This window comes from Rhodoblastus sp. 17X3 (genome assembly GCF_030056575.1).
Taxonomy (GTDB): domain Bacteria; phylum Pseudomonadota; class Alphaproteobacteria; order Rhizobiales; family Beijerinckiaceae; genus Rhodoblastus.
The window spans coordinates 1-57,671 of the sequence record NZ_JASHHX010000015.1; the positions used below are offsets into that span (position 1 = coordinate 1).

The 57,671-nt window shown below is 64.3% G+C and carries 45 protein-coding genes, 2 tRNA genes and 2 pseudogenes (1 of these 49 running past the window's edge); 30 read left to right on the forward strand and 19 right to left on the reverse strand.

The annotated features are described in order from the left end of the window. Together QM467_RS13900 and QM467_RS13905 are read left to right on the forward strand one after the other, a co-directional pair. Positions 1 to 1,258: Ig-like domain-containing protein (locus QM467_RS13900; protein WP_283366936.1), on the forward strand; the 1,258-nt coding region annotated here is incomplete at its 5' end. A gap of 1,261 nt (positions 1,259 to 2,519) precedes the next feature. Further along, positions 2,520 to 5,477: an autotransporter outer membrane beta-barrel domain-containing protein gene (locus QM467_RS13905; RefSeq protein WP_283366937.1), complete on the forward strand. Its 2,958-nt coding sequence runs from the start codon at positions 2,520 to 2,522 to the stop codon at positions 5,475 to 5,477. A gap of 729 nt (positions 5,478 to 6,206) precedes the next feature. Here the strand turns inward: QM467_RS13905 and QM467_RS13910 are convergent. Beyond that, positions 6,207 to 7,214, reverse strand: a complete 1,008-nt coding sequence (locus tag QM467_RS13910) for a ribonuclease Z (protein WP_283366938.1) — start codon at positions 7,212 to 7,214, stop codon at positions 6,207 to 6,209. A 22-nt stretch (positions 7,215 to 7,236) separates the two neighbouring features. Between QM467_RS13910 and QM467_RS13915 the strand changes: the two genes are divergently transcribed. Together QM467_RS13915 and QM467_RS13920 are read left to right on the forward strand one after the other, a co-directional pair. Further along, positions 7,237 to 7,497, forward strand: coding sequence for a hypothetical protein (locus QM467_RS13915; RefSeq protein WP_283366939.1), 261 nt, complete (start codon positions 7,237 to 7,239; stop codon positions 7,495 to 7,497). A 259-nt stretch (positions 7,498 to 7,756) separates the two neighbouring features. Then, positions 7,757 to 8,623, forward strand: a complete 867-nt coding sequence (locus QM467_RS13920) for a universal stress protein (protein ID WP_283366940.1) — start codon at positions 7,757 to 7,759, stop codon at positions 8,621 to 8,623. A gap of 145 nt (positions 8,624 to 8,768) precedes the next feature. Here the strand turns inward: QM467_RS13920 and QM467_RS13925 are convergent, their stop codons facing one another. Next, positions 8,769 to 9,908 (reverse strand): nicotinate phosphoribosyltransferase, encoded by a 1,140-nt coding sequence (locus QM467_RS13925; protein WP_283366941.1) that lies wholly within the window; start codon positions 9,906 to 9,908, stop codon positions 8,769 to 8,771. Positions 9,909 to 10,199: 291 nt separating this feature from the next. Between QM467_RS13925 and amrB the strand changes: the two genes are divergently transcribed. The 5 genes from amrB (at position 10,200) to QM467_RS13950 (ending at position 14,971) form a co-directional block, all read left to right on the forward strand. Then, positions 10,200 to 10,994, forward strand: a complete 795-nt coding sequence (amrB, locus tag QM467_RS13930; protein WP_283366942.1) for an AmmeMemoRadiSam system protein B — start codon at positions 10,200 to 10,202, stop codon at positions 10,992 to 10,994. Further along, the gene (gene amrA, locus QM467_RS13935; RefSeq protein WP_283366943.1) at positions 10,987 to 11,571 is read left to right on the forward strand and encodes an AmmeMemoRadiSam system protein A; all 585 of its coding nucleotides are present in this window, start codon (positions 10,987 to 10,989) and stop codon (positions 11,569 to 11,571) included. Before amrB ends, amrA begins: the two co-directional genes overlap by 8 nt. Beyond that, positions 11,571 to 12,647: an AmmeMemoRadiSam system radical SAM enzyme gene (gene amrS, locus QM467_RS13940; protein WP_283366944.1), complete on the forward strand. Its 1,077-nt coding sequence runs from the start codon at positions 11,571 to 11,573 to the stop codon at positions 12,645 to 12,647. The genes amrA and amrS overlap by 1 nt, the downstream gene beginning before the upstream one ends. A 555-nt stretch (positions 12,648 to 13,202) precedes the next feature. Beyond that, on the forward strand, positions 13,203 to 13,520 hold the full coding sequence (locus tag QM467_RS13945; RefSeq protein WP_283366945.1) for an EthD family reductase: 318 nt from the start codon (positions 13,203 to 13,205) through the stop codon (positions 13,518 to 13,520). A gap of 764 nt (positions 13,521 to 14,284) precedes the next feature. Further along, a complete protein-coding gene (locus QM467_RS13950; protein ID WP_283366946.1) occupies positions 14,285 to 14,971 on the forward strand; it encodes an isocitrate lyase/PEP mutase family protein in 687 nt (228 codons plus the stop codon). 345 nt (positions 14,972 to 15,316) lie between these two features. On the opposite strand, the gene QM467_RS13955 is transcribed toward QM467_RS13950, so the two are convergent. Beyond that, complete coding sequence (locus QM467_RS13955) at positions 15,317 to 16,921, reverse strand: site-specific integrase (protein WP_283366947.1); 1,605 nt, start codon at positions 16,919 to 16,921, stop codon at positions 15,317 to 15,319. A 98-nt stretch (positions 16,922 to 17,019) separates the two neighbouring features. Then, positions 17,020 to 17,109, reverse strand: a tRNA-Ser gene (locus QM467_RS13960). Between the two features lie 365 nt (positions 17,110 to 17,474). On the opposite strand from QM467_RS13960, the gene rplU reads away from it, so the two are divergent. The 8 genes from rplU (at position 17,475) to QM467_RS14000 (ending at position 23,714) form a co-directional block, all read left to right on the forward strand. Continuing rightward, on the forward strand, positions 17,475 to 17,786 hold the full coding sequence (rplU, locus tag QM467_RS13965; RefSeq protein WP_283366948.1) for a 50S ribosomal protein L21: 312 nt from the start codon (positions 17,475 to 17,477) through the stop codon (positions 17,784 to 17,786). 71 nt (positions 17,787 to 17,857) lie between these two features. Then, positions 17,858 to 18,130 (forward strand): 50S ribosomal protein L27, encoded by a 273-nt coding sequence (gene rpmA, locus QM467_RS13970; protein ID WP_283366949.1) that lies wholly within the window; start codon positions 17,858 to 17,860, stop codon positions 18,128 to 18,130. Positions 18,131 to 18,343: 213 nt separating this feature from the next. Next, on the forward strand, positions 18,344 to 18,952 hold the full coding sequence (locus tag QM467_RS13975; RefSeq protein ID WP_283366950.1) for a GNAT family N-acetyltransferase: 609 nt from the start codon (positions 18,344 to 18,346) through the stop codon (positions 18,950 to 18,952). A gap of 66 nt (positions 18,953 to 19,018) precedes the next feature. Beyond that, on the forward strand, positions 19,019 to 20,089 hold the full coding sequence (gene obgE, locus QM467_RS13980; protein WP_283366951.1) for a GTPase ObgE: 1,071 nt from the start codon (positions 19,019 to 19,021) through the stop codon (positions 20,087 to 20,089). A gap of 8 nt (positions 20,090 to 20,097) precedes the next feature. Next, a complete protein-coding gene (gene proB, locus QM467_RS13985; protein WP_283366952.1) occupies positions 20,098 to 21,240 on the forward strand; it encodes a glutamate 5-kinase in 1,143 nt (380 codons plus the stop codon). Positions 21,241 to 21,309: 69 nt separating this feature from the next. After that, positions 21,310 to 22,602, forward strand: a complete 1,293-nt coding sequence (locus QM467_RS13990; RefSeq protein ID WP_283366953.1) for a glutamate-5-semialdehyde dehydrogenase — start codon at positions 21,310 to 21,312, stop codon at positions 22,600 to 22,602. Further along, positions 22,577 to 23,212, forward strand: a complete 636-nt coding sequence (locus QM467_RS13995; protein ID WP_446737780.1) for a nicotinate-nucleotide adenylyltransferase — start codon at positions 22,577 to 22,579, stop codon at positions 23,210 to 23,212. Before QM467_RS13990 ends, QM467_RS13995 begins: the two co-directional genes overlap by 26 nt. A gap of 97 nt (positions 23,213 to 23,309) precedes the next feature. Then, positions 23,310 to 23,714 (forward strand): hypothetical protein, encoded by a 405-nt coding sequence (locus QM467_RS14000; protein WP_283366955.1) that lies wholly within the window; start codon positions 23,310 to 23,312, stop codon positions 23,712 to 23,714. Between the two features lie 25 nt (positions 23,715 to 23,739). Here QM467_RS14000 and QM467_RS14005 read toward each other — a convergent pair whose 3' ends face one another. Beyond that, on the reverse strand, positions 23,740 to 24,519 hold the full coding sequence (locus QM467_RS14005; RefSeq protein WP_283366956.1) for a trypsin-like serine peptidase: 780 nt from the start codon (positions 24,517 to 24,519) through the stop codon (positions 23,740 to 23,742). 233 nt (positions 24,520 to 24,752) lie between these two features. Here QM467_RS14005 and rsfS point away from each other — a divergent pair, with 233 nt between their 5' ends. The 7 genes from rsfS (at position 24,753) to QM467_RS14040 (ending at position 31,877) form a co-directional block, all read left to right on the forward strand. Continuing rightward, the gene (gene rsfS, locus QM467_RS14010; RefSeq protein ID WP_283366957.1) at positions 24,753 to 25,085 is read left to right on the forward strand and encodes a ribosome silencing factor; all 333 of its coding nucleotides are present in this window, start codon (positions 24,753 to 24,755) and stop codon (positions 25,083 to 25,085) included. 13 nt (positions 25,086 to 25,098) lie between these two features. Continuing rightward, positions 25,099 to 25,581, forward strand: coding sequence for a 23S rRNA (pseudouridine(1915)-N(3))-methyltransferase RlmH (gene rlmH, locus QM467_RS14015; RefSeq protein ID WP_283366958.1), 483 nt, complete (start codon positions 25,099 to 25,101; stop codon positions 25,579 to 25,581). 85 nt (positions 25,582 to 25,666) lie between these two features. After that, on the forward strand, positions 25,667 to 27,013 hold the full coding sequence (locus QM467_RS14020) for a sensor histidine kinase (RefSeq protein WP_283366959.1): 1,347 nt from the start codon (positions 25,667 to 25,669) through the stop codon (positions 27,011 to 27,013). A gap of 92 nt (positions 27,014 to 27,105) precedes the next feature. Further along, entirely contained in the window at positions 27,106 to 28,476 is a 1,371-nt protein-coding gene (locus tag QM467_RS14025; protein WP_283366960.1) for a murein hydrolase activator EnvC family protein, read from the forward strand. Beyond that, complete coding sequence (locus QM467_RS14030) at positions 28,476 to 29,969, forward strand: S41 family peptidase (RefSeq protein WP_283366961.1); 1,494 nt, start codon at positions 28,476 to 28,478, stop codon at positions 29,967 to 29,969. Before QM467_RS14025 ends, QM467_RS14030 begins: the two co-directional genes overlap by 1 nt. Positions 29,970 to 30,178: 209 nt before the next feature. Beyond that, positions 30,179 to 31,372: a divergent polysaccharide deacetylase family protein gene (locus QM467_RS14035; protein WP_283366962.1), complete on the forward strand. Its 1,194-nt coding sequence runs from the start codon at positions 30,179 to 30,181 to the stop codon at positions 31,370 to 31,372. 7 nt (positions 31,373 to 31,379) lie between these two features. Then, positions 31,380 to 31,877, forward strand: coding sequence for an RNA pyrophosphohydrolase (locus tag QM467_RS14040; protein WP_283366963.1), 498 nt, complete (start codon positions 31,380 to 31,382; stop codon positions 31,875 to 31,877). Between the two features lie 30 nt (positions 31,878 to 31,907). On the opposite strand, the gene QM467_RS14045 is transcribed toward QM467_RS14040, so the two are convergent. Both QM467_RS14045 and rpsU read right to left on the reverse strand, forming a co-directional pair. Then, positions 31,908 to 32,747, reverse strand: a complete 840-nt coding sequence (locus tag QM467_RS14045; protein WP_283366964.1) for a tetratricopeptide repeat protein — start codon at positions 32,745 to 32,747, stop codon at positions 31,908 to 31,910. A 331-nt stretch (positions 32,748 to 33,078) separates the two neighbouring features. Then, positions 33,079 to 33,300 (reverse strand): annotated as a pseudogene (rpsU, locus tag QM467_RS14050) (30S ribosomal protein S21); the annotation flags it as partial. A gap of 348 nt (positions 33,301 to 33,648) precedes the next feature. Here rpsU and QM467_RS14055 point away from each other — a divergent pair. Genes QM467_RS14055 through QM467_RS14065 form a run of 3 tightly spaced genes read left to right on the forward strand, consistent with a single transcriptional unit; the run spans position 33,649 to position 39,114 of the window. Then, on the forward strand, positions 33,649 to 35,883 hold the full coding sequence (locus QM467_RS14055; RefSeq protein WP_283366965.1) for a peptidase domain-containing ABC transporter: 2,235 nt from the start codon (positions 33,649 to 33,651) through the stop codon (positions 35,881 to 35,883). Beyond that, the gene (locus tag QM467_RS14060; RefSeq protein ID WP_283366966.1) at positions 35,873 to 37,222 is read left to right on the forward strand and encodes an HlyD family type I secretion periplasmic adaptor subunit; all 1,350 of its coding nucleotides are present in this window, start codon (positions 35,873 to 35,875) and stop codon (positions 37,220 to 37,222) included. Before QM467_RS14055 ends, QM467_RS14060 begins: the two co-directional genes overlap by 11 nt. Further along, a complete protein-coding gene (locus QM467_RS14065) occupies positions 37,219 to 39,114 on the forward strand; it encodes a tetratricopeptide repeat protein (RefSeq protein WP_283366967.1) in 1,896 nt (631 codons plus the stop codon). Before QM467_RS14060 ends, QM467_RS14065 begins: the two co-directional genes overlap by 4 nt. Positions 39,115 to 39,162: 48 nt before the next feature. Here QM467_RS14065 and rfbA read toward each other — a convergent pair whose 3' ends face one another. The 9 genes from rfbA to QM467_RS14110 all read right to left on the reverse strand — a co-directional run bounded on the left by rfbA (position 39,163) and on the right by QM467_RS14110 (position 49,416). Beyond that, positions 39,163 to 40,032 (reverse strand): glucose-1-phosphate thymidylyltransferase RfbA, encoded by an 870-nt coding sequence (gene rfbA / locus QM467_RS14070; protein WP_283366968.1) that lies wholly within the window; start codon positions 40,030 to 40,032, stop codon positions 39,163 to 39,165. Between the two features lie 13 nt (positions 40,033 to 40,045). Beyond that, complete coding sequence (rfbD, locus tag QM467_RS14075; RefSeq protein ID WP_283367023.1) at positions 40,046 to 40,945, reverse strand: dTDP-4-dehydrorhamnose reductase; 900 nt, start codon at positions 40,943 to 40,945, stop codon at positions 40,046 to 40,048. A gap of 8 nt (positions 40,946 to 40,953) precedes the next feature. After that, positions 40,954 to 41,517, reverse strand: a complete 564-nt coding sequence (rfbC, locus tag QM467_RS14080; RefSeq protein ID WP_283366969.1) for a dTDP-4-dehydrorhamnose 3,5-epimerase — start codon at positions 41,515 to 41,517, stop codon at positions 40,954 to 40,956. A 14-nt stretch (positions 41,518 to 41,531) separates the two neighbouring features. Further along, a complete protein-coding gene (rfbB, locus tag QM467_RS14085; protein WP_283366970.1) occupies positions 41,532 to 42,599 on the reverse strand; it encodes a dTDP-glucose 4,6-dehydratase in 1,068 nt (355 codons plus the stop codon). A gap of 73 nt (positions 42,600 to 42,672) precedes the next feature. Further along, on the reverse strand, positions 42,673 to 43,293 hold the full coding sequence (locus QM467_RS14090; protein ID WP_283366971.1) for a 2-hydroxychromene-2-carboxylate isomerase: 621 nt from the start codon (positions 43,291 to 43,293) through the stop codon (positions 42,673 to 42,675). A 66-nt stretch (positions 43,294 to 43,359) separates the two neighbouring features. Further along, a complete protein-coding gene (locus tag QM467_RS14095) occupies positions 43,360 to 45,567 on the reverse strand; it encodes a 3-hydroxyacyl-CoA dehydrogenase NAD-binding domain-containing protein (RefSeq protein ID WP_283366972.1) in 2,208 nt (735 codons plus the stop codon). Positions 45,568 to 45,687: 120 nt separating this feature from the next. Continuing rightward, on the reverse strand, positions 45,688 to 46,896 hold the full coding sequence (locus QM467_RS14100; RefSeq protein WP_283366973.1) for an acetyl-CoA C-acetyltransferase: 1,209 nt from the start codon (positions 46,894 to 46,896) through the stop codon (positions 45,688 to 45,690). 54 nt (positions 46,897 to 46,950) lie between these two features. Beyond that, the gene (locus QM467_RS14105; RefSeq protein ID WP_283366974.1) at positions 46,951 to 48,738 is read right to left on the reverse strand and encodes an acyl-CoA dehydrogenase C-terminal domain-containing protein; all 1,788 of its coding nucleotides are present in this window, start codon (positions 48,736 to 48,738) and stop codon (positions 46,951 to 46,953) included. Between the two features lie 261 nt (positions 48,739 to 48,999). After that, positions 49,000 to 49,416 carry a MerR family transcriptional regulator gene (locus QM467_RS14110; RefSeq protein ID WP_283366975.1) on the reverse strand — a complete coding sequence of 139 codons (417 nt, stop codon included), beginning with the start codon at positions 49,414 to 49,416 and terminating at the stop codon, positions 49,000 to 49,002. Between the two features lie 255 nt (positions 49,417 to 49,671). On the opposite strand from QM467_RS14110, the gene QM467_RS14115 reads away from it, so the two are divergent. Continuing rightward, entirely contained in the window at positions 49,672 to 54,039 is a 4,368-nt protein-coding gene (locus QM467_RS14115; RefSeq protein WP_283366976.1) for a hypothetical protein, read from the forward strand. Positions 54,040 to 54,090: 51 nt separating this feature from the next. On the opposite strand, the gene murA is transcribed toward QM467_RS14115, so the two are convergent. Beyond that, the gene (gene murA / locus QM467_RS14120; protein WP_283366977.1) at positions 54,091 to 55,386 is read right to left on the reverse strand and encodes a UDP-N-acetylglucosamine 1-carboxyvinyltransferase; all 1,296 of its coding nucleotides are present in this window, start codon (positions 55,384 to 55,386) and stop codon (positions 54,091 to 54,093) included. A 118-nt stretch (positions 55,387 to 55,504) separates the two neighbouring features. Then, a complete protein-coding gene (locus tag QM467_RS14125) occupies positions 55,505 to 55,693 on the reverse strand; it encodes a hypothetical protein (RefSeq protein ID WP_283366978.1) in 189 nt (62 codons plus the stop codon). A 175-nt stretch (positions 55,694 to 55,868) separates the two neighbouring features. Here QM467_RS14125 and QM467_RS14130 point away from each other — a divergent pair. Continuing rightward, positions 55,869 to 55,943, forward strand: a tRNA-Thr gene (locus QM467_RS14130). Between the two features lie 324 nt (positions 55,944 to 56,267). On the opposite strand, the pseudogene QM467_RS14135 reads toward QM467_RS14130, so the two are convergent. Next, positions 56,268 to 56,462 (reverse strand): annotated as a pseudogene (locus tag QM467_RS14135) (transglutaminase family protein); the annotation flags it as partial. 337 nt (positions 56,463 to 56,799) lie between these two features. Here QM467_RS14135 and abc-f point away from each other — a divergent pair. Then, positions 56,800 to 57,671 carry the 5' portion of a ribosomal protection-like ABC-F family protein gene (abc-f, locus tag QM467_RS14140; RefSeq protein WP_283366979.1) on the forward strand. The gene runs 751 nt beyond the window's last position, so the window shows 872 of its 1,623 coding nt (coding positions 1-872); the start codon lies at positions 56,800 to 56,802; its stop codon lies beyond the right edge, outside the window.

The following is a 57,671-nucleotide window of genomic DNA, read 5'->3' on the forward strand; positions in this document are numbered from 1 at the left end:
GACGGACGGCGGCACGCCGACGCTGACCATTACGGCGAGCCAGCAACTTAACGATGTGGGAGCGCTGGGCGTTATTTCTTCTCCGTATCAACTCTTGGTCGTGCCATCGGCCACTGCCCAGGAATCAAACTCTGGCCTGACAAACAACACCACCGATACGATTACGGTGACCGCGAGCGCCGCTATAGGCAACAGCATCGCCACAGTGGCGATATACGACGGCTCGATCTTCCTCGCCAACGCCACCGCGAGCGGTCTCGGGACCTGGAGCTACACTGCAACCAAGCTCTCCAACGGCGACCACGCCTTCCATGCGGTCGTGACCGACAGCGCCGGCAATACCACGACGACGGCACCGCTGCCGACGCTGACGGTTGATGCCGCTCCGCCGAATACCACGATCTCCGAGACGGTGACTTTATCATCCGCGACAACCTCGCCCTCCGTCAAAGTGAGCGGGGTTGCGAGCGATAGCTCGGGCGTCGCGTCCGTTTACATGAACGGCGGCTCCACGAACCTGCTCGGGGCAGGCGGCATTTGGAGTTATATGCAAAACAACTTAGCGAACGGAGTTCATCAGTACGTTGCGACGATTGCCGATGCACTCGGCAATACGACAATCGCGACGGGAAGCACCATTCAGGTCAACAACAATAGCAACGTCGCACTCAAGGGAACGGTCGGCGGCGATCAGGTGAATGTTTCTGCCGGCGGTGTGATTGTCGCAATTACAGATACGACCGGAGGCAACAACAGGGTGGCGTGGATTGCTGGCAACGGCAGCGTTACGATCAACGATGTTACCGGACATAACAACATCAGCCTGACCGGCGGGACGTGCAGCATCACGATTACTGACTCGTCGGGCGGATCAAATACCGTCTCGCTGAACACGAGCAACGACAAAGTCACCCTCAGTGATAAAGGTTCTGATGTCGTCAATGTCCTCGGCAGCAATGGAAATGAAACCTTGGTGTTCTCGACGCTGCCAAGTCAGGCTGACACCATCGCGGGTTTCAAGACCAACGACATCATCGGCTTCCTAAATGCTTTAGGCCTAATCGGCGTTGACAACAATTTGAATAACGGGCTTGCCGCACATGACGTTGGCTGGCTCTACAACGCGACGTTGAATGAAACGTTCGTTTATGCCAATCCAAGCGGGTTTAACGAGACGATCATGTCGACAACAATGCCGACATTAGCTCTGGCGGGCAATGTGGCGCTGAGCACAGGCAACTTTAAGTTTCATGTATGAGTTGAAACGCTATCGAGATCGCTAGGGCTTTCTCTAATACGATGGCCTGGCCGGTAGAAGCTCTGCTCGAAACGTGCGATGTTGATTGACTCTGGCTGCGGTGTCAATTGTATCTAAAAACTACCGGCCGACAAATTTAACGTCACTTAAAGTCGTCGCGTCGGTCATGATCTTTTGACGAACAGAATTGGCCGAACATTGCTCATTGTCATATCGCGGTGCAAGAAGGCGCAAGGCGACAAGTGCCGCTCGTGCTTTTTACGTTTTGCATGTGTTCTGGTATTTTTTCAAGACATCACTGTACCCCTTTTTGTTCTGACCGGGGGTACAGTGTTCTCCGGAAAAATACCATTTTCAGGCCGGGTCGTGGTTGCGACTTTCGCGATCGGTTCGCAAATCAAACGTTGGTGATGTGTGGCCAGCTATTCTACTCGCCCGCCCCATCGGGCTGCGCCGGTCGGTCATGATCCACCTACCGCGGAAAAATGGATGTTGAGGGTTGGGGAATATAGGGAGAAGGATGCCGGTCGAATCGTGGCCGGTCTGCTATCGGCTCGTTGCGGTCCTACGTCATGAAGGCCCCTCCGGCGGCTAACGCACACTCAGCGGACGTTCCGAATTCGAAATGAACCAGCGCTCGTGACCCTGAGGCGCCGGCATTTCGCCTCCGAAGACAAAAACCGCGTCGTGCTGGAGGTGCTTCGCGGCGAGGAAAGCATCACCGACCTTTATCGACGAGTGCGTGGCGGCGTCCAAAAAATACGAGATCGAGCTTCCATGATCCATAGCCCTCTGATTTCAGGCTAAGTTATGGTTGCCTCGGACCGCCGGCTTGTCGAGTGGGGAAATAATGCTTCGAAGCAGCGCATATCGAATGATGGCAACGACAGCGCTGGCGCTCGTTCTACTGACGTGTTGGCTCGATTTGGAGAGCCGAGCTGATGGTGGCGCTGGCGGAGGCTTCCTCGGAAGCGGCGGAGCAGGCGGCAGCGGATTTACGGGTAATTCAGGCAACTCCGGCGTCACAGATCCTTTTAACAGGGGCACCGGCGGGGGTGGCGGAGGCGCAGGTGGCGGGAACGGCGGAAACGGAGGGGCCAGCCCCTTGGGGGGAGCTGGGGGAGCAGGCTCTAGTGGCGGCGCCGGCGGCGCTGGTGGCGCCGCGACAAGCCCCGATGGAAAAGGCGGAGGCGCAGCCGACCGCGACGGTTTCGGTGGCGGCGGTGGCGGTGGCGGCGGCTATAACGGCGCTAACGGCATCTTGACCGGCACCCCGCTTTTTGGCGGCGTCGGCGGCAATGGCGGCGACAGCGGTTTCGGTGGTGGAGGTGGGGGCGGAGCCGGCGGTTATGGGGCCGTTGTCACCGGAGCGGGCGCGATCGGCAATGCCAGCGCCTTAATCGGCGGTGATGGCGGCAACGGCGGCAACGCCGGCCTTCACGGTTCTGGCGGCAACGGCGGTGACGGCGGTATAGGCGTGCAGGTCACCATGAATGGGACGATATTAACCAACTCGGGCTCGTTCACCGGTGGGAATGGTGGCATCGGTGGTTTCGTCTTCTTCGGTGGTGGAGGCAATGGTGGCAACGGCGGAATTGGCGCGTTGATCGAGGGCAACGGGGCGACATTCGTAAATACTGGCATCGTAGGCGGTGGAAATGGCGGCAAACAGGGTGCCTCTCCCAAAGGGGGGAACGGGATTGGCGGTAGCGGCGGTGTGGGCGTGCAGTTCTCCGGAAGCCAAGCAACATTCATCAATTCCGGTACGGTGATCGGCGGCAGCGGCGGCGTAAACATCAGCGGAATGGGACTTTCATCGCCGGGCAGTGACGGCGGCGTTGGCGTGTCATTCGTCTCGAACGGGGCAACCCTCTCAAATTTCGGAACGATCGTCGGCGGGACTGGCGGAGGCGGAATGTTGCGCAATGGCGATGGCGTCGCTGGCGTACTGTTCAAGGCCAGCGGCGCGGCATTCGCCAACTTCGGAATGGTCACAGGGGGCAATGGCAGCGGCGGCAACAGCAGCAACACCAGTGGCAGGAACGGTGGCGCGGGCGGGATCGCTGCGCAATTCAACGCAAGCGAGGCGACCTTTGCCAATTCAGGTTCGATCGCTGGAGGTAACGGCGGCAGCGGCGGAGGTAATTTTTTCGCTGGCGTTGGCGATGGAGGCCCTGGTGGCATAGCCGTTCAGTTCGGAACGAGCGGGGCGACATTCACCAATTACGGCAAGGTCACCGGCGGCACCGGCGGTTCCGCGAGCATCGGCGCTTCGGGTCCGGGCCTGAGCGGCGCGGGCGGCGTCGGAATAGTCGGAAACGGCCTCGCAGTTGTTAACAGCGGCGCTATAAGTGGCGGACTCTCGGGCGACGGCCTAACGCGTGCGAACGCCATCACATTCACCGGTGGAACAAATGTCTTGGAGCTGTGGAGCAGGTCTACAATAGTCGGCAATGTTGCCGCGTTCGGTGCGGGTGATAGTTTGCGATTGGGAGGATCAGGGAACGCGAGCTTCGACGTGAACCAAATCGGCTCGCAATATACTGGCTTCGGTAATTATCAGAAGATCGGCAACGGTGCCTGGACCCTCATCGGCACAAACACTCTTGCCATGCCTTGGAAAGTGCAAGACGGCGTGTTGGCGATCAATGGATCAATAACGAACGCTGCATTCACTGTGGTGGGCGGGATACTCGGTGGCAATGGAACAGTCTTCGGCATCGTCGTCCAAAGGGGCGGAACTGTCGCTCCCGGCGTCCTCGCGCCTTATTCGACTCTCAGCATTGCAGGCGCGGCGAGCTTTGAGCCGGGCTCGATCTTCATCGTCAACGTGAATGCTGCCGGTCAGAATGACAAACTCGTTTCGGGCGGCGCAACGAATCTATCCGGCGCGAGCCTGCAAGTTGTCGCGGCCGGTGGCTCCTACACGCCTTCGACCCGGTACACGCTGATTACCGCCGCCGGCGGGCTGCACGGCGCGTTTGCATCGTTTTCGACCACTGCGAACCTCGCGTTTCTTTCGCCGACCGTTACCTACGACGCCAATGACGTCTATCTCGGTTTCGTCCCGCGCGTCGGCTTTTCTTCGGTGGCGCTTACGGTCAACCAGTTCAGCACCGCGACCGCGCTGCAGGCGCAGCCCGCTGGTTCGACCCTGTATGATGCGATGATCGGCCAGACGGCATCCGGCGCCCGTCAAGCCTTCAACGCCTTGTCTGGCGAAATACACGCCAGCGCGATGTCGGCGGCCGTCGAGGATATGCGCTTGCCGCGCGAGGCCGTCCTCGACCGTCTCACAAGGCCGTATGGCGCGTTTCAGGCCAACGGGTCCACTCCCTTCATGGCCAGCGCCGATTTCGGCGCCAAGGACCTCACGCACGTCTGGGCCACTTGGGGGCAGGCCTTCGGATCGAGCGGCCACATTTCCGGCGACGGCAACGCCGCCTATTTAAATGACAGCCTTGCGGGCTTCATCTTCGGCGCCGACGCCACGATCGACAGCCATTATCGCTTTGGCGTCGCGGCGAGCTACACCCATTCGGACTTGAGCGATCCGCAGCGGTACAGTAGCGGCCGCATCGACAGCACGTCGATTGGCTTTTATGGCGGCACGAGCCAGCAGGCGCTTCAATTACGCGGCGGCGCCTTCTATACGTTCAATCGTTTCAACACGATGAGCAACGTCGCCTTCCCCGGCTTCTATACAAGCGACAGCTCCGGCTACAACGGCAACATCCAGCAAGCTTTCGGCGAGGCGGGCTGGCGGGTCGCGCTGCCTGACAGTTATAGCCGCTCGAGCTGGGTCGAGCCCTTCGCCGGGATGCTGGGCATGCGGCTTAATACGGATTCCTTCTCGGAATCGGGTTTCGCGGCGGCGCTCAACGGCGCCTCCGGCGGCTATGGATTCGCCGCCTCGACGCTCGGCGTGCGCGCGGAGGGAAACTTCCTTGAAAGCGCACCCGTCACGTTCCACTCCATGTTGGGCTGGCGTTATGTCTTTGGCGCGCTAAATCCGGCGGCATCTTTGGCGTTCGCCAGTGCGCCGACGGTTCCTTTCACCGTCTATGGCGCGCCGATTGCGCGTAACGCCCTCGCGGCGGAAGTCGGCGCGGACTGGCGCGTCGGCCCCACCGCAGTGCTGGGAATCTATTATTCGGGCCTGATTGGGGGAGGAACCAGCGACAACGCGGTGAAGGGCAAGTTCGAAATGGCGTTCTAGCGCGGATCCGGGCAAGAAGTGCGACGAGCCGCATTGCCCCGCCAAAGGTGGACGGAACGCTTTTTGTCGGCCGGGAGCCGGTCTAGACCGGGCTATAATATGCGGGATCGTCGATCTGGGTCCGCCTTCGCCAGATTTTCCAAGGCCCGCGGATCACCGATTTCGGCCCGGATCCTTTCACCTTGTAGTAAAAAACGCGGAAGCCTCGCGAGAGATTTTCTGGGACCACGCCGCGTGAGGTGGCCAATGTCGTATACGATAGACCGATGCAGCCCGTTTTTGAGCAGCCAGCAAAATAGCCATTCTAATATCGGCTACTGATTTGATTCTGTTTTGCGACCATCCGCATAGCCGGCGTTCATACGCACGTAGAGGTCTGTCCAGGCTGCGGGCGTCGGTGGCGGGATATAGTGCTGCTATTGGCGCAACCCTGCCGTCGCGTCTCGGTCAGTTCTCGGTCCCAAACCAGACCTTCGGCCTTTGACCGCTCTCCGCCGGTGGCGGCCATTGCCGACTGACGGGAACCGGCTCGGAAGCGACATTCCCGGCGTCTGCCACGGATGTCTCATGTCGACCCAAACGAGACTGTCGAGCCCCTGTCGCGATGGTCTCATCATAACTCGCAATCCGTCATTCTGACGCTTTCCGCCCGAGGCCACCGCCCCATCATCAACCGGCTGCCGATTTGCGTCAGCGGATAAACCATCATGTGGCTTCGACCTCGAGGTTTCATCCGCCGAGAAAAGCTTTTTGCGCCTCCACCGTCAGCAACTCGCCTTGTTCCTTGTAACGGGGCGAATGGTGCAGGGTGACGAGGCGCTTGGCTCCGGCCTTGCGGCCGAGCCAGCCGGCCTGGCGCGCGGTGAGATGGCGACGGTCTGCGGCGACCGCGCAATCGGCGTCCAGGAACGCCGCCTCGATGAAGAGGATATCGGCATCGCGGGCGAGGGCGACGATTTTTCCTTCATTTTCCGGCGTGAAGGCGCAATCCACGACATAGGCGATCTTGCGGCCGGGTCCGGCTTTCAGGATCTCCCGCTTGAGCAGGCCGAGCGGCAGCGTCGCGGGGCGTCCTACGGCGTCGAGCCAGTCGACTTGTATAGGCGAGTCATCGCTGGTTTCGCCGAGGACGGCGTCCTTGAGCCTGCGCAGCCAGGACCCCACCGCAAGGCCCAGGCTCGCGACCTTGCTGCGCAGGATATTGAGCTCCATCCGTTCCTGTAGGGTGAAGCCGAGAACGGGTATGCCATGATCCAGCGTGGAAGCTCGGACCAGAAAGTCCGGCTCGCGGATCAAGATGCCGTCGTCATATTGAGGACATTCGCAGTCGGCCCGGACGAAACGCGATCGCCCCTGAAACTCCGCCGCGGACATAAAACCCGTCTCATCGACATCGATGACGCGAATGACCAGATTGCCGTCATAGCCCTCGACAAGATTCCAAGTATAGGCCTTCAGCTTGTGCTCGACCGCCTCGATCATGCCGGGCGGGCCATAGATGCGTAAAGATTTTTCCCTGCCGATCAGAAGGCGGAGAAGCGAGTCGAAGCCGGCAAAATGGTCCATGTGGCGATGGGTGACGAAAACCTCGCCGACCCGCAGAAGCTTTCGCGGCGAGACATTGGCGTGGTCGCCGAGATCGAAAAGCACCGCCCGGCGCTGGAAGACCAGGTCGACATAAAGTCCGGCGTCGCCGAAGCGATCATTGACGAGTTGAGGATCGAAATGGCGGGGCATGGTTTCGGGGCCACGAGCGCAAATGCGTGTCGAAAAGCTTGACGGACAAATCCACTATCAGGCCCGGACACGGCCTCGCGCAATTATTTCTCGCCATGTCGCCGCATCGACAGTTTGTAAAACGAAGCCGAACGGCGTGGAGGCCTGCCATTGCCGCGGCGAGGCGATGGATATTTTGCTCGCACAGATAAGATCGTCCCGCCGCACAACCATCGCCGAGTCCGTTCGCGTGCAGTTGGATAAGGACGGCGGCGCTCCGGGCGCCGCGCCATCCGCCGTCTGATCGACGCCGGGCCACATCTTGCCTTCTCAACGGCATAGCAGGCGTCGACTTGCGAGATTGTCCGCCTCCGCCAGCCGCGACCAGCGCCCGATCTCCGCCGCTACTTCGTTCTGCGGCGACGTGGTCGCGGGACAGGCGTTTCCACGGGGCGCTGTCTATGTATACGGTTGTGGGCCGCGCGCCTGGCGTGCATGAATGGTGGAAATCGCGGGAAATGTCCGGTGCCGACGAGCCCGCCACGCCTTTTGGGAGAAATGTCATGGGGATCAAAGACATCCTCGTTCACCTCGGCGCCGGCGGAAGCGCGGAATCCGCGAACGCCCTCGCCTTGACGCTCGCCGAGCGCGCCGGCGCGCGCGTGACGGCGGCGGCGGTCGTCTTCGATTTCCCGTATCCCGCGCCCGAGCCGACCAGCACGACTCCCGATTGGGGTTTCATCGACTATGAGGCATTCGCGAAAATCCGCGAAACACGTCGGCGCGACGCTGAAAAATCTTATGAAGCCTTCGCCTCGTCCGCGCCGAACCAAGCGGAGATGGAATTTGTCCTGATCCAGGCTTTTCGGGAAAAGGCGCGCGACGATTTCGCGCGGCTGGCGCGGCATTTCGACTTTCTCGTCATCGCGGCGGGCGGCGATTGGAACGCGGCAGAGCCGGATGGGGGCGAGGACCGCGCCGATCTGATATCAAGCGCGCTTTTCGGCTCCGGCCGGCCGCTTTTCATCGTCCCGCCGGCGCCGGCCGCCGGCGCTCGGCTCGACAAGGCCCTGGTTTGTTGGGACGGCGGGGCGCAGGCGGCCCGCGCCCTCGCCGAATCGCTGCCGCTGCTCGCCGGCGCCAGGGAGGTCGAGGTGACCTGCGTCACTGGGGAAGGCGAAAGTTCGAAGAAACTGCCGGGCTTCGGGATCACCCGGCATCTGGCGCGACACGGGATTGCGGCGACCCTGCGGGAAATCGCCGCCTCGAACGACGTTGGATCGACGATCCTCGACCATGCGCGCGAAATTGGCGCGGATTTCCTGGTCATGGGCGGCTATGGCCATTGGCGGGTGACCGAACTCATCCTCGGCGGCGCGACACGAACGATACTCGCCGCCTCGCCCATTCCGGTCTTCATGGCCCATTGAAACCACTCTGCGAATGGGCCCCAGGACTCTCCCCTAAACCCGAGGGACAAGGGATCTCAGGTCAATTGGCTGTTAGATTGGCGAAAACCAGCGCGCGGCAATGCCCTGGAGCTCAAGAAACGAAACTCCGAGCAGACCGGGTTGCTCAGGCGTAGCAATGCAATTGCGCCGAAAGCAGATATCGCCGATCGGCGACGCCATCCTGCATATGCCGGAAAACCTGCTTTCGGCCCGGCAAGGTCAACCTTTTTGGCGAAAGCTTCATCCGGCCGGCGTCGGCATATTCCGTCAGCTTGTAGGAAATATCCAGCGAAGGCGCGTCATCCGGAACGCTCATGTCGGTGCCGACCCCAAAAATATCGATCGGCGCGCCCGCCTGAACCAAGGCGTCGACTTTCGTTTCGTTCAGGCCGCCGCTGGCGACGATCTTCATGTCGGTGAGGCCCGCCGCATCCAGCAAGACGCGGGACGCGCGCGACAAGTCGAGGAGGTCTCCGGAATCGAGGCGGATCCCCACGGGGCCGCGTTCCGGCCCGAGCTTTTGCCTGAGCGCGACGGCGTTGCAGACGCCCCGCAGCGTGTCATAGGTGTCCACCAGAACAATCGACCGCGGATAAAGTTCGGCGAAGGCCGCGAAGGCTTCCTCCTCGCTGGCGAAGGCTTCGACAAAACTGTGAGCCATCGTTCCCGCGACAGGAAGATTGTAACGCGCGCCAGCGGCCAACTGCGAAGTGCCTTCGACGCCTGCGATCGCGAAGGCGCGCGCCCCGCGGATCGCAGCCTCCTCGCCCTGGGCGCGGCGGGCGCCGAAATCCATTACCCTCCGACCGGCGGCGGCCTTGACGACCCGATAGGCCTTGGAGGCTAGAAGGGTCTGCAAGCCGATGCGGTTGAGGACCAGGGTCTCCAGGACTTGCGCCTGGCCGATCGGCGCGCGGACTTCGAGTATCGGTTCGTTGACGAAAAACGGCGTTCCTTCGGGCAGACCGAAAATATCGCCCATGAAGCGGAAGCTCCGCAGCTTCTCCAGGAAATCCTCGGGGAAAAGATTGAGCGAGCGAAGATAACGCTGATCTTCCGACGAAAAATGAAATCGCTCAACATCGTCAAGTAGCTCGTCGAGTCCGCAGGCGATGAAAAAATTACGCTTTTTCGGGAGCTTGCGGATATAGACGCTGAAGACGGCCTCGCCGTCCATGCCGAGCGCGTCATACGCGCGCAGCATGGTCAGCTCGTAAAGGTCGGCGAAAAGGCCGCCCGCCCCAATCGGCCGCGGTTCTCGCAAGCGCATGTCCAGGGACCTCTAGGATCTCTGAACAAGATTGGATGTTTTTCGCCTGTCCGGCAATCGCCTCATGCTCTTTCGATTCGAAAAGGCGCAGCGGGACCTCGTCCGCTGAGCATCCGTTAAACGACGGACAGGACGCAGGGCTCAAAAAAACGCTGGCGCGTTTCTCATTTTGAAGCGCCGCGGCGTCTCCCGGAACGGCACCGCAGCCTTAAAATCGGCGTTGGCGTTCCCATATATGGCGCCAACGGGAAGCAGGAAGCTTCCCCTTTCGAGGAACAAGGATCCGTGATTCGTCCGCCCGCCGTCGCCGGGATGTTTTATCCCGCCGACGCCGTCATGCTTCGGCAAGCTGTGACGCAGCTGCTTGGACCATCGGGGTCGCCGGAAGAGGGCGAACGGCCCAAGGCTCTAATCGTTCCGCACGCCGGCTATGTCTATTCGGGCCGGGTCGCCGGGGCGGCCTATGCGAGGGTGCTTCCCTACGCGGAAAACATTCGGCGCGTGATCTTGCTCGGCCCCGCACACCGGGCGCCGGTCCGTGGATTGGCGCTGCCCGAGGCCGACCGCTTCGCGACGCCCCTCGGCGAGGTTTCGATTGACCAGGACGCGGTTCGCCGACTTGCTGCGACGCCGCGGGTGGCGGTGAGCGCCGCCGCGCACGCCCTCGAACATTCGCTCGAAGTCCAATTGCCCTTTCTGCAGAGCATCCTGCGCGATTTTACCCTGGTCCCGCTGGCCGTCGGCGATGCGACGGCGGAAGAAGTCGCCGAGGCGCTCGATATCCTGTGGGGCGGGCCCGAAACCCTGATTGTGATCAGTTCCGACCTGTCGCATTACCTACCCTACGCCATGGCCCGGCGAACGGATCAAGACACGATGGAAAGAATCCTGCGCGGCGAGTTGCTTCACAGCCATAAGCAGGCCTGCGGCGCCTTGCCGATCAACGGGCTGCTGCTGGCGGCGCGCCGGCGGCGGCTGACGCCGAAGCTCATATCCCATTGCAATTCCGGCGACACTGCCGGCGACAAGCAAAGGGTCGTCGGTTATGCCGCCATCGAATTTTCGGAACGCCATGACTGAAGCCGCCGTCACTCTCGAAGATCGCGGCCCCGTTCTGCTCGGCCTCGCCCGGGCGGCCATTGCGAGCGCCCTGGGCCGGGTAGGCCGCGCCGATCGTTCCGCGCCCTGGCTGCGCGAAAAGGGCGCCTGTTTCGTCACCCTGACCCAAGACGGCAATCTCAGCGGCTGCGTCGGCAGCATCGAGGCGCATCGTTCGCTGCTGGAAGATGTGACGGCCAATGCGCGCGCGGCGGCCTTCGCCGATCCACGCTTTCCGCCGCTCGGGGGAGAGGCGCTGGAGCGCGCCCGAATCGAGGTTTCGCTGCTGTCGCCGACGCAGCAGCTGCACGTATGTTCTGAAGCGGAAGCGTTACAGCAGATCAGGCCGCATCTCGACGGCCTCGTGCTGCAGTGGGGACGCCATTGCGGCGCCTTTCTGCCGCAGGTCTGGGAAGCTCTTCCCGATCCCAGCGACTTTCTCGCCCATCTGAAGCGCAAAGCGGGATTGCCCCACGATTTCTGGGTGAACGACCTCCGCCTTTACCGATATTGCGTCACCAAATGGAGCGAGCCTGAAACCGGCCAGGTAGAGCAATAATGTCAGAATTTCACCCCGCCCATTACTGGCGCAAGACGGAAGACGGCCGCATCCAGTGCGACCTCTGCCCGCGCGACTGCAAATTGCACGAGGGCCAGCGCGGCGCCTGTTTCGTACGGATGCGCGATGGCGACGAAATGGTTCTGACGACCTATGGACGCTCGTCGGGATTCTGCATCGACCCGATCGAGAAAAAGCCGCTCAATCATTTCTATCCGGGTTCGAGCGTGCTGTCCTTCGGCACGGCGGGCTGCAACCTCGCATGCAAGTTCTGCCAGAACTCGGACATCAGCAAGGCGCGCGACATGGATCGGCTGATGGACGAGGCCTCGCCCGAAGCCATTGCCGAAGCCGCCGCCCGCTATGGCTGCCGCAGCGTCGCGTTCACCTATAACGATCCGGTGATCTTCCTCGAATACGCCATGGATGTGGCCGACGCCTGCCATGCCCGCGGCATCAAAACAGTCGCCGTGTCAGCCGGCTATATGCACGATCAGGCGCGGCGCGATTTTTATGCGAAGATCGACGCCGCCAATATCGACCTCAAGGGCTTCACCGATGATTTTTATTTCAAGCTGACGAGCGCCCATCTGCAGCCCGTGCTCGAAACGCTGCTTTATCTGAAGCATGAGACCGACGTCTGGCTGGAGCTCACTACACTGCTGATTCCTGGAAAGAACGATTCCAACGAGGAGTTGGCAGCATTGTCGCAATGGGTGGCGCGCGAACTGGGGCGGGACGTTCCGCTTCATTTCTCGGCGTTCCATCCGGATTACAAGATGCTCGACACGCCGCCGACGCCCCCCGAAACTTTGCGCAGCGCGCGAAAAATCGCCATGGAGGCGGGCCTCGACCATGTCTATCTCGGCAATGTCCACGACGCCGCCGGCGACACGACCCTCTGCCCTAACTGCCACGAGCCCCTGATCGTGCGCGACTGGTATCAGATCAAACGTCACGCCTTGGCGCAGGGTGGGTTCTGTCCGCGCTGCGGCGTCGCCATAGCCGGCCATTTCGACGAATCCATCGGGAATTTCGGTCGCCGACGGATTCCTGTCGCCATCGGAAGGCGTTGAAATCATAGGCCCGCTGCAAAAGGCGCGCATCCCGGTCGATTGCGCTACGAAATGCGTCTAGAAGACGAAACTTCGTTCGCGAGCAGCGCGCGTGCGGCGCCAACGTATAGCGATGAGGAAAAGCCGAAGCCTGACCTCGTGCGCGAAATGTGCTTTCGAAACAATGTCTGCTTAGCGACCAACAGCAAACCATACGCCTAAAGCCGCTTTCCGCCCGTCAGGGACCGTGCAGCTTGAACTCAACAGGCCGCTGGCTTGATGTGCTGGATGCAGCACGGTTATTGCGGTTGGACCGCCATTTTGACGGCGATCGAGTAGGGAGGGCTGGTTGCGGAGGGATGACCATGTCCCGGCTCCGGCCGTATCAGCGCGCGGTTGCCGAAAGCTGATGTCGGCAACGGGTCGACAGCGCGGTATCGAACCTGAGCGAACGCAAGCGGGTGCCAGAACAATCAATGGCCGGCGCGGCCGCAGTCAAATAAGGTAACCCTCATTATCCTCATTGCGATCGCCGGCGCGGGATGGCCCGCGAGGCGCCAGACCAAGGAGCAAGCCATGATCAAAGTGAGCGTTATGTATCCCAACGCCCCCGGCGCCCGTTTCGATCATGCGTATTATCGCGACAGGCATATGCCGCTCGTGAAAGCTAGGATGGGCGACAGCTGCCTCTATTACACAGTCGACAAAGGCCTTGCCGGCGGAGCCCCGGGCGCTCCCGCAACCTATGTCGCGATGTGCCATATCTTCTGCGACACAGTCGAGGCGTTTCAGGCTGGCTTTGGGCCTCACGCCGAAGAGATCATGGCGGACATCCCGAACTACACCGACCTGACCCCGATCATCCAGATCAGCGAAGCCGTCGTGCGGAAGTAGGTTTCGCTTATTCCAGCATCGGCCGCATGCGTGCTTTCGGAGTGCTATCCGGCCTTTTTCGTCCGTTCCGCCTTGGGCGGCTTCCCGCCCGACGGGTACCATCGGGCTGGAGGATCAGGGGAGCTAACCCATTGCGGGCGGGAACACGACTAGGCTGAGATGGGATGCGGCGGCGAGGGCGGCATGGCCCAACTCGCTCAACCAGCGATCAATAGCCCGAATTGCGCGCCGCTAAGTCAATGCTACGATGTGGATTAATTCAGCTTCTTCCTTGGCTGAATGAACGCAGAGAATGCCCGCCACGGATGAACTGGCGGGCGTTTTTTCCTTCTAAGGGAGACTGCGTTGATAATCCGACGTTCACGCCGATCGGCCATTCTGTGAGTTTGCACCCGTCGGCGACGGACATCCTGTTCAAGGGCTTGTTGGGTACATGAGTGTCGCGAAGAAGTTGGGGCTAATCGCGGCTGGTTACTGCCTAGCCGTCGTCGGCGGCGTCGGCGCTGTCGCAGTCAATGAATCTTTCATCCCTGATGACATCCAGCAGAGCTCAGTGAGAAACCTGGGTCAGTTCCTTGCGGACATCAACAGCCGTGGGTTCAGGCGCGTGAGACGGCACCGTCTTCTCGGCCTGATCGGACGAAGGCCGCGCGCGCGGTGAAGAACGCCGCTGTGGCGGCGAAGGCTCTCGGCTGACCACCTGCCGCCGGCGGCGTGCTTTGTCGCGTACCGCGCAATTGTCGGTGGGGTCTGGATTGTGCTTTATGGGCCTGACCGATATCGCTGACCACACCGCGCGTATCCGCGACGCCGTGAGCGTGCCGCTGATCGTCGACGCCGACACGGGTTTCGGCAATGCGCTCAATGTCTATCATACGGTCCGCACGCTGGAGCGCGCGGGCGCCGATTGCATCCAGCTGGAAGATCAGGTTTCGCCGAAACGCTGCGGCCATTTTTCTGGTAAGGACGTGATCCCGACCGACGAGGCGGTCAAGAAGATCAAGGCGGCGGTCGACGCTCGCCGCGATGAGGACCTTCTGATCATGGCGCGCACCGACGCGGCCGCCGTGCAAGGCTTCGAAGCCGCCATCGAGCGCGCCGAGAAATTCGCCGAGGCTGGCGCCGACATTCTTTTCGTCGAGGCCGTCACCACCGCCGACGAGATCCGCGCGCTGCCGAAACGCCTGTTCAGACCCCAGCTGATAAATATGGTCATCGGCGGCAGGACTCCGATTTTCAATGCAGCCGAACTCGGCGAGCTCGGCTATGGCATCGTGCTCTACGCCAATGCCGCCCTGCAGGGCGCGGTGGCGGGGATGCAAAAGGCGCTCGCGGTCTTGCGAGACGAAAAGGAAGTCAAAGACTCGAGCGGACTGGTCACGCCCTTCGCCGAACGCCAACGCCTCGTCGGCAAACCGGAATGGGACGCGCTTGAAAAGAAATACAGCTGAATTGATATTGGGTTCTTAGCACCTCATCTCAGAGCCATCATGCCCTAGCCAGACGGTCGCTTTCGGGTCGACAGCGGGATTTCGTCTGTCGATGAACAGCTTGAGGGCAGGGGGCGAGACTAGGCTCGAGCGCCTTGATCGACTGTCGCCAGCTGTGTAACACTCATCTGTCTCCGGCGTCTGCGACGCCAAGGATTCCGGGCGTTTCGACAGCTCCGAATCTCAGCTGGGTATCCTCCCACCCCAGCCAGATGCGTGAATCCGGCGATCGTTTGATAGGTCGGATCTCGGACGGGGCGAAGCCTATTATTCTGCGTAATCATGCCGTCAAGGATTCGGACGAGGTCAACCCAGGTTGAGTCTTCCCCAATTGAGTCTCGCGACGGTCGGCGCGAGGGTTTCGACCACGAAGCCATCTCCATATTTGCGCCCTTCGCTTTTTCCCGCGTGGCCGGTGAGGGCGTCATGAACTTCCTCGTTGATCCCCGAATTCCGGCACAGGTCCTTGTACCAATGCCGGAACGAATGATTTGGCGAGACGCGCTTGTCCTTGATGCCGAGGTTTACGCGAACGATGCGGCAAACACGCTTGGACGCGGTACCGCCACGATGGCCATAGGTGTCCGGCTTCATGTCGGGAAACAAAGGCTCGCCAGGCTTCTTGCCGGCGACGAATTTCATGAAGCCCTCCGCGATGAGGAATTCCGGAATCGGCACCGTACGTCGTGAGGACTCCGTTTTCACGCTCTTGTCCTCGCCGTCGATATTCTCTTCTTCCTCGTCGTCGTCGTCGTCGAAAAGGTCGGTGATCTCGATGCACGCAATGTTTCGGATCATTTTGACGTCGTCGCGGTTGATCTGCGCGGCCTCGTTGACCCTAACGCCCATGGTCGCTTCGATCCAGGGGATCCAGCGTGCGCCGCCTTTCTTGGAGCGCGCGGTGAGAAGGATCAGCTTGACCTCCTCATCGGTATAGGACCGTTTTTTCTTCGTGTTTTTCTTCTTGATGAGCAGCCGCACCTTGGCGAATGGGTTGACGGCGATCTTATGGTTCTCGAGGGCCCACCCGAACAGGGCCTTCAAGGCATGGATATCGTTGAGGACGGATTTTGGGCTGTTTCCTTCCTCGAGCCGCTTGGCCTTCCATTTCGAGGCGTCCTCTGGCGTCGCGGAGCCAAGGTCCCGACCATTCAGGTATTTTTCAAATTTGCGCAGCTTCTGGGTGAAGGTGTCGACCGTCTTTGGGACAGGTTTGCGTTCGTTCTTCCAGCCATTGATCAGTGACTCGAGCGTCAGAGGCTCGTAGGAAATCCCGTTCGGGGACGCGGCGACCGATGAAGTTGGGTTCTCTGGCTCGCTGGGCGTTTCGACGATCTTGCCGGCGTGGCGGTCCTTCCAAAGCTGGATACATTCCGCCCGCGTGTGCAGGAAGCCGATCGCAACGCGTTCATAGGCCCTGGAGGAGGGGTCAAGGCGAAGACCGCGCGCTCCCAGATAGGCGTCCATCGTGTCCCGATTGGCTGGGGACAGGGCGCGGCCGCGCGCTATCCCATCGGCCGCGAATTGTTCGATGTCCTGGAGGACCTCGGTGAGGAGGTCATATTGATGGTCGGGCAAACCATTGTCCTGGCCGCCAAGCCCGCGAAGCCGGATTTGTTCGTCCGACCAGAGGAGATGCCTGCGATAGCCAGCAAGGATCGCGGCGATCTCGGCCTCGCTGAGTTCGGCGCGCGTCTGGGGTTGTGGCGATTTGGCCGATAGCTGGGCCTCAGCCTTGGCGAATTCGCGCTCCCAGAACAGGGCGCGTTCGGCGGCCTTGCGCCGCGCGATCTTGGGGTCGCGCTCGCCGAGGCTTTCGCGAATGACCTTTTGGCCCAAGATCGCCTGAATCTTGGCTGGCACGCGCCGCCTGAAATAATAGACGGCGCCACGGCGCACGATATTGCTCACGAGACTCATGTCCGAAACACACCACTGGGTCACAGTTGAGGCCGCAAACCAGCTGTCTTTCCAGCAGTTTAAGGAAAATCAAAGTCTCGAGGCAAGGGTGGCGGAGAGGGAGGGATTCGAACCCCCGATACGGTTGCCCGTATGCCGCATTTCGAGTGCGGTGCATTCGACCACTCTGCCACCTCTCCAATCCAAGGTGTGTCGGAGGGCAGGCGCCCATCCGGTGGTGAGGCGGCGCAATAACATGGCCCCGCGCGAACGCGCAAGCGCCTTTGTGCGGAATGCGCAATTTCATGTCGCGCCCCGCGCGAGCGTAATAGCGGCTTGACTTTGCGCCTTGCGCGGCATAGAAAACCCAACGGTTTGTCGTGGCCTCCGCCGCGGCATTTGCGTTTTTCAGCCCTGCCATTTCCGGCCTGGCCGATCTTCGCCCGCAAGCCGGACCCCGGCTGGCCGTCATCGCGCGGCGCGCAAGGGTCCATCCCTGCTGGTTCAGCTGCAAAGAAGCCGGTCGCGCGCGAGCGCAGAGCCGGATCGAACACGAGGAAGAACGATGTTCGCAGTCATTAAAACCGGCGGCAAGCAGTATCGCGTCGCCGCCGATGAAAAGATTACCGTCATGTCCCTCGCCGGCGAAGCCGGCTCCGAGGTGATTTTCTCCGACGTTCTCCTGGTGGAGAAGGACGGCGCCGCTCAGGTTGGCGCGCCTTTCATCGCCGGCGCCTCCGTCAAGGGCGAGATCGTCGAACAGGCTCGCGGCCCGAAGGTCATTTCCTTCAAGAAGCGCCGCCGCAAGAATTCGAAGCGCAAGCGCGGCCACCGTCAGGACCTGACGGTCGTGCGCATCACCGAAGTGGTCGCCTGATCGGCTCGCGCTTCACCCATTGACGCAGGGCCGTGTAAAAGTCGGTCGTAGAAAAGTTTCGGAGCGGAAAAATGGCTCACAAAAAGGCTGGCGGTTCATCCCGCAACGGGCGCGACTCGGAAGGTCGGCGCCTTGGCGTGAAAAAGTTCGGCGGCGAGAATGTCGTGGCCGGCAACATCATCGTGCGTCAGCGCGGCACCAAGTGGCATCCGGGCGCCAATGTCGGCATCGGCAAGGATCACACCCTGTTCGCCCTCGTAGCCGGCAAGGTGTTGTTCAAGACCCAAGGGCAGCGTTCCGTCATTACGGTTACGGAAGCCCCGGCGGCCCAGGCCGCGGAATAACGAGGTCGCGAATTCTCGGGACCTCCAAGGCGAAAGCCCCCAGGATGGTCCCGAAGTCGTGGCCCCGACATGCGGTCGGAAGGCAGCGAGACGACAAAAGGACACGTTCCAGCGCGAAGAAGGTCGCATTCTTCCGCCAGGATCGCATCCGGAGCCCAATGCTCAAGGGGGAACGGCGCCGTTTCCCCTTTTTGCTTTGACCGGAGCCTTTTCATGTTTCCAGATATCGCACGCGACGACGTTTTCCGTCTCGAAACGCGGCGGCTGTGGCTGCGCTGGCCGCGCCAGTCCGACGCGCCGGCCCTTTCCGTTCTAGCGAGCGAATGGGATGTGGCGCGGGCGACCGCGATGATCCCGCATCCCTATCGACCCGAGGACGCCGACCGCTTCATCTTGGCGGCGCGCGCCGCCAACGCCCGCGGCGCGGCCTTGCGCTTCGGCCTGACGCTCAAGTCCTTTCCGCGCAAGTTCGTCGGCATGATCGGCGTCGAGCCGGATGAGGCTGGCCCGCGGCTCGGCTTCTGGCTGGGGCGGCCCTTTTGGGGAAGCGGCTTGATGAGTGAAGCCGTCGAGGCGACGAGCGACGTGTTTTTCCGGTTGACGGAGGGCGACGAACTCGCCGCTTTCATCCTGCCGGAAAACGCCGCCTCGCGCGCCGTGCTGGAAAAAGCCGGTTTCGTCGACGAGGGCCGGATCGAAGCCGGGCCGGGCCGCCATTCTGACAGCCCGGTCGCGCGGCTGGTTCTGCGACGGCGCGATTGGCAGGGGTTTGCGGGCCCCGGCTTGCGGCCCGGGCTCGCCTCCGCTAGAGCCTTGTCTTAAAACGCAGGGCGCGAAAAAGACATTTGCGGCCCGCGCCCTTCCGGCGCGGGCGAGCCGGATTGACCCATGAAATTTCTCGACCAGACGAAAATCTATGTGCGCTCCGGCGATGGCGGCGCTGGCTGCGTCTCGTTCCGGCGCGAAAAATTCATCGAATTCGGCGGGCCGGACGGCGGCGACGGCGGGCGTGGCGGCGACGTCGTGGCGGAATGCGTCGAAGGGCTGAACACACTGATCGACTTCCGCTACCAGCAGCATTTCAAGGCCAAGACCGGCATGCACGGCATGGGCAAGAACCGTGCGGGCGGACGCGGCGCGGACGCCGTGCTGAAAGTGCCGGAAGGCACGCAGATCTTCGAGGAGGACGGCGAGACGCTGATCGCCGATCTCACCGAGATCGGCCAACGCGTGGTGATCTGCAAGGGCGGCAATGGCGGCTTTGGCAATCTCCACTTCACCACCTCGACCAATCGCGCGCCGCGCCGGGCCAATCCGGGGCAGGAGGGCGAGGAGCGCACGATCATCCTGCGCCTGAAGCTGATCGCGGACGGCGGCCTCGTCGGCCTCCCCAACGCCGGCAAGTCGACCTTTCTCGCAACGGTTTCCGCCGCGCGGCCCAAGATCGCGGATTATCCCTTCACCACGCTGCATCCCAATCTCGGCGTGGTCCATGTCGACGGCAAGGAATTCGTGCTGGCCGACATTCCCGGCCTGATCGAAGGCGCCCATGAGGGCCTTGGCCTCGGCGACCGGTTTTTGGGCCATGTCGAGCGCACCGGCGCGATCCTGCATCTGATCGACGCCACCTGCGAACATGCCGGCAAGGCCTATAAGATCGTGCGCGGGGAGCTTGAGGCCTATGGCCATGGGCTGGCGGAGAAGGAAGAAATTGTCGCCCTGTCCAAGGTGGACGCCGTCGACGTCGAGACGTTGAAGCAGCAGGTCGAGCGGCTGAAGCGCGCCATCCGCAGCGCTGGTCCCGCCTTGGCCGAAGGAGAGAAGCCGCGCCCGCCGTTCAAAATGTCCGCCATCGCGGGCGAGGGCGTGACGGATGTGCTGCGCGCCCTGTGGCGCATCATCGACGCGCGGCGTCGGGAGGAGGCGGCGAAGACGCCGCAAGAAGCATGGCGGCCGTGAGTTCCAGGATGGGCGAAATCATTCTTCCGAAACTCGATCAATTCCGCCGCATCGTCGTCAAGGTTGGCTCCTCGCTGCTGGTTGATCGCGCGCGCGGCGAAGTGAAACGCGACTGGCTGCACGGCCTCGCCGACGACCTCGCCGGTTTGCACCGTCGCGGCGCGGATGTGCTGGTGGTGTCCTCCGGCGCCGTCGCGCTGGGCCGCTCCGTCCTCGGGCTGCCGCCCGGCGCGCTGAAGCTGGAGGACAGCCAGGCTTCCGCCGCCGTCGGTCAGATCGCGCTCGCCCGCATCTGGGCTGAGGCGCTGGCTGAGCGCAAAATCGTCGCCGGGCAGATTCTCGTCACCTTCGGCGATACGGAAGAGCGCCGCCGCTATCTCAACGCCCGCGAAACGCTTGGCCGGCTCATGGCCATGCGCGCCGTGCCGGTCATCAACGAGAACGACACCGTGGCGACCAGCGAGATCCGCTATGGCGACAATGATCGCCTCGCCGCCCGCGTGGCGACCATGGCCTCGGCCGATCTCCTGATCTTGCTGTCGGACGTCGCCGGGCTTTATGATGCGCCGCCCGCGCAAGACCCCAATGCGCGGCTCATTCCGGTGGTGCCGCGCATTTCCGCCGAGATCGAGGCCATGGCCGGCGGCGCGGCCTCCGAACTGTCGCGCGGGGGCATGCAGACCAAGATCGAGGCGGCCAAGATCGCGACCGCCGGCGGCGCCCATATGGTGATCGCGGACGGCCAGCAGCCAAATCCGGTCGGGCGCATCGCGAGGGCTGAGCCCTGCACCTGGTTCCTGACGCCCTCCACACCGGTCACCGCGCGCAAAAAATGGATCGCCGGATCGCTGGCGCCCCAGGGGGTGCTGACCATCGATGACGGCGCGGCCCGCGCCATCGTCGCCGGCGCCAGCCTGCTTCCGGCGGGGGTGAAAAATGTCGAGGGCGATTTCTCGCGCGGCGATTGCGTGCTGATCCGCAACGCCCAGGGCGGCGAGATCGGTCGCGGGCTGGTCGGCTATGACGCCGGACACGCCGCACGGATCATCGGGCGCAATTCCCGCGCAATTGCGGGAATCCTCGGCATCGAGGGGCGGCTGGAAATGGTCCACCGCGACGATATGGCTCTGGCGGGCGACGCGCTCGCCTGACATTGGCGGCGACGCCGCCCTCTGATAGAAATCGCGATAGAAATCGCGGCTGCGATTGAGAGAACGGCGATGGAAAATCTGAAAATTGTCGAAGGCGAGGGCGGCGATCTCGACGTCCTGATGAATGCGATAGGCCGGAAGGCGCGCAAGGCCGCGCGGATTCTGGCGCTCGCGCCGCCGGAGCAGAAAAGCCTCGCCTTGCGCGCCGCAGCCACGATTTTGCGGGCGCGCGTGAAGGATCTGCTCGACGCCAATGCGCTCGACATGGCCAATGCGCGGACGAAAAATCTCGCGGCCTCCATGCTCGACCGGCTGATGCTCGACGACAAGCGCATCGCCGGCATGGCGCAGAGCCTCGACGACATCGCCGATCTGCCCGATCCGGTCGGCCGCGTGCTGGAGACATTCGAGCGCCCCAACGGGCTGCGCATCGCGCGGGTGGCCACGCCGCTCGGCGTTGTCGGCGTCATTTTTGAAAGCCGTCCCAATGTCACCGCCGACGCAGGCGCGCTTTGCCTGAAGGCCGGCAACGCCGCCATTCTGCGCGCGGGGTCGGAGAGCTTCCATTCCTCGCGGCTGATCCACGCCTGCCTTGTCGCGGGCCTGAAGGAAGCGGGCCTGCCGGAGGACGGCGTCGCCCTGATTCCCACGCGCGACCGCGCCGCAGTGGGCGCTATGCTCACCGGTCTGAATGGCGCCATTGACGTGATCGTGCCGCGCGGCGGCAAGAGCCTGGTGGCGCGGGTGCAGGCCGAGGCGCGCGTGCCGGTCTTCGCCCATCTCGAAGGCATCGTGCATGTCTATGTCGACGCCGAAGCCGATCTCGCCAAGGCGGAGAAGATCCTGCTCAACGCCAAGATGCGCCGCACCGGCATTTGCGGCGCGGCCGAGACCTTGCTGGTGGACTGCGCGGGCGCGGACCGCCTGCTGGCGCCGCTGGTGCGGCTGCTGCTCGACGCCAATTGCGAGGTGCGCGGCGACGAAGCGACCCGCAAGGTCGACGCGCGCGTAAAACCTGCGGCGGAAGAGGATTGGTCGACCGAATATCTCGAAGCCATCATCGCGGCGAAGCTGGTGGACGGCGTGCAGGGCGCCATCGACCATATCGAGACCTATGGCTCGCATCACACCGATTGCATCGTGACCGAGAACAAGGAAAAGGCCGAGAAATTCCTGCGCGAGGTGGATTCGGCCATCGTGATCCACAACGCCTCGACGCAATTCGCCGATGGCGGCGAATTCGGCTTCGGCGCCGAGATCGGCATCGCCACCGGGCGGATGCATGCGCGCGGGCCGGTCGGCGTGGCCCAGCTGACCTCGTTCAAATATGTCGTGCATGGCGAGGGGCAGACGCGGGCATGACTCCAGCCAAAATTCCGTGAGCGCGCCGCCTTTTGCGCGCGGCATGCGCATTGGACTGTTCGGCGGGTCGTTCAATCCGCCACATGCGGGCCATGCTCTGGTCTGCGCCATCGCGCTGCGCCGGCTGGGGCTGGATCGCATCTGGCTGATGGTGTCGCCCGGCAATCCGCTGAAATCGCGCGAGGGCCTGCCGCCGCTTGGCGAGCGAATGGCGCAAGCGCGAAAAATCATGCGTGATCCGCGCATCGTCGTCACGGATTTTGAAGCCGGAATCGGCGCGGCTTTTTCCTATCAGACCGTCGATTACCTGCGTCGCGCCTGTCCGGGCGTGCATTTCGTCTGGATCATGGGGGCGGATAATCTCGGCGCCTTTTTTCGCTGGCGGCGTTGGCGGGAAATCGCGCGAGCCATGCCCATTCTGGTCATTGACCGGCCCGGCTCGACCCATCGCGCCGTGCATGGTCTGGTGGGCGGCTGGTTCGCGCGTTACCGCCTGCCTGAATCGCAGGCGAAAACGCTCCCGCTGCGCCGCCCTCCGGCGCTGATCGTGCTGCATGGCCCGCGCTCGCCGTTGTCGTCAACGCAATTGCGGGCGAAGAAGCGCGGCTAGCTGATCCCGCGTCGTCATGGCGACATGTTTGTCGCCCCGATTTGGCCCGAGAGATGCTTGGGCGGCCAACGCAACCGCAATCGCAATGGGAGCGACAATGGCGCGCGTTTTGACTGCCTATCTCACGAAAGCCGACGTCCCGTCGCGCAAGGCGCTGCAAGGCGCGCTCGATCCGCTCGGCTTCAGGGTCGTCGTCGACGACGATTATGCGCCTTTGAAAAGCAAGGGCTATGTCCCCTGTGCGCTGGACGGCGAGGACGCCGGCTTCGACCTGCGCTTTCAGGAGGTCGAGGCCGAAACGCGTGCGAGATTCGCGCTTGGCGAGGATTCGGTCGCGATGGCCTTCCGCTGGGGCGGCGATCCGCGCGAGGAACTGGCCGCTCTGGCTGTGGCCGTGGCGCTCGCGCAGCAGTTCGGGGCGGTCGTCGAGGAGCCCACGGGGGCGGCGCTGTCCGTGGATGAATTGCTGGCGAAAGCACGCAAGGCCGCCAGTTCGCTTTAGCCCGGCTCGAGGCGCGCGAGGAAACTCATTTTGCGTTTGACAGTTCGGCCACGCGCGCCGCGAATTGCTTCGATGCGCAAGCGATTCCGAAGCGCTCGCTCGTGTCGATCCGCGTCGCCAACAAGGACATGATGCCGATGACGACCGGCGCGCCCGAGATTTCGGCGAGGATGGGCGAGCCGGAATAGCCGAGATTCAGCAGGCACTGGAACGTGAACGTCCCATCTTTCGGTCCGGCGGCGATGGCGCAGTTGCGATGGACGGAAGGGAGATAGGGGCGGTCCTTGCCATAGCCCGCCTGCAACGCCGTATTGGCCTTGGCGACCTCTTGAAACGCCTCGGCGCTCAACGCCTGAACGGCGACGGGCTTGATATCGAGCGGCTCCTGCAAAATGATCAACGCCCAGTCGTTGACCGCGGATTTTTCCGCCCGGACATAATCCGGCGAAACCTCGATCCGCGCGGCCGGGGAATGGGAGCCGGGGACGCCTCTGTTGAGCCCGGCCAGGAAATGCACATTGGCCGGCGGCGCCTGCTTGTCGTCGACATGGACGCAATGCGCGGCGGTCAGGACCAGTCGCGGTCCGACGAGAGTTCCGGTGCATTGCTGGAGACGGGCGATCCCCCAGGTGGTCATGACCGTTCCGATTGCCGAAAGCGGCCATTTCGACGGGTCGCCGATGTCGCCGTAGTGAGCCGGGCCGCCCGGATTCGGCGCCGGGGCGACTTGCGCCCGTCCGGGCGGGGCAAGGGCGAACAGCCAGGCCGCAAAAACGAGCATTTCAAACCGACGCCTGGCGATCATTACCGGCTCCCGCGCAACAGCCTGTCTCATCCTGCGCGGAAAACCGGGTTCACGCAGCCTGAATCGCGCCAAAGGTTGATTCTTCGCGCGCGCGGCTCCATTTTAAGCGTATGTAGCAAGCTCAGCGCAGCGAAGCGCAAGAAGCGAGGATTTTTCAACTGACCCGCAAAGAAATTTCAGGAGCTGAGCCGCAGCCGACAACCGGATTGGACCCGGCGGCTCTGGATCCGCAGATGCGCGCCGTTCTCACGGCGCTGGACGATCTCAAGGCCGAGGAGATCGTCTCGATCGACCTTGCCGGAAAGACCTCGATCGCCGACTGGATGATCGTCGCCACCGGGCGCTCGACCACGCAGGTCAGCGCTCTGGCCGACCGGGTCGTCAGGGCGCTCAAGGACGCCGGCGCGCCGACGCCTGCGGTCGAGGGCCTTCCCGCCTGCGACTGGGTGCTGATCGACGCCGGCGACCTCATCGTCCATCTGTTCCGCCCCGAGGTGCGCCAGTTCTACAATCTGGAAAAGATGTGGGGCGTCGACCGGCCGGGCGAGAAGCGGGCCGAGGCGTGAGCGTCTTTTCGCAATGAAATTGCTGCTGCTCGCAATCGGGCGCCTGAAGGCGGGCCCCGAGCGCGAACTCGTGGCGCGCTATGCCGACCGCTGCGTTGCGGGCGGCCGCAAGATCGGCTTCACCGGCTTTGAAATGCGCGAGATCGACGAGTCGCGCGCGCGCCGGCCGGAGGACCGCAAGGCGGAGGAGGCGGCCGCGCTCGCCGCCTCGCTGCCGCAGGGCGCGCGAAAAATCTGCCTCGACGAGCGCGGCAGGACCATGACCAGCGAGGAGTTTTCCCGCAAATTGGGCGAGTGGCGCGACGCGGGCGCGCCGGCTTGCGCCCTCGTCATCGGCGGGCCGGATGGGCTCGATCCCGCCTTTCGGGACAAGGCCGATCTGACCCTTGCCTTCGGCGCGATGACCTGGCCTCACCAAATCGTGCGCGCATTGGCGGCCGAACAGCTGTTTCGCGCATTGACCATTCTCTCCGGCCATCCCTATCATCGCGTGTAAGCCGTTCACGCGAAAGGCGTTACGAAAGCCAGCGGCCCTGTGCGAAGGGGCCTCCGAAAGAACTGGTCCGGAGCGAACCCGCTGCATGATGATGGATGACAGTTTTGAACTTGCCCCCTGCGGGCTGGCCGTGCTCGCGCCCGACGGGTCCTTCACGCGCGTCAATCGCGCCTTTCGCGATTGGACCGGCTATTCCGAAGCCGAATTGCTCGGCGGCAAGCGGTTCGCCGATCTGATCGACGGGGATGGAAAGTCCTTTTTTTCTGATCTCTCCGCCGCCCTGGCCCAATGCGAGGAAATCGCGGATGTTTTCCTGCTCTGGCGCGGCGCTTCGGGGCAGGCGCTCCCGGCCTATGTCCATTTCGCCTTGCGGCGCGGCGGCGTCGACGCGCCCGCGGCGATCCATCTCGCGGCGGCCCGCGGCGAGCGTCGCGCCCTTCAGGAGGCCGAACTTGAACGCGGCAAGCACGCGGCTGAACAATTGGCGGCGATTGTCGCCAATTCCGGCGACGCCATCGTCAGCGTCGACACGCGCGGCGCGGTGCTCAACGCCAATCGCGCCTTCAGCGAGATATTCCAATATGAGCCAGCGGAGATCGCCGGGGCGAACCTGGCCAATCTGATCGTGCCGGAGGAAGACCGCGCGCAATATGAAGAGAAGCTGCATGAGTCCTTTTCGGGACCGTCCAGGGCGCGAATCGTGCGGCGGCGGCGCAAGGACGGCGTCGGAATGGATTTCTCCCTTTCCACCGCGCCGATCCGCGATGAGAGCGGCGATGTGGCGGCCATTTCAATGATCTATCGCGACATCGCGCCGCTGACCCGCGCCGCGGAACATATCGAATTCCTGTTGCGCGAGGTCAATCACCGTTCCAAGAACCTGCTCGCCGTGGTGCAGGCCGTGGCCCGCCAGACGGCGCGGCTGTCGCCTTCGCCCGACGAATTCATCGAGAGCTTCATGGCGCGCCTCTCGGCGATCGGCTGCAGCCATGATCTTCTTGTTTCGCGCGACTGGCGCGGGGTCCAGATCGCCGACCTGACCCGCAACCAGTTTGGCCAACTCGACGACGAGGCGCGCGAGCGGATCGCAGTGTCCGGCGATTTCGTGGAAATCAATCCGCGCGCGGCGGAATCCTACGGCCTCGCGCTGCATGAGCTTTCGACCAACGCCGTCAAGCATGGCGCGCTTTCGGCGCCCGGCGGCAGCGTCGAACTTCGCTTCAGCCTCGATCGCGACGGCAAGTTCTATACGCTGACCTGGCGCGAGCGCGGCGGACCCGCCGTGCGGGCGCCGGCGCGCTCCGGCTTTGGCGGAACCGTGCTCACCCGCATGGCGCCGCTGGCGATCCAGGGCGAAAGCGTGCTGGACTTCACGCCGGAGGGCCTGAGATATCGTCTTTCCGCGCCTCTTGCGGAAATTGTGATGGGCTGAAGCCTCAGGCGGCTGGAAGTCGCGCGCCGATCTCCCCCTGCGGGGGAATTCCGGGTTAAACTCGCCGGAATGATTCGGCCGAAAGCGGGGCGATGGCGGGAGCAAATGGCAGGCGGCGCGCGCGGGCGGCGGGACGGATCTCATCCGCCCTTGCTTTTGCCTGCGTCTGGCTGAGCCTGGCCGCGCCCGCGCGCGCGGAGACTCCGACGCCGCCCGATCCCAAGGCCGCCGATCTCGAAGCGCGGCGCCAAGCCTATCAGGGCGTGCAGGACGTCCTCGCGCAATCCGAGGAGCAGCGCAAAAAAATCGAAACCGAGATCGCCTCCTTTCAGAACGACCGCGCCGCGCTCGCGGCGGCTCTGATGGACGCCCGCAAGAAGATCGACCTGTCCGAAGCCCGGGCGGCCGAGGCGCAGAGCCGCCTCGACACCCTCACCGGCAGCGAAGCCGCGATCCAGCGCTCGCTGACGAGCCGGCGCGAAGTGTTGATCGCGGTGCTCGCCGCCCTGCAGCGCATGGGCCGAAAGCCGCCGCCGGCCTTGCTCGCCCAGCCGGAAGACGTGCTGCGCGCGATCCGCGCCTCGATCATGCTCGGCGCCGTGCTGCCGCAATTGCGCTCGGAGACCGAGGCGCTCGCCAGCGATCTGCAGGACCTCATCGCCCTGCGCGCCTCAATCGCGGGCGAAAGGGCCGATCTCGCCCACGAGTTGGAGACGCGCCGCAATGAGCGGGCGCGGCTGGAGGCCCTGATCGACGCGCGGCAGAAGTCGATCGGCGCCGCGCAGGAGGCCCTGACCGCCGAGCGCGCCCGGTCCCAGGCGCTGGCGAGCCAGGCGGCCAGCCTCAAGGATCTGATCGCGCGCATGGAAGGCGAGCTGGAGTCCGCCCGCAACGCGGCGGATCAGGCCCGCAAGGCCGAGGAGGAGCGCGCCAGGCTGACCGAGGCGCAGGCCGCCGAGGCGAAGGCGCGCTTCGCCAACGCCCCCCAGCGCGATCCGGCGCGGCTGGCCCCGGCCATCGCCTTCTCAGACGCCAAGGGCATGCTGGCGCTGCCGGCGGCGGGCAGCGTCATCAAATATTTCGGAGCCCCGAGCGAATTTGGCGGCGTGGAGAGAGGACTTTCGCTTGCGACCCGTCCGCGCGCCATTGTTTCGGCGCCAAGCGATGGCTATATCGCCTTCAGCGGTCCGTGGCGGACCTATGGACAACTCTTGATCGTGAACGCCGGCGGCGGCTACTATGTGGTGCTGGCGGGATTGGCGCGAGTTGACGTGGCTGTCGGGCAGTTCGTTCTCGCGGGCGAACCCGTAGGGGTCATGGGCGACGGAACCGCAAAAACGGCGGCGTCGGTCGCAATTGGCGCCACGCAGCCGGTTCTTTATGTTGAGTTTCGCAAGGACGGGGCGGCGATCGACCCAGGTCCGTGGTGGTCGAAGTCGGATATGCAAAGGGTTCGCGGATAATGCGCAAAACATCGCTGGTACTGCTGGGCGTCGCCATTGGCGCTTCGGCCGTTGTCGTCGGGTCTCGCACCAATATTCCTGTCGGCGGCTCGGCGGTGGCTGCCGCGTCGGACGTCTATCGCAATCTCAACCTGTTCGGCGACGTCTTCGAAAAAGTCCGCAATGATTATGTCGAGAAGCCGGACGACAAGAAAATGGTCGAGGCGGCCGTCTCTGGCATGCTGACCTCGCTCGATCCGCATTCCAGCTATATGGACGCCAAGAGCTTCACCGACATGCAGGTGCAGACGCGCGGCGCCTTCGGCGGCCTCGGCATAGAGGTCATGCAGGAAGACGGCCTGGTCAAGGTCGTGGCGCCGATCGACGACACCCCGGCGGCCCGCGCCGGCGTCCTCTCGGGCGACCTCATCACCGCGATCGACGGCGAGAACGTTCAGGGCATGACCCTGAACCAGGCCGTGGACAAGATGCGCGGCGACGTCAACACCAATGTCAAGCTGACGGTGCTGCGCGGCCCCAAGAAGGAAAAACTCGACATCAACCTGACCCGCGCGGTCATCCAGATCAAGTCGGTGCGTTCGCATGTCGACCAGCCCGACATCGGCTATATCCGCATCACCCAGTTCACGGAACAGACCTTTGACGGCCTGAAGGACGCCATCGCGAAGATCCAGAAGGACATTCCAGCGGACAAGTTCAAGGGCTACGTGCTCGATCTGCGCAACAATCCGGGCGGCCTGCTCGACCAGTCCGTGGCGGTGGTCAACGCCTTCATCGATCATGGCGAGATCGTCTCGACGCGTGGCCGCAACGCCGACGAAACCCAGCGCTACAACGCGCGTCCGATGGATCTCTCCAAGGGCAAGCCGGTGGTCGTGCTGATCAATGGCGGCTCGGCCTCGGCCTCGGAAATCGTCGCCGGCGCCCTGCAGGACCACAAGCGCGCGACCCTGATCGGCACGCGCTCCTTCGGCAAGGGGTCGGTCCAGACCATCATTCCGCTCGGCCAGAACAATGGCGCGCTGCGCCTGACCACCGCGCGCTATTACACCCCCTCCGGCCGTTCGATCCAGGCCAAGGGCATCGAGCCCGACATCATCGTGCTCGAGGATGTGCCGGACGAGCTGAAGGGCAGGGACAAGACCGAGGGCGAAGCCTCGCTCAAGGGCCATCTCAAGAATGGCGAAGATGAGCAGCATGGCTCGCAGGCCTATGTCCCGGCCGACGAAACCAAGGACAAGGCGCTGCACGCGGCTTACGACCTGCTGCGCGGCGTGAAGACCGCCGATGCGCTGAAGGCCGAGACGGCCAAGGCCGAAGCCGACGCCAAGGCGGCCGCGGCGGACAAGAAGGAAGCCTCCAAGGCTGACACCGTGAAGTCCGACGCCGTCAAGATCGCGCCCAAGACAGACGCCAAGCCGGACGCGGACAAGCCCGACGCCGCACCGAAATCCGAGCCGGTTCTCAAGCCAGGCCCCGCCGACAGCAAGTGATGATCTGCCGGTAAGGGCGTTCGACTGGGGCAATTGCAAAGGGCCCGGACCGCGAACATGCGGCTCCGGGCCTTCTTGCGTCCGCCCTGGCCTGAAAATGTCGAAACAGGCGCGCGCCCCGCCGCGCGTTCCCGTGGTTGCAGCCATGCGAACTGGTGTAGTTTATGAGGCGGGGCTTTGGCGATTCGCGGCCCCTTTGCGAAAGCGCCATGCTCGACGATCTTGATCGCCCACTCGGACAGGACCGCGAACCGCCGCCTGAAAAAGGCGGGGGCAAGGTGTGGCTTGGCTTGCTCGCGGTCGCGCTGATCGCGGCGGGCGCCGGAGCGGCGCTGTTCGTCGGCAAGAGCCGGGCGCCGGGCGGGGAGCCGGAGGCCGTCGCGCCGATCCAGCCCGCGCCGCCCGCTCCACCCGTTCCCCCGCCGGCGCCGTCCGCGCCGCCGCCAGAGGCCAGGAACGACGGCGTCACCACCGCGCAGCAGGTGGAAATCGAAAGCGGCGTGAAGATTTTCCGCGGCAATAGCGGCGCGCCGGGCTCCCTCATCATTCAGGTGCCGGACGTCGCCGGTTCGTCGCCGCTGCCCCCCGCGCCCGATCGCCGCCTGGTCGAGAAGAGCCGGTTCGGCCTGTTGCCGCGACGCGGCAAGGATGGCGCGACGCCCGCCCAGGTCTATGCGCGTCCGCTGTCGCTGCAGCCGCCGATCAAGCAGGGCGCGCCGCGAGTCGCCATTTTGGTGGGCGGCATGGGCTTGAACGCGCCCGCCACCGACGAAGCCATCGGGCGCCTGCCCCCCGGCGTCAGCCTCGCCTTCGCGCCTTATGGCGATCAACTGGAGCGCCAGACGGCCGCCGCGCGCGACGCGGGACATGAGATTTTGCTGCAGACGCCGATGGAGCCCTTCGACGCCGCGGACTCGCCCGGGCCGCACGTTCTTCCGGCAAATGATGGCGTCCGCGCGCTGGACGACCTGCGCTGGCAAATGGGCCGCTTCGTCGGCTATATCGGTTTGGTCAATTTCCTCGGCGGAAAATTTACCGCCGATCGCGCCGCAACCCAGCTCCTGATGCGCGAACTCGCCGATCGCGGGCTCGATTTTGTCGATGACGGCTCGTCGCCGCAAAGCATCGCGGGCGAGGTCGCCGGCGCCAATGGCGTCGGCTTCGCCAAGGCCGATTTGCGTATTGACGCGTCAAAAAATCCGGAAGCCATTGACGCGGCCCTGTTCCGTCTGGAATCACTCGCGCGGCAACAGGGCGTCGCCATTGGATTCGCCGCCGGTCTGCCCGAGGCGAACGAGCGCATCGCGCGTTTCGCTTCGGATCTCGCGCGTCGCGGCGTCGCGCTGGTTCCTGTTTCCGCCGTTCTGGGCGCCGATGCGACGGCGCGTGCCGAAAAGAGGTGATTCGTTCATGGAGGCTTTCGCCTACCGGCCTTGCGTCGGCATCATGCTGCTCAATTCAGAAGGCCTGGTCTTCGTCGGGCGCCGCAAATCCAGGCGTTCGCCGGACGTCATCGACGCCGAACATGAGTGGCAAATGCCGCAGGGCGGCATTGACGAAGGCGAGGCGCCTTATCGCGCCGCCCTGCGCGAATTGCGTGAGGAAACCGGCGTGCGTAGCGTGAGCTTTCTGGCCGAGTCGCCCGACTGGCTGAGCTATGACCTGCCTGGGGACATCACCAAGAAGACCTGGAAGGGACGATTCCGCGGGCAGACCCAGAAATGGTTCGCCTTGCGCTTCACCGGCCAGGAATCCGAAATCAACATCCTGTCGCCCGAGGGCCACAAGCCAGAATTCGACGCCTGGCGCTGGGAGCGGATGGAGCGGCTGCCGGAACTGATCGTGCCGTTCAAGCGCAAGGTCTATGAGAGCGTTTGCACGCGTTTTTCGTCTTACGCAGGCGCCTGAGGCGACCGCCCGAGGGCTTGCGGCGGCTGCTCAGCCCTGAACGCGGCCGGTGCCGGACCGGGCGACCGCATCATCGGGATTGAGCGACAGGGCGCGCTGGTAATTTTCGTAGGCTTTCTTGCGGTCGCCCTGTTTTTCATAGGCGAGGCCGAGGCCGGACCAGGCCGCCGCGTTGCGGTTGTCCACATTCAGCGCGGCGTTGAAGTCCTCGATCGCCTTGTCCGGCTTGTTGAGCGCCAGCAGGCTTTGGCCGCGCGCCTGATAGGGCGCCGCCGCGAACGGGTCGCGGTCGATGGCGTTGTCGAAATCGGTGACCGCGCGCTGGTTGTTGCCCTGCTTCTGATAGATCAGGCCGCGCGCGTGGAAGGCCTGCGCGTTTTCCGGATTGAGGCGGATCGCCTGGTCGAGATCGCGCAGCGCGGGATCGAGCTGGCCCTGGGCGCGCTCTAGATTGGCGCGGCCCAGATAGGCCGGAGCGTGATTTGGGTTGGATTCGATGGCGTGGGTGAAATCCTGCATCGCCGCGTCATTGGCGCCGACCTGGCGTTCGGCGAGGGCCCGGTTGGTATAGGCCGAGGCATGGCGCGGATCGAGCTTGATCGCCTGCGAGAAATCCGCGATCGCGTCGTTGTAGCGCCCGATCTTCGCGAAAGCCACGCCGCGGGTGTTATAGGCTTCCGGATCGCCGGGATGCGCAGCGACGACGCCGTTGAGCGAGGCTATATTGGCTTCGAGCGCCTTCGGATCGGCTGACGAGATCTCGGCATATCCGGGGCCGCGCGCGCCGCCGGGAACCGATTCGCAGCCGGCCAGAGGCGCGGCGAGAATCCCGAGCGCCGCGAAAATCAGATAATTGCGATGGCCCGCCATGTCGATCCCAATCGGCTTTGCGTCTTTGGTCCAGTCGGTCCCCCCGACGAGGCGTCCAGGCTGGCGAAAGCCGCGGCGCGGGAACGGGCGAGGCGCAAACTAGCCTCGCGTGGTGTATAAATTGTTACCCCAATCCGGCATGGCCGGCGAGGGGACGACGCGTTTCGGAAAAACCCTCATCGCCCTTCGCGGGGAGGCGAAGAGCGTCAAATCACGGGGTCCGAACTGCGCGGATGGCCGGAGACCCGGCGAATCGGCGCGCGGCCGGCTTCTTGTCAGCGCGCGGCGGGCTTTTTATCAGCGAGCCGCGGGCTTTCTATCAGCGAGCCGCGGGCTTGGCCTTCATCGGAAGCAAGCCTTCGCGCTGCATCTTCTTGCGGGCCAGCTTGCGGGCGCGGCGCACGGCCTCGGCCTGCTCGCGGGCGCGCTTTTCGGAGGGCTTTTCGTAATGACCGCGCAGCTTCATTTCGCGGAAAATACCCTCGCGCTGCATCTTCTTCTTGAGCGCCTTGAGGGCCTGATCGACATTGTTGTCGCGAACGAGAACTTGCACGCTTGCTTCCTGTTTTCGAAAGGCCGCCCGTCGCCGCGCCTTGGGCGCCAGGACAGAATAGCCGCTTGGGAAAAGTCTTCCATGCGCTGACGGAGCGCCGGACCGTTGGGGTTGCGATAACAGAAACGCCCCCCCCTGTCCAGACGCTTCGCGCCGTCAGAGCCAAAGCGGGGGCGCGGACCGGCCGCGCTCTGGAAAATTCGGCCGCCTCGACTGGCGGTCGAAAAGCTCTCGTCGCGCCCGCGGGAAAAGCAAAAGGGAATATCGCCGTTTCACGCTTGTAGCGGCCGGACTTGTGGTAGAATGCGTTACGCTGGTAAGCATTGCGCGTATTTTTTAGAGAACCCCATGACTCAGTTGAAAGCGCCCGCCATCGCCGCGTCGAAGCCCGCCGACGCCTCCGCTTTGGAGTGCCTGACGATCGTCGGCGCCATGCATGGCCTGCAGTTGACGGTTCCGCAACTCGTCCAGGACAGCGCTCTGCCCAGTACGGACGTCGATTATGCGAAACTGGTTCACTGCGCGCGCCATGCCGGCCTGAAAGCCAAGGCGCTCAAGCTTGACTGGGAGGGCTTGACCCACCTGGGTTCTGCGCTGCCCGCTATCGTTCGCCTCAAGGGCGGCAACAGCCTCGTGCTGCTTTCTGTCAATTCCGAAGACGAGCGGACGCCTCTGAGCGTGACCTTGCGCGACCCGAACGCCGCCGCCGACGCGCTGCTCGTGATCGACTGGCTGCAATTCCAGGAAGCCTGGTCGGGCGATATCGTGCTCGCGCGCCGGAGTTACGAACTTGCGGACGAAGAGCAGCCATTCGGCCTCGGCCTGATCGGAACCTTGATCTTCCGCGAGAGGCGGTTGGTCCGGGATATCGTGATTTGCGCGCTGATCCTGAGCCTCTTCGCCCTCGCGCCGATCGTGTTCTGGCGGCTGCTGACGGACAAGGTATTGTTCTACAAGGGCTTCAGCACTTTTGCGGTTCTCTGTATCGGCATGGGCGTCATCGTCGTCTTCGAGACGATATTCGCCTATCTGCGAAGCTATCTCATGCTTTACCTGACATCGCGCGTAGACGTGCGCTTGTCGGAATATATCTTCGACAATCTGCTGAAACTGCCGATCGACTATTTCGAGCGCACCCAGATTGGCCAGACCATGCACGACGTGCAGGAGCTCTGGAAGATCCGCGATTTCATGGCGGGCCAATTGTTTGGAACCGTGCTGGACTCGCTCGTCCTGCTGTTCTTCCTGCCCGTCATGTTCGCCTTCAGCCCGCTGATGACCTTTATCGTGCTGGGATTCTGCGGCCTGATCGTTCTCTGGCTGCTCGCCATGCTGCCCTCGATCCGGCGCGCGAGCAATGACGTCGTCCGCGAGCAGACGGCCCGCGGCGCCTTCATGTATCAAAGCCTCGCCGGCATCCGCACGGTGAAATCGCTCTCGCTCGAAAGCCGCCAGCGGCAAATGTGGGATGTGCATGTCGGGCGCGTGGCCAAGGTTCAGGACCGCGCCGGATGGCTGGTGTCCGTGGTTCAGACCGGCGTGCGTCCGCTGGAGCGCCTCGCCGTGACGGGGTCCTTCGCCGTCGGCGTCTATGTGGCGCTGACCAGCACCGACGCCTATTTCGCTGGCGCGCTGTTCGCCTTTCTGATGCTGTCGCAGCGCGTGTCCGGCCCGCTGATGGAATTGGCGAAGCTCATCAATCAATATGACGATGTCCGCATCGCCGTCGAAGTCGTCCGCCAGCTTGTGAATCAGCCCAAGGAAGAGGGACACGGCGAACGCGGCGTCCGCAAGCAGCTGGAGGGCAAGGTCGAATTCAGCAATGTGCGGTTCACCTATCAGGGCGCCATCACGCCGGCGCTGGACGGCGTTTCCTTCGAGGTTCCCGTTGGCGCGACGATTGGCGTCGTCGGGCGAAGCGGCTCCGGCAAGACGACAGTGACGCGCCTGCTGCAGCGGCTGCATTCCGATTACGAAGGACTCATCAAGGTCGATGGCGTCGATGTTCGCGAATATAATATCGCCCATCTGCGCCGCAGCCTCGGCGTGGTGCTGCAGGAAAACTTCCTGTTCAGCGGGACGATTCGCGAGAATATCTCGGCCGCCAAGGCCAACGCGACCTTTGATGAGGTCGTCCGCGCGGCGCGTCTGGCGGGCGCCGAGGAATTCATCGATCGCCTGCCGCGCGGCTATGACACCTATATTTATGAAGGCTCGCCGAACCTCTCGGGCGGCCAGAAACAGCGGCTGGCCATCGCCCGTGCGCTGATTCTCGATCCGCGCATCCTGATTCTCGACGAGGCGACCAGCGCGCTCGATCCGGACAGCGAGGCGATCGTGACCGCCAATATCAAGAAGATTGCGAAGGGCCGCACGGTGATCGCCATTTCCCATCGGCTTTCCTCGCTGGTCAATTCGGACGCGATCCTGGTGCTGGAGCGTGGCAAGTTCCTCGACATGGGAACCCACCGCGAACTGCTCAATCGATGCGAAATCTATGCCGGGCTGTGGCGTCAGCAGAACGGCCATATCGAGGCCGCGCATTCGATGACTTCCGTGAAGGGAACGCGCGGTGTCAGCTAAATCCTCCAGCCAGTCCGTCATCCGCAGCTTCCAGTCGGACATTGCCGCGATCCGGGAGGCGCCGGAACCGCGTTCGACCCAGATCACGGTGCAGGCCCTGACGGCGCTCGTGCTCATCGCCTGCCTGCTGCTCTGGGTCTGCAAGGTCGATCGCGTCATCGCCAGCATGGGTGGCGAAATCCAGCTGACGAGTCCGGCGCAGGTGTATCAGGCGCTCGATCAATCCATCATCAAGAGCATCGACGTCCGTGAGGGCATGCGCGTCTCCAAGGGGCAGGTCCTGGCGACGCTCGATTCGACTTTCGCCGCCGCCGACGCCACGCAGCTTCGGCAGCAGGTCGCCAGCCTCAACGCCCAGATCCAGCGCGAGGACGCGGAACTCTCCGGCCGCGCGCCGGCGTTCGCGGATACGGGCGATGTGGATCAGCGCCATTACAACGAGTTGCAGCGCAAGCTCTATCTGGATCGCGACGCCCAGTACAAGGCGCAAATCAAGAGCTTCGACGAGCAGATCAAGCAGACCGAGGCGGCGATCGTCAAGACGCGGAACGATATCGCCCGCTATGGCGAGCGCTCCAAGATCGCTGGGAAAGTCGAGGACATGCGGTCGCAATTGCTGGCCAAGGGCGCTGGCTCGCTGCTCAACCAGCTGTCCTCGAAAGACCAGAACATCGAAATGCAGCGCACCGTGGAGAACCTCCAGAACGGCCTGAACGAAGCGATCGCCCAGGTCGCGGCGCTCAAGGCCAATCGGGACGCCTTCGCGCAGCAATGGCGGGCGACGATCAGTCAGGATCTGGTGACGTCGCAGAATACGCGCGACACGGCGCTGGCCCAGCTCGACAAGGCGCAGAAACGTCAGGACCTGGTCCAGATTGCCGCGCTCGACGATTCGATCATTCTGTCGCTCGCCAAATTATCGGTCGGCTCAGTTCTGCAGCCGAGCGAGAAGCTCATCACCGCCATGCCGATCAATGGCAAGATCGTCGCGGAGGTGAAAATTTCGACGCGCGATATCGGCTTCGTGCGCGTGGGCGATCCGACGGTGCTCAAGGTCGACGCCTTCGGGTTCGTCGAGCACGGCACGGCGACGGGCACGGTCAAGTGGATCAGCGAGAACGCCTTCTGGGTCAATGAGCAGACGAGCCAGCCGCAGGAACCCTTCTACAAGGTCGGAATCAGCATCGATTCCCTGAATTTCGTCGGCGTTCCGGAAAACTTCCGCCTCGTTCCGGGCATGACTCTCACCGCAGACATCAAGGTCGGCCGCCGCTCTGCGGGCGCCTATCTGATGGAGGGTCTGATCCGGGGCTGGAGCGAATCGATGCGCGAGCCATGATCCAGCCGTCGCGCCTCATTCCCGAACGCGCGCGTACAGCCGTCGTCGCGCTCTCGCTTCCCTGGCTCAAGTCGCGCGCGACGCGGGCTTTCGACAACAAATCCTTCCACAAGGCGCTCCGCATCTGGCTGATGGGCGCGCGCGCGGGGGACCGCGAAAGCGCTTTCCGGATCGGCTATATTTACGAGAATGCGCTGGGCGTGCACTGGAACGCGGTCGAAGCGGCGTCCTGGTACCTTCGCGCCGCCGAGGCGGGGCATGTCGAGTCGCAATTCCGGCTGGGCCGCATCCTGTTGAACGGCGCCTCCAATGACATGGCCGAAAAATGGAAGCGCACCTTTCGCGATCCGGCCGCCGCGGCGGCGGTGTCGCGCGATCTCCTGGCGCGCGCCTCGCACCTTGAAGCCGATCCCGCCGCAGCAGTCGCCTGGCTGGAGCGGGCGGCGTCGGGCGGGGCCACGGAGGCTTTCGAGGTTCTGGGCGTCGTTTTCCTGGAAGGCCACGGCGTCGAAAAGGACCTCGACCGTGCGCGCGACTGGTTCGAGCGCGCAGCCGCCGAGGGTTCGGCCACTGCGCAGTTCAATCTGGGCGACATCTATTACCGCGGGCTCGGCGTCCCGACGGACCTTTCGCTTGGCGCCGATTTTTATGAGCACGCGGCTCTGGCGGGCCATGTCGCCGCCCAGATCGCCGTGGCGACCATTTACACCTCCGGCCAGGGCCGCAACGTCGATCCCGAATATGCCGCCTATTACATGGGCCGCGCGGCGGATGCAGGCGATCCCTACGCCTCGCTGATGTTCGGGCGCATGTGCCTCAATGGCGAGGGCCTTCCGGTCGATCTCGATCGCGCCGAGACGCATCTGCGCCGCGCGGCAAAGGCGGACAGCCTGCCCGCCATTCTCGCCCTTGCGGCATTTTACAGCCAGGGCGGGGCGGTCGTTCCCGATTTGCGCGAGGCGGCGACATGGTTCCGCCGCGCCGCGGAGCTTGGCGACGTCCAGGCTCAATTCACCATCGGCCGTTTCGCCGCGGAAGGAATCGGCATGCCCGCCAGCCTCGCCGAGGCGGCGCGCTGGTTCCTGCTGGCCGCCGAACAGGGCCATCCGATCGCCGCGCATAATATCGCAAGTTTCCTGAGCGGCGGCGCCGGCGTCGGGGCGGATCTGGGCGAGGCGCAGCGCTGGTATCGGTTCGCGGCGGAGAATGGCGTTCAGGAGGCCAAGGTCAGACTTGCGGGCCTGCATCTGAGCGGCGCCATGGGCGAGCCGGACGTCGGGCAGGCTGTGGATCTGTTGCGCGAGGCGTCCGACGCCGGCGATCGCAATGCGAAAACCCAGCTGGCGCTGATCTATCTGTCCGGCAACCACGGCAAGCGCGATCCGGCCAGGGCGGAGAAGCTGTTGCTCGACGCCGCGCGCGCCGGCAATGCGGATGCGGCGCTGCAGCTTGGACATTATTATTCGGGGCGGTTGGAGCCCGGCGTGACGCGACCGGCGGATGCGGTGAAATATTATCTGATGGCGGCGGAAGGCGGAAATTCCATGGCCCAGCATCAGGTCGGCGTCCTCATGTCCGGTGAAACCGCGTCCGACGCCCAGTTGGCGGAAGCGGTGAAATGGTTCCGCCGCGCCGCCGAAGCCGGCTATGCGCCCGCCCAGTTCCAGCTTGGGGTCATGTTGTGCACGGGCCGGGGCGCGGCCAAAGATCTTGAGGAAGCGGCGCGCTGGTATGAGCGCGCCGCCGAAAGCCGCCACCAGCTCGCGATGTATAATCTCGGCGTCATGCTGTTCAAGGGCATGGGCGTCGAGGCCGATCCGGCCCGCGGCAACGAGCTGATCAAGGATTCCGGCATCGGCGCCGCCGCAGAAGGAAAAGGCCCCGCCGCCTGAAGGCGCCGGGGCCATGAAAACAATTTGCGTGAGCGCGTTTTCGGCGCCTCAACGGCCTTTGAGAAGCTGCAAGAGATAGGCGCCATAGCCGCTTTTCTTGAGCGGTTCGGCGAGCGTCCGCAGCTGTCGCTCTGAAATCCAGCCGGAAATATAGGCGATTTCCTCCGGGCACGCGACGCGGTAGCCCGTGCGCTTTTCCAGCGTCCGCATGAATTCGGCGGCTTCCAACAGCGAATCCGGGGTGCCGGTGTCGAGCCAGGCGAAGCCGCGGCCCATCTTCTCGACCCGCAATTCCCCGCGCTTCATATATTCGATATTGAGATCGGTGATCTCCAGCTCGCCGCGCGGGGAGGGCTTGAGATTGGCGGCCAGCTCGGTCGCCCGCTCGTCATAGAAATAGAGACCGGTCACCGCCCAGTTGGAGCGGGGATGTTTCGGCTTTTCCTCAATGGAGGTGGCGCGGCCGCTGACGTCGAACTCCACCACGCCATAGCGGTCGGGATCGTGGACGTGATAGGCGAACACGCTGGCGCCGCGCGACACGGCGGCGGCGTTGCGCAGGATTCCCGGCAGCCCGTGCCCATAGAACAGATTATCGCCGAGAATGAGCGCCGACTTCTGGCCGGCGACGAAATCCGCGCCGATATGATAGGCCTGCGCCAGCCCCTCGGGGCGCGGCTGCTCGGCATAGGAGAGCTGGATGCCCCATTGCGTTCCGTCGCCGAGGAGGCGCTGGAACAGCGGCAAATCCTGCGGCGTGGAGATGAGGAGGATCTCCTGAATGCCGGCGAGCATCAGCGTGGTCAGCGGATAATAGACCATCGGCTTGTCGTAGATCGGCAGCAATTGCTTCGAGATGACCTGCGTCATCGGATGCAGACGCGTGCCGCTGCCGCCGGCGAGGATAATGCCCTTCATCAATTGATCCGTTTCATGCAGGATTTTGCAATAATCGCGCGACACAGGCGCGGGTGGAGACGCGCCAGTCCGGCAGAGCGACGCCGAAGACGCGGGCGAGCTTGCTGTTGTCGAGGCGGGAATTGGCCGGGCGACGCGCGGGCGTGGGATAATCCGCTGTCGTTATGCGGCGCACGCGAACTGGCTTGCGGCCATGTTTTTCGGCCTCGGCGAAGATTTCCTCGGCGAAATCCGCCCAGACGGCTTCGCCGGAGCCCGTCATGTGGAAAACGCCGGACATGGCGGAATCGTCAGGATGGGCGAGGCGCTTGCGCGCGATGGCGATCAGGGCGTCGGCGATGTCGAGCGCCGAGGTCGGGGAGCCGTGCTGGTCGGCGACGACGGAGAGTTCGTCGCGGGTTTCGCCGAGTCGCAGCATGGTCTTGACGAAATTGGCCCCGAACGGCGCATAGACCCAGGCGGTGCGCAAAATGGTCGCGCCGGGGTTTTCACGCAGGACCGCCTGCTCGCCGGCCAGCTTGGAGCGGCCATAGGCTCCGATCGGGCCGGTCGGGTCGTCCTCGCGCCAGGGCCGATCGAGTGAACCGTCGAAAACATAGTCGGTCGAGAGATGCAGCAGCGGCAGGCCGCGTTTGGCGGCGACGCGAGCGACGGCGCCGGCGCCCTCGCCATTGATCCGCGTCGCGAGCTCTTCTTCGGATTCGGCCTTGTCCACAGCTGTATAGGCGGCGGCGTTGATGATGACGTCGCCCTCGACCGAACCGAGAACGCTGGCGACTGCCGCCGGATCGGCCAGATCGAGGCCGGGACGCCAGCTGCGCCCGATGGCGGTGACGCTGACGTTCTGCGCGGCGCCGCGCTCGATCAGGGCGAGGGCGACCTGCCCATTGGTTCCGGTGACGATCATTCGCATCGCGCGGCTCACGGGAAGATCTCGGGGAGGTCGCGCAGGCGCGGATGCTTCTTGTCCTTGTCGGACAGGGTCACGCCGCCGGGCGGGACCGGCCAGGCGATGCCGAGGTCGGGATCATCCCACGCGAGGCCGAGATCATTGGCCGCCGAATAATAATTGGTGACCTTGTAGATGACTTCGGTGTCCGGCTCGAGTGTGACAAAGCCATGGGCGAAGCCGATCGGGATCAGCAACTGGCGCCAGTTTTCCGCCGAAAGCTCGACCGCGACATGCTGGCCATAGGTCGGCGAGCTTTTACGCAGGTCCACCGCCACGTCGAGAATACGGCCGCGGGTGACGCGCACCAGCTTGTCCTGGGCGAAGGGCGCGGACTGGAAATGCAGTCCGCGCAGGGTGCCGACCTGGGCCGAGAGCGAATGATTGTCCTGGATGAATTCAAGCGCGATGCCGGCCTCGGTGAAGGCCTTGCGGTTGTACACCTCGGAGAAGAAGCCGCGATGATCGCCGAATTTCTTCGGGGTGATGATCTTGACGTCGGAGATTGCGGTCGCTTCGACCAATAACGTACTCATTGGGCGCCTTTCGCTTAGCTGGCCAGCGTGCCGAGCCTTTCGCCGCGATAGCGGCCGGAGCGGATGTCGCCCCACCACGAGCGGTTGTCGAGATACCATTGCACTGTCTTGCGCAGCCCGGTCTCGAAGGTTTCGCTCGGCCGCCAGCCCAGTTCGCGGTCGATTTTAGAGCAATCGATGGCGTAGCGCAGGTCGTGGCCGGGACGGTCGGTGACGAAGGTGATGAGATCGCGACGCGGGCCGATGGCGGAATCTGGCGCGAGTTCGTCCATCAGGTCGCAAATGGCGTGGACGACGTCGATGTTTTTCCGCTCGTTGACTCCGCCGATATTGTAGCTCTCGCCGATCCGGCCCCTTTCGACCACGGTGAGCAGGGCGTCGGCGTGATCCTCGACGTACAGCCAGTCGCGGATGTTCTCGCCCGCCCCATAGACGGGAAGGGGCTTGCCTTCCAGCGCGTTGAGGATGATCAGCGGGATGAGCTTCTCGGGGAAATGATAGGGCCCGTAATTATTCGAGCAATTGGTCGCCACCGTCGGCAGGCCATAAGTGTGGGTCCAGGCGCGCACCAGATGGTCCGAGCCCGCCTTCGAGGCTGAATAGGGCGAATTCGGGGCATAGGGCGTGTCTTCACGGAACAGGCCGTCCTCGCCGAGCGAGCCGAACACTTCATCGGTGGAAATATGGTGGAAGCGGAAGGCCTCGGCCTCGTCCGCCGTCAGGCTACGCCAATAATGCAGCGCCTCCTGCAGCATGACATAGGTGCCGACGACATTGGTCTGGATAAATTCGCCGGGGCCATCGATCGAGCGGTCGACATGGCTTTCAGCGGCGAGATGCATCACCCAGTCGGGGCGGAAGGATTCGAAGGCTTCGCGAACCGCCTTGGCGTCGCAAATATCGCCGCGCAGAAACTGATAGCGGGGATCGTTCGAAATCGGTGCGAGCGATGCGAGATTTCCGGCATAGGTCAATTTGTCGAAGACCAGAAGCGAATGCGGGGTCTCGCGAATGATGCGCCGCGCCACGGCGGAGCCGATGAAACCTGCGGCGCCAGTCACCAAAATACGTTTTGAAGCCACGAAAACGCCTCTTTGTCAAAAACCGCCTCTTCCTATAGCGCAATGCAGCAAAGGGGAAGCCTTTTTTGCCGGGTCAGGCCTCCGGGCTGAAGGGCTTGCGGCCGGAAGTCAAGGCGTCGTCGAGCAGGTCGAGCCGGTCCTGCCCCCAGAAAACCTCGCCGTCCAGCACATAGGAGGGCGAACCGAACACGCCGGATTCCAGCGCCAGGGCGAGGTTGCGTTGATAGCTCGTCTCGGCCTCGCCGCTCTCGCCGCGTTGCAGCCAATGCGGATCGTAGCCGGCTTCATCGAGGATTTCCGCCAGAACTTTCGGATCGGCGAGATCGCGCTGGCGCTGGAAGGTCGCGGCGAAGGCGGCGGCGATGAATTTCTGCGGATCGGCGCCCGCGAGAGTCATGGCGCAGACGATTCGGTCGCCAGGGGCGGGATCGAAGGGCCAGAATTGCGGATGCAGGTGGAAGTCGAGGCCGCGCTTGTCCCGCCAGCGTTGCAATTCGAGAATGCGATAGCGCTGGCGCGCGGGGTGTCGCTTGGCCAGTGGCAGGCCGCCGGATTCCGGAAAGACCTGCGAGAGCGCCACCGGACGATAATCCACCCGAAGCTCATGCTTGGCTGCGATGCCATGCAATTCGGCGTGGCCGATATATGCCCAGGGGCTGAGCAGGGAGAAATAGACGGTCAGATGACGGGCCATCGGGGTTCTCGCCGAAAGAGGCGGCCCAAGGCCGCCTCTTTCCTTATCACAATTGAAGCGCTGCCGTCAGGCTGCGTCTTTTTTTGCCGAGAACCTGCCGTAGAAGGTCTCGCCCTTGGCCGCCATGTCGCGCAGTAGGGCTGGCGGGGCGAAACGCGGGCCGTATTTGGCGGCCAGCTTGTCACACAGGGCGACGAAAGCCTTGGTTCCCATGAAGTCGATATAGCTTAGCGCGCCGCCGGTGAAAGGCGCGAAGCCGAAACCGATGATTGAGCCGACATCCGCCTCGCGCGGATCGACCACCACGCCGTCCTCGACCGTGCGCGCGGCCTCGACGGCCTGCGTCACCAGCAAGCGCTGCTTCAGCTCGGCGACGTCGAGGCTGTCGGGGTCGAGCTTCCGAGGCTGGAGATCGGCGAGGCCCGGCCAAAGCACCTTCGGCCCGCTGGCGGGATAATCATAGAATCCCTTGCCGTTCTTGCGCCCGAACCGGCCAAGCTTGACGACCATTTCCTCCAGCAACTTCTCCTGCGCCGGATCGACGGCCTCCGGCCCCAGATCCTTCTTGGCGGCCTGCAGGATTTTCCAGCCGAGGTCGAGCGCCACTTCGTCGTTGAGCGACAAAGGGCCGACCGGCATGCCCGCCATGCGCGCAACATTCTCGATCATGGCGGCGGGGACGCCCTCCATGAACATCAGGTGCCCTTCGCGGATATAGTTCAGCACGCAGCGATTGGCGAAGAAGCCGCGCGAGTCGTTGACGACGATCGGCGTCTTCTTGATGGCGCGGATGAAGTCCAGAGCCGTGGCCAAGGCGCGGTCGCCTGTCCTGGCGCCCAGGATCGTCTCGACCAGCAGCATCTTGTCGACTGGCGAAAAGAAATGCACGCCGACGAAATTTTCGGGCTTCGGCCAATTTTCCGCGAGAGAGGTGATGGGCAGTGTCGATGTGTTGGAGGCGAAGATCGCGTCCGGCCCCACCACGGCCAGCGCCTTGCCAATGGCCTCGGCCTTGACGGCGCGATCCTCGAACACCGCCTCGACGATCAGGTCGACGCCCTTGAGCGCGGAATAATCGGCGGTCGGCGCAATGCGCGCCAGCACTTCGGCCTTCTTGGCTTCGGTGCTGCGGCCCTTGGCGACGGCGGTCGAGAGCAGCTTGTCGGCATGCCCCTTGCCCTTATCGGCGGATTCCTGGTCGCGGTCGATCAGCACGACCTCGATGCCCGCGAGCGCGGAGACATAGGCGATGCCGGCGCCCATGAAGCCGGCGCCGAGCACGCCAATTTTCTCGATGGCGACAGGCGGAACATTCCTGGGGCGGCGCGCACCCTTGTTCAGCTCGCCCATCGACACGAACAGCGTGCGGATCATCGCTTGCGCTTCCGGCGAGCGGATGATCTTGGTGAACCAGCGCGCCTCGACGCGCAGGGCGAGGTCCATCGGCAGTTGCAGCCCGTCATAGACGCTTTGCAGGATGGCGCGCGCAGCCGGGTAATTGTCGAAGGTTTCGCGGCGGTAGATGGCGTTGGCCGGCGGCCAGATCATCATGCCGCCCGGCGAGAAGATCTTCCCGGAAGGCGCCTTCCATCCTTGCACGTCCCAGGGCGCGACGCCCTTGCCGCCGGCCTTGATCCAGTCCTTGGCCTTCTGCACGATTTCCGCGCGCGGCGCCAAGGCGTGAACGAGATTCTTGGCCTTGGCGGCGGCGGGCTTGATCTGGTCGCCCTTGAGCAGCATCTGCAGCGCGTCGGGCGTCGGCATCAGGCGGGAGACGCGGGTGGTGCCGCCGGCGCCGGGGAACAGGCCGATCTTGATTTCCGGCAGGCCGACGCGGGTCTTGTCGTCATCGGCCATGACGCGATGATGGCAGGCGAGCGCAAGCTCGAAGCCGCCGCCAAGGCAGGTTCCGTTGATCGCCGCCGCCCACGGCTTTCCGCAGGTTTCGATCCTGCGATAGATGCGCGAGAGGTTGGAAATGGCGGCGAAAAAGGCCAGCATCGCCTTGTCGGCTCCGTCCCGCTTCGCGGCGTCGCGAAAAGCGCGGCCCGAGGCTTCGAGCATGGTCAGGTCGGCCCCGCCGGAAAAGCTGTCCTTGCCCGAGGCGATCACGACGCCCTTCACTTCGGCGTCCGCCGTGGTGGCGTCGAGCGCGGCTTCCAGCTCGCTCATCATCGTGGCGTCGATGAGGTTCATGCTCTTGCCAGGCGCGTCCCAGGTCAGGAGGGCGATGCCGTCGGCGTCTTTCTCAAGGCGGAATTGGGTCAGGTTCATCGTTCTATCCCCGAAATCTAGATGTTTTTTTGACCGCATGGCGGTCAAAAAGTCCCGCGCATCAGCTCGGCGTCGCATTCGCTCCTAACCGGCCCTCATGGAGAGGGCCGGTCGCTCGCGTCAAACGCGTTCGATGACGGTCGCCGTGCCCATGCCGGCGCCGATGCAGAGTGTGACAAGGGCGAGCGTCTTGTCGGTGCGCTCCAGTTCGTCGAGCGCGGCGCCGAGGATCATCGCGCCTGTCGCGCCGAGCGGATGGCCCATCGCGATGGCGCCGCCGTTCGGATTGACCTTTTCGGGGTCGAGGTCGAAGGCCTGCAGATAGCGCAGCACGACAGCGGCGAAGGCCTCGTTGATCTCGATGAGGTCGATGTCCTTGAAGGACAAGCCGCTGCGGGCGAACAATTTGTGCGTGACGTCCACCGGGCCGGTCAGCATCAGCGCCGGCTCCGAGCCGATATTGGCGAAGGCCCGGATCTTGCCGCGCGGCTTGCAGCCGAGCATGGCGGCGGCGTCCTTGTTGCCGATCAGCACGGCCGAGGCGCCGTCGACGACGCCGGAGGAATTGCCGGCGTGGTGGACATGGTTGACGCGCTCGATCTCGGGATGGGCCTGGATCGCCACGGCGTCGAAACCGCCCTGTTCGCCCATCATCTGGAAGGAGGGCTTGAGCGCGCCGAGCGACTGCATGTCCGCGCTGGGCCGCATGTGCTCGTCGCGGTCGAGCAGCGCTATGCCATTGCAATCCTTCACCGGCGCGATCGATTTGTTGAAGCGTCCCTCGTCCCAGGCGCGCGCCGCGCGCTTCTGGCTCTCGACGGCGTAGGCGTCGCAGGCCTCGCGCGAAAAGCCATATTTGGTGGCGATGAGATCGGCCGAGACCCCCTGCGGCATGAAATAGCTCGGCACAGCGATGGACGGATCGACCGGCCAGGCGCCGCCCGAGGCGCCGATCCCGAGACGGCTCATGGCCTCGACGCCGCCGGCCACGGCGACGTGCTGCTGGCCCGAGATGACCTGGGCGGCGGCGAAATTCACGGCGTCGAGGCCCGAGGCGCAGAAACGGTTGATCTGCAGGCCGGGAACCTTGTCGCCATAGCCCGCCGCGAGCGCCGCGGCGCGGCCGATATTGCCGCCGGCCTCGCCGACCGGATCAACGCAGCCGAGGATGACGTCCTCGACGACGGAGGGGTCGGGCAGGGAGCGTTCGCGCAGGGAAGTCAGCGCGCTGACCGCGAGGCCCAGGGTCGAGACCTCATGCAGCGCGCCGTCAGGCTTTCCGCGCCCGCGCGGCGTGCGAACAGCGTCATAAATGAAAGCTTCCGTCATGACGTTTCCTCGTTGGAATGATCTTTTCTTCTGCGCCTGAACTGGCGGACCGCCTCAGAACAGGTCGGCCGGCAGGCTCATCACATTGGCGGCGCCGCTGGTGATGCGGGCGAGGCGCAGGGCCGTCTCCGGCAGGATGCGCTGGACATAGAACGCCGCGCAAGCCTTCTTCGCATTCATGAAATCGGCCCGGCCGGGGTCGGCGTCGGCATGGGCGGCCTGCGCCATCTGCGCCCACATGTAGCCGAACATCACCAGACCCATCAGATGCATGTAATCGGTCGCGGCGGCGCCGGCGTTGTCGGGCGCGGCCATGGCGTTCTGCATCAGCCAGAGCGTCGCCTGCTGCAAATGGCCGAGGCTGGCGCTCAGGGGGGCGAGCAAGGGCTTGAGGTTTTCATCCGTGTCATGCGCCTTGGCGTAGGCGCCGATCTCGCCGAGCAGGGCCATGATCGCGCGGCCGCCATTGGCCGGCAGCTTGCGGCCGACGAGATCGAGCGCCTGGATGCCATTGGCGCCTTCGTAGATCATGGCGATGCGGGCGTCGCGGACGAACTGCTCCATGCCCCATTCGACGATATAGCCATGGCCGCCAAACACCTGCTGGGCCTTGACGCAATTGTCGAAGCCGCGGTCGGTCAGCACGCCCTTGATCACCGGGGTGAGCAAAGCGAGCATGTCGGAAGCCTTTTCCCGCGCCTTGGCGTCCGGACTGCGATGGGCGATGTCGCTCTGCAACGCGGCCCAATAGGCGAGCGCGCGGCCGGCTTCGTTGAAGGCGCGGATTTCCAGAAGGGTGCGGCGGATGTCGGGATGAACCATCAACGGATCGGCGGGCTTTTCAGGATTTTTTGCGCCGGTGAGGGCCCGGCCCTGCAGGCGGTCGCGGGCGTAGGCGAGGGCGTTCTGATAGGCGACTTCCGATTGCGCCTGACCTTGCAGGCCGACCATCAGGCGCGCCTCGTTCATCATCACGAACATGGCGTTGAGGCCGCGATTCTCCTCGCCGACCAGCCAGCCGACCGCGCCGTCATAATTCATCACGCAGGTCGAATTGGCGTGGATGCCCATCTTGTGCTCGATCGAGCCGCAGGAAACGGCGTTTTTCGCGCCGGGATTTCCGTCGGCGTCGGGCAGGAATTTCGGCACGACGAAGAGCGAGATGCCCTTCACGCCGGCGGGGGCGCCCTCGATGCGGGCGAGCACCAGATGGACGATGTTTTCGGCAAGGTCGTGCTCGCCGGCGGAAATGAAGATTTTCTGGCCAGTGAGGGCGAAGCTGCCGTCCTCGCGCCGCGCCGCCTTGGTCTTGAGCAGGCCGAGATCCGTGCCGCAATGCGGCTCGGTCAGATTCATGGTGCCGGTCCAGCGGCCTTCGAGCATTTTCGGAGCGTAAAGCTGCTTCTGCTCTTCCGAGCCATGGGTCAGAAGGGCGGCGACGGCGCCCGCGGTCAGGCCGGGATACATCGAGAAAGCCATGTTGGCGGCGATGAAATATTCGCCGACCGCCGCAGAGAGCGCATAGGGCAGGCCCTGGCCGCCATATTCGGGATCAAAGGCGAGGCCGATCCAGCCGCCGCCGGCATAGGCGTCGAAAGCCGCCTTGAAGCCCTTGGGCGCCGTCACGGAGCCGTCGTCGTTGCGGCGGCAGCCTTCCTGGTCGCCGGACAGGTTGAGCGGCTGCAATTGCTCTTCGGCGAGCTTGGCGGCTTCTTCCAGCACCGCCGCGACAATGTCGGGCGAGGACTCTGCAAATCCGGCGAGGTTGCCGTGTTCGTGCATGCGGAACACGTCGTTGAGCAGGAAAAGCGAATCGGCGACGGGAGCCTTGAAGCTCGGCATGGCGTTCTCCCAGGAAAAAATGGTGGCGCGACTTGATTGCCGCATCCATTAGTTCACATATAAACTATTATGCAGGACGAGGCAAGAGGGCGCGACGCTTTTTCGCCCGGGCGCGCCGGAAGCGTCTTGCGGCCAACCAATCCGGGCCGCGCGATCTTGCCAGAATAGCCAAAAAAAAGGCCCGCGCGCGGCGGGCCGAGACGATTTTTTGAACTATTCGGCTGGCGCCGAAAATGGCGGCCGCCCGTGAAGGCGGGGCGCTCAGCTCGCGGCGCCGGTCAGGCGCTGATGCGTGGCGCGCAATTCGCAGATCGCCTGTTCGAGGTCCGCGCGGCGCTCTTCCAGATGGCGCAGTTGCGAGATCACCATTTTCTCGTCCAGGGCGAATTCGTCCGCCTTGGGCCGGCCTGGCTCGGCGTCCAGCAGATCGGAGATTTCCGTGAGGGTGAAGCCGAGATGCTTGCCCTTCAGGATCATCTGAAGGCGGTCCTTCTGGGTGGAATCATAGAAGCGGGCCGCGCCCCTGCGGACCGGAGCCAGCAGACCGCGCTGTTCATAGAAGCGCAAGGCGCGCAGCGTGACGCCATATATCCGCGAAAGCTCGCCAATGGTGAACAATTCGGCTGTAGCGGCTTTGGGTTGCGGGAGTGTTTGCTGGCGTTGGGCGGAGGCGTTCATGGGAGAGTCCTGAAATAGCGCGAATCACGACGTAACACACGTAATAGTTGTAACCTTGGTAATCTCAGGTTGCAATCGGGGTTGGCGGCCGCGCCGCGAGATTGTTTCAAAATTGGGCAGAATTAACCGGTTGTTTACCGAGAGAAACGAAAGTTAACGCGAAGGCCGCCGCGCTTCGCCGCATCCGATTCGCGCCTCGGCCGGGCCGACCGTCGCATGAAGCCGTTCATCCGGCGGATCAACCGGGACTTGAAGATGAGCAAAGCGGTTCCCTGGAGCATCAAAGGCGTTGATTTCGACGTGCGGGAAGCCGCCAAGGAGGCCGCGCGCCGCGACGGGGTCACGCTGGGGGAATGGATGAACAGGGCGATCGCCGACCGCGCCGCCGAGATCGGCGTCAGCGCGCAGGAATTTGACGCCGACGAGCGACTGGAGGCGGTCGCCGCCCAGCTCGCCCGCCTGAGCCGCGAAGCCGAGGGCGATGCGCCGCCGCGCCGCCGCGCCGAACCCGCCCGTCGCCAAGATCGCGAACGGGTGGAGCGCGAACGGATGGAGCGCGAGCGCGCGGCCGTCGCGCGAAACGAAGAAACCGATTGGGACGACGACCTGCTGCGCGACCGCGCCGCGCGCCGCCGCGCTTCGACGGAACGCACGCCCCCGCGCCCGGCGCCGCGCGACTTTTTCGCCCGCACCGAGGCCGAAGACGTCCGCCCGTCGCGCTCTTCCGCCGCCGCCGCGCCCGCTCCGGACGATGAAGACGCCGAAGAATACAGCAGCGGCTCCCTGGCCCGGCCCGCGCGCGCGGGCGCTCCGTCGAAAGCCGACGACCGTCTGCACATGCGGCTCGACGAGCGGCTGGCCGAGATCGAGCGCAGGCTGAAGCGTGACGAGAAGCAGGAAATCAAGCCGCTGCACGGGATGATCGCCTCGGTTCAGGACCGGCTTGGAGAAATCGAGACGCGGCTGACGAAGAGGGACCGCTTCGCCGACGATCGCCCCCTGCGGGGGGCGCTTGAGCGGCTTGAGGGGCGGATCGAGGCCATGTCCCGCCGCAGCGAGGAAATGTCCCGCCGCAACGAGGAAACCGCCGACGAGGCTCCGCTGCGCCAGCTCGACGCGCGGCTCGCCGCCATTCTGTCTCAGCTCGAAAGGGTCGAGGCCAGCCCGCCCAGCGCCGCGCGCGAGGAACAATTCTCCCGTCTGGAAAAGCGTTTCGACGCTCTGCTGACGCGCCTCGACCGTCCCGCGCCCGCTGTCGCCGCGCCGCCGCGCCGGGGTCTCGATGACGCCGTCGCCGAAATCGCCGCGCGCCAGCGCGACCTCGATTCCGCCGTTTCGCGCGCGCCGCGCCCGCCGTCGCCGCAGCTCACCGCCATGCTCGACGAGCGTTTCGAAGCCCTCGCGCGCAAATTCGACCTCGCCGCCGCCAAGACCACGCCGCCTGTTCCGGCGGTGGCGGAGAAAGCGCGGATCGACCTGCTGCAGAATGGCATTCAGGCTTTGTCCGGCCGCATCGAGGACATGCGCAAGGATTTCACCGCCGCCGGCGCCCATTCGCGCGCCGCCCTGGAGACCTTGGCCCGCGATCTTTCGGGCCGCGTCGAAGCGGCGCTGGCCGCGCCCTCCGACGCCGGCGTCAAGGGCCTGGCGGAACTGCGCCGCGACATTTCCGTCCTGAGCCGCAGCCTCGGCGACGTCGCGCCGCGCGCCGCCGTCTCCGGTCTCGAAAACGCGATGCGCGACCTCGCCAACCGCGTGGACGCCACGCGCGAGGCGATGCTTCGCGCCGCGAGCGCCCGTCCCGAGCCGACCTCGTCCGCCGAACTCGAAGCGCTCGGCAAGCAGGTGGCGGCGATGGGCCGGACCCTCGCCGATCTCGCGCCGCGCAGCCAGGTCAGCTCCCTTGAGAGCGCCGTTCGCGCCCTTTCCGCGCGCATAGAACGCTCGCGCGACGAAGGCATGCGCGAGGTCGTGCTCGCCCCGATCGAATCCCTCGCCAGCGATGTGCGGCGCGCGCTCGCAGAAGCCGGGGCCTCCGCCAATTTCGAGGGCGTCTCGCATCAATTGCAGGAGGTCGAGAGCAAGATCGAGCAATTGCGGCAGACCGGCGGCGCCGACCGCGCCGATTTCCTTCAGGTTTTCGACCAGTCCGAGCAGATCCGCGCCATGATCGCGCAGGCCATGGAGAAAATGGCCCCGATCGAGCGTCTGGAGCGTCAGGTCGCCGGTCTGGGCGAGCGGCTCGAAGACGTCGCGCGCCAGACCCGCGAAGCCAATGCGGCGCAAATCGCCTTACCCTGGGGCGAGATTGAATCGCGTCTGAACGATCTCGCCACGCGGATCGACCGCGCGGCTTTCGAACGCGCCCCGCAGCCCGCCGTCGACGACGCGCGTTTCGACGACATCTCGCGGCGGCTTGAGGTGATGCACGAGGCGCTGGCCTCGCGCATCGACCGCGTGGCGCAGGATCGCGCGCCGGCGCCCATCGCCGACGACGGGCGTTTCGACGATATTGCCCGCCGGCTTGACGTCGTCCACGAGGCGCTGGCCTCGCGGATCGACCGAGCGGCGCTCGATCATGCGCCCGCGCCGGGGATCATCGACGATTCACGTCTGGATGATTTTTCGCGGCGGCTCGATTTCGTCCATCACGCGCTGGCCTCGCGGATCGACGACGCCGAAGCCGAAACGCGCGCCCACGCGCCGGAACTGGAATCGCTGCTGCGGGCGCTGTCCGAAAAGCTCGACGCCGGGCCCGCGCCGATGATCGGCGCGGAGGCGCTCGAATCGGTCGAGCGCCGCATGGCCGAGATTTCCAAGCGGCTTGAACATGGCGACACCGAAGCCGACCGCCGGCTGCAGCGCGCCATCGAGCAGATCACCGAGCGGCTCGACCTCGCCCGCGATCCCGAGAGCGAGGATCGCAACGCCCGCGAAATCGCGGACCTGCGGGAAAAGACCGAATCCTCGGACCGACGCGCCCAGCAAACCCTTTCCGCGGTGCATGAGACGCTTGAAAAGGTCGTCGATCGTCTGGCGATGATCGAGGAAGACGTCATCGAGGCGCGCGGCGCCGCCGAAGCGGCCGCGCGGGCGCCCGCCACGCCGACGCAGGACGGACGGCCGCAACTGGACGTCCATGACAATGATTTCCTGATGGAGCCGGGCGCCGGGCGTCCGGGCGAGCGTCAGGTCCATTCCCGCGCCTTCGCCTTGCGCGAACGGGATAAAATGGAGCCAGAAGACGCGGTTCTAGGATTGGGCGCGCGCGCCGAGGCCGCCGAGCAGGCCGAGGCCAAGCCGACACAGAGCAATTACATCGACGTCGCCCGCCGCGCGCTCGCCGCGCGCGTCGCGGCCGAGGCGGCGGAAAAATTCGACGCCGACAAGCAGCAGCGTCCGGGCGCGCCCACTCCCGCTCCCGCTTCCGCTTCCGTCGCGGAGGAAGCCTCCGCCCGTTTCGTCCGTCCGCTGAAGGTCAGCGGCAAGGGCGGCAGCCGCCGGATGCCGGCGCTGCTGTTCACGGCGGTTTCGGTGCTGTCCATTGGCGCCTATCAGGCCTATCGGCTTTTTGACAATTCCACGCCGCCGATGCAGGCCGTCCCCGAGCCGCACGTCGATAAGGTGCAGCCGGCTGCGCAGCCTCCGGCCCAGGCGCCTGCGCCCGCCGCTGACGCGTCGCCGGCCAAGCCTGCCGAATCCGCGGCGCCGCCCGCCACCGCCTTCCCGGCCGCGCCCGCGCCCGCCGCGCCCGGACCGCAGTCCTCGGCCGCGCCTGTCGCCATGCCGACCGCGACGCTCAACTCCGCGCCCATCATGCCGAGTTCGGTTCTGGCGCCCAAGAGCGCCAAGGGTTCCGACATCGGCAAGAGCGCGGGCCTGCCGGATCCGCTCGCGACCGGCGCCATTGGCGCGCGTCCCAATAGCTTGTCGTCAATTCAGGCCGGCGCCCAGGCGGTGGCCATCAAGGACATGGCCGAAAAGGGCGACCCGGCCGCGCAATTCGATTACGGCGCCCGGCTTGCCGAGGGCCGCGGCGTCAATCAGGACAAGGGCGCCGCAGTCGGCTGGTTCGAAAGGGCGGCGGCCCAGGGTCTGCCGCAGGCGCAATATCGCCTGGGCGCGATTTATGAAAAGGGCGTGGGCGCGCCGCGCGACCCGGCCAAGGCCCGCGATTATTATGAAAAAGCCGCCAACCAGGGCAATGTCCGCGCGATGCACAATCTGGCCGTGATCCTGGCCGAAGGCGTGGATGGCAAGCCCGATTACGCCGCCGCCGCCAACTGGTTCCGCCGCGCCGCAGAATATGGCGTGCGCGACAGCCAGTTCAATCTCGCCATTCTCTATGCGCGGGGCATGGGCGTGCCGCAAAACCTCGGACAGAGCTATCTCTGGTTCGCCGTCGCGGCCCAGCAGGGCGACGAGGACGCCGCCAGGAAGCGCGACGAGGTCGGCGCGCAGCTCGACGCCGCCGCTCTGGGCGCGGCGAAAAAGCAGGTCGCGGATTTCCACGCCAAGGCCCCGGCGCCGGCGGTCAACGAGCCGCCGTCCGCCACGGTCAGCCCGGGAGCGGCCGCCTCGGCCGTATCGGCCGCCGTCGGCAAGGCGCTCTCCAAGATCTGACGGCGGTTCTCATTGATGAGAGCCGGTCAGGAGCATAAGGATCGGGCGGCGTCAGCCGCCCACGGAAATGCGGGTGATGTCCGCGCCGCAGCGGCTCAGCTTGCGCTCCAGCGCCTCGAAGCCGCGATCCAGATGATAGACGCGCTGGATCATGCTCTCGCCCTCGGCGACCAGAGCCGCGATCACCAGCGACACCGAGGCGCGCAGGTCCGTCGCCATCACGGGCGCGCCTTTGAGCAGTGGCACGCCGTCAATGATCGCGCTGTCGCCTTCGAGCCGGATATGGGCGCCGAAGCGCGCCAGCTCCTGCACATGCATGAAGCGATTTTCGAAAATCTTCTCGGTGATGCGCGACGCGCCTTCCGCGCGGGTCATCAGCGCCATGAACTGCGCCTGAAGATCGGTCGGGAAGCCGGGGAAGGGGGCGGTTTCGACGTCGACCGGGCGGATTCCATTGCCATTGCGCCAGACGCGTATGCCTTCGGGGCTGGACTCGACATGGGCGCCGGCCAGTTCAAGCGCGTCGAGCGCGGCCTGGAGATGTTCGGGTTGCGCGCCTTGAAGGAAGACGTCGCCGCCGGTCATCGCCGCCGCCATGGCGTAGGTGCCGGTCTCGATGCGGTCCGGCAGCACACGATGCTTGGCGCCATTGAGGCGCGCCACGCCGTCGATCTCGATGGTCGAGGTCCCCGCGCCCCGGATTTTCGCGCCCATTTTCGTCAGCAGATCGGCGAGATCGCCGACTTCCGGCTCGCGCGCGGCATTGTGGATCACGGTCGTTCCGTGGGCCAGCGCGGCGGCCATCAGCGCGACATGGGTGCCGCCGACCGTGACTTTCGGGAAGTCGATCTCCCCGCCGCGCAGGCCCTTGGGCGCCTTGGCGACGACATAGCCGGCGTCGATCTCGATCGAGGCGCCGAGACGCTCCAGCGCCATGAGCAGCAGATCGACCGGGCGCGTGCCGATGGCGCAGCCGCCGGGCAGGGACACCCGCGCCTCGCCGCATCGCGCCAGCAGCGGCGCCACCACCCAGAAGCTCGCGCGCATGCGCGACACGAGATCATAGGGCGCGGTGGTGTCGACGATCTCTCGCGCGGTCATATGAACGGTCTGGCCGGAATCCGGGTCCTCGCCCTGCCTGCGGCCGTCGATGGAATAATCCACGCCGTGATTGGAAAGGATGCGGACGAGCAGGCTGACGTCCGCGAGTCGCGGCAGGTTCTCCAGCGTGACCGTGCGATCCGTCAGCAGCGAGGCGATCATCAGCGGCAGCGCCGCGTTCTTGGCTCCCGAAATCGGGATGATTCCGTTCAGCGTCTTGCCGCCGACAATGCGAATGCGATCCATTACACCTCGCTCTGGCGCGGCGATAAGGCCGCGCAATGTTTGTCCAGCGCGAATCGCGCGTCTTCCGCGTCCACGCCTATGGCCGGAGATTGCGGCGGCGGCGCGGCGGCGGACGGCGCTAGGCCTCCTGAGGCCCGGAATCCTCGCTCGTTTCGGCCCGGCGTCCGCGCACCTGCGCCTTGCGCCGTCGTAAATTCGCGCGCAAGGCGTCGGCGAGCCGCCGCTTCTCGGCCAGTTTCGCGGGCGAAAGAGCGGGCCGCGCCTCGGCGGGACCGTCAACCGGCGCGGGCTTTTCTTCCTGATCCATGAACGTCCCTTGCATGCGGGCCGGTTCTAAGCGCGAATGACGCTGCGAACAAGCTTTCTCGACCGAATTGCGACAATTTGCGATTGCGCGCCGAAACTGCCGCTTGCCATGTCCGCAACGCTGTGGCAGAAACCGCGCGCCCCACCAGACGGTCTCGTCGGTTCCGGGGGCGTCAGCTGCGGTAGCTCAGTGGTAGAGCACTCCCTTGGTAAGGGAGAGGTCGAGAGTTCAATCCTCTCTCGCAGCACCATCTAGACACCTGATATTATTGAAAATCCGGACGTTCACGCAGCGCGGTCCGGTCACGCGCGGCTCATCCGGAATCGCCCGGGGCGGGAGCCCTCGCCAAGCTTGCGTTTCGACGCTATGAAAAAGGCTCTCAGCATCAGCGAAACTTTGTTTGCGCCGTGCTTTCAATGGGAGGGTCCGTCTATGATCATGCACAACTGGACCGCAAGGCATTGGGTCATCGCGGTCTTGATCATCGGGCTCGCCGCGGGCGCCTTTGTCCTGAGCTGGGCTTGATCCGCGCGGAAGGCAAGGCCGGTCAGGCCTCGTCCGGCTTCGATGGCGGTCAGGACGTGCGCGGTTGCGGCAATTCGTCGGTCACCACGTCGAAGCGCACGAGCTTGGCGACGCCGAAGGCCGTCGAGATCGGCACGTCCGCCGCGTCGCGGCCGCGCCCCATGACGATGTGGCCAATGCGCGGCTGGTTGTGGCGCGCGTCCATCGTGTGCCAGCGCCCGTCGAGATAGACCTCGAACCGGCCGCCTCCATCATCAGGACCCCGAAATCGCGGCAGGCGCCGCGTCCCGAGGCAAGCGTCTGCAGCGGGCTTCGCGCGCCCTTCGCGGTGCGGCGCTCATAGGACAGGCCTTCCTTGATCGCATAGGTCAAGGTCATCAGCAGGGCGCCGGTCTCCGTCGGGCGTCCTTGATGGAGGAGCGGCGCACCCAGTGATCGAGTTCGCGGGCGGGATCGGGATAATGCCGCTCGGTCAGGCGGGCGGGATCCTGAATTTCATCGGAATCATAGAGGATCGAAATTCACTTCCGCCGGCGGGCGACATGGCCTAAGGACGCCGAAACTTTTACAGGCTTCCCGGCATGATTCGTCTCGAGAACATCAGCAAGCAGAATGGCAACCATCTCATCTTCATCGAGGCCTCCGCGGCGCTCCTGAAAGGCGAGAAGGTCGGGCTCGTCGGCCCCAACGGCGCCGGCAAGACGACGCTGTTCCGGCTGATCACAGGTCAGGAAGACCCTGACGAGGGGCAGGTCAATGTCGATCGCGGCGTGACCATCGGCTATTTCAATCAGGATGTCGGCGAAATGGCCGGGCGCAGCGCGGTCGCCGAGGTGATGGACGGCGCCGGTCCCGTGAGCGAGGTCGCCGCCGAATTGAGCGCGCTCGAAGCCGCCATGGCCGATCCCGATCGCGCCGACGACATGGACGAGATCATCGAGCGCTATGGCGAGGTCCAGGGGCGCTTCGAGGAACTGGACGGCTATGCGCTGGAAGGCCGCGCGCGTGAAATTCTGGCCGGCCTGAGCTTTACGCAGGAAATGATGGACGGCGACGTCGGCAAGCTGTCCGGCGGCTGGAAGATGCGCGTGGCGCTGGCGCGAATCCTCCTGATGCGTCCCGACGCCATGCTGCTCGACGAGCCGAGCAACCATCTGGACCTCGAAAGCCTGATCTGGCTGGAGGAATTCCTCAAGAATTACGACGGCGCCGTGCTGATGACCTCGCATGACCGCGAGTTCATGAACCGCATCGTGAAAAAGATCGTCGAGATCGACGGCGGCGGGCTGGCGACCTTCTCTGGCGATTATGAATTCTACGAGCAGCAGCGCGCGCTGAACGAGAAGCAGCAGCAGGCCCAGTTCGAACGCCAGCAGGCCATGCTCGCCAAGGAGATCAAATTCATCGAGCGCTTCAAGGCCCGCGCCTCGCACGCCTCGCAGGTGCAGAGCCG

Bases quoted from the DNA above. Each gene is read 5' to 3' on its own strand.
- QM467_RS13910 (WP_283366938.1), bottom strand. From the start codon at position 7,214: ATGCCCCGCCATTTCGATCCTCAACTCGTCAATGATCGCTTCGGCGAC.
- QM467_RS13915 (WP_283366939.1), top strand. From the start codon at position 7,237: ATGCGTGTCGAAAAGCTTGACGGACAAATCCACTATCAGGCCCGGACA.
- QM467_RS13920 (WP_283366940.1), top strand. From the start codon at position 7,757: ATGGGGATCAAAGACATCCTCGTTCACCTCGGCGCCGGCGGAAGCGCG.
- amrA (WP_283366943.1), top strand. From the start codon at position 10,987: ATGACTGAAGCCGCCGTCACTCTCGAAGATCGCGGCCCCGTTCTGCTC.
- amrS (WP_283366944.1), top strand. From the start codon at position 11,571: ATGTCAGAATTTCACCCCGCCCATTACTGGCGCAAGACGGAAGACGGC.
- QM467_RS13945 (WP_283366945.1), top strand. From the start codon at position 13,203: ATGATCAAAGTGAGCGTTATGTATCCCAACGCCCCCGGCGCCCGTTTC.
- QM467_RS13950 (WP_283366946.1), top strand. From the start codon at position 14,285: ATGGGCCTGACCGATATCGCTGACCACACCGCGCGTATCCGCGACGCC.
- rplU (WP_283366948.1), top strand. From the start codon at position 17,475: ATGTTCGCAGTCATTAAAACCGGCGGCAAGCAGTATCGCGTCGCCGCC.
- rpmA (WP_283366949.1), top strand. From the start codon at position 17,858: ATGGCTCACAAAAAGGCTGGCGGTTCATCCCGCAACGGGCGCGACTCG.
- QM467_RS13975 (WP_283366950.1), top strand. From the start codon at position 18,344: ATGTTTCCAGATATCGCACGCGACGACGTTTTCCGTCTCGAAACGCGG.
- obgE (WP_283366951.1), top strand. From the start codon at position 19,019: ATGAAATTTCTCGACCAGACGAAAATCTATGTGCGCTCCGGCGATGGC.
- proB (WP_283366952.1), top strand. From the start codon at position 20,098: ATGGGCGAAATCATTCTTCCGAAACTCGATCAATTCCGCCGCATCGTC.
- QM467_RS13990 (WP_283366953.1), top strand. From the start codon at position 21,310: ATGGAAAATCTGAAAATTGTCGAAGGCGAGGGCGGCGATCTCGACGTC.
- QM467_RS13995 (WP_446737780.1), top strand. From the start codon at position 22,577: ATGGCGAGGGGCAGACGCGGGCATGACTCCAGCCAAAATTCCGTGAGC.
- QM467_RS14000 (WP_283366955.1), top strand. From the start codon at position 23,310: ATGGCGCGCGTTTTGACTGCCTATCTCACGAAAGCCGACGTCCCGTCG.
- QM467_RS14005 (WP_283366956.1), bottom strand. From the start codon at position 24,519: ATGATCGCCAGGCGTCGGTTTGAAATGCTCGTTTTTGCGGCCTGGCTG.
- rsfS (WP_283366957.1), top strand. From the start codon at position 24,753: ATGCGCGCCGTTCTCACGGCGCTGGACGATCTCAAGGCCGAGGAGATC.
- rlmH (WP_283366958.1), top strand. From the start codon at position 25,099: ATGAAATTGCTGCTGCTCGCAATCGGGCGCCTGAAGGCGGGCCCCGAG.
- QM467_RS14020 (WP_283366959.1), top strand. From the start codon at position 25,667: ATGATGATGGATGACAGTTTTGAACTTGCCCCCTGCGGGCTGGCCGTG.
- QM467_RS14025 (WP_283366960.1), top strand. From the start codon at position 27,106: ATGGCGGGAGCAAATGGCAGGCGGCGCGCGCGGGCGGCGGGACGGATC.
- QM467_RS14030 (WP_283366961.1), top strand. From the start codon at position 28,476: ATGCGCAAAACATCGCTGGTACTGCTGGGCGTCGCCATTGGCGCTTCG.
- QM467_RS14035 (WP_283366962.1), top strand. From the start codon at position 30,179: ATGCTCGACGATCTTGATCGCCCACTCGGACAGGACCGCGAACCGCCG.
- QM467_RS14040 (WP_283366963.1), top strand. From the start codon at position 31,380: ATGGAGGCTTTCGCCTACCGGCCTTGCGTCGGCATCATGCTGCTCAAT.
- QM467_RS14045 (WP_283366964.1), bottom strand. From the start codon at position 32,747: ATGGCGGGCCATCGCAATTATCTGATTTTCGCGGCGCTCGGGATTCTC.
- QM467_RS14055 (WP_283366965.1), top strand. From the start codon at position 33,649: ATGACTCAGTTGAAAGCGCCCGCCATCGCCGCGTCGAAGCCCGCCGAC.
- QM467_RS14065 (WP_283366967.1), top strand. From the start codon at position 37,219: ATGATCCAGCCGTCGCGCCTCATTCCCGAACGCGCGCGTACAGCCGTC.
- rfbA (WP_283366968.1), bottom strand. From the start codon at position 40,032: ATGAAGGGCATTATCCTCGCCGGCGGCAGCGGCACGCGTCTGCATCCG.
- rfbD (WP_283367023.1), bottom strand. From the start codon at position 40,945: ATGCGAATGATCGTCACCGGAACCAATGGGCAGGTCGCCCTCGCCCTG.
- rfbC (WP_283366969.1), bottom strand. From the start codon at position 41,517: ATGAGTACGTTATTGGTCGAAGCGACCGCAATCTCCGACGTCAAGATC.
- QM467_RS14090 (WP_283366971.1), bottom strand. From the start codon at position 43,293: ATGGCCCGTCATCTGACCGTCTATTTCTCCCTGCTCAGCCCCTGGGCA.
- QM467_RS14095 (WP_283366972.1), bottom strand. From the start codon at position 45,567: ATGAACCTGACCCAATTCCGCCTTGAGAAAGACGCCGACGGCATCGCC.
- QM467_RS14100 (WP_283366973.1), bottom strand. From the start codon at position 46,896: ATGACGGAAGCTTTCATTTATGACGCTGTTCGCACGCCGCGCGGGCGC.
- QM467_RS14105 (WP_283366974.1), bottom strand. From the start codon at position 48,738: ATGCCGAGCTTCAAGGCTCCCGTCGCCGATTCGCTTTTCCTGCTCAAC.
- QM467_RS14110 (WP_283366975.1), bottom strand. From the start codon at position 49,416: ATGAACGCCTCCGCCCAACGCCAGCAAACACTCCCGCAACCCAAAGCC.
- QM467_RS14115 (WP_283366976.1), top strand. From the start codon at position 49,672: ATGAGCAAAGCGGTTCCCTGGAGCATCAAAGGCGTTGATTTCGACGTG.
- murA (WP_283366977.1), bottom strand. From the start codon at position 55,386: ATGGATCGCATTCGCATTGTCGGCGGCAAGACGCTGAACGGAATCATC.
- QM467_RS14125 (WP_283366978.1), bottom strand. From the start codon at position 55,693: ATGGATCAGGAAGAAAAGCCCGCGCCGGTTGACGGTCCCGCCGAGGCG.